The following is a 45,525-nucleotide window of genomic DNA, read 5'->3' as shown; positions in this document are numbered from 1 at the left end:
ACGGGCGCCGGCGGGGTCGGTGGGCCCCCCCGGGGCCGCCGGCCGGCGGCCGCGGGCCGGCGCCGGGGGGCCCGGGGGGGGGCGCCCCCCCCCCCGGGGCCCCCCGGCCGTTCGGCATCGGCGTCGTGTCGCTCCCCGGCGGCGGGCGGAGCAGGGGCGCCCTCGCGGTGTGCAGCGGGAGCGGGGCCGGGGGCAGTACCGGAGAGCCGGCCCCGGGCGGTGCGGAATCTCCCTCCGGGTGCGCAATGGCATCCTGGACCCCGGGGCGGAAAAAGGGAGGACTGCGCAATGGCGATGAGCACGGCACAGACATCGGCCCGGCCCATGCGCGCCGACGCGCGCCGCAATTACGACCGGCTGCTGGGCGAGGCCCGTACCGCCTTCGCGGAACACGGCACCGACGCGTCCCTGGAGGACATCGCGCGGCGCGCGGGCGTGGGGATCGGCACGCTGTACCGGCACTTCCCGAACCGGCACGCGCTGATGAACGCCGTCTTCCAGGAAGCGCTGACCTCCCTGATCAACCGTTCCCGGGAGCTCGCCGGGGCCGAGCAGCCCTGCCGGGGCCTGGTGGAGTGGCTGGGCGCGATCATCACCCATGCGGGCGAGTACCGCGGGCTCGCCCAGGCGCTCATGTCGACGTCGCGGGACGAGACTTCCGCGTTGTCGCAGTGCAATGTGCCGCTGCGCGAGGCGGGGGCGGTGCTGCTGGAGCGGGCTCGGGCGAGCGGGGCCGTGCGGGCGGACGTGTCCATAGACGACCTGATGCAGCTGACGAACGCGATCGCGCTGGCCGCCGAACAGTCGCCGGACGACCCGGAGTTGGCGAGCCGACTGCTGATGCTGACCTTGCAGGGACTGAAGGGGCCGAACGCGGAGGCGAATTGAGCAGGCGGGGGTGGATGGCCGCGGGCGCCGCGGGGCCTTCATGCCGGGACTCGCCCCTGCGCCCGCCCCTGCCGTGGCCGGTGGCACCCACCCCGGTCGTCGATCACCGGAACGGCTTGATTCCGCCGGGTGCGGTGCGGAACGCACCCGCCGCGGGCGAACCGCACCCGCACCGCACGCTACCGGCGCCGCAGATCCGCCACTCTCGCCCGGTCCCCCTGGGCCTGCTCCGCGAGACCCGCCGCGCTGCGCAATTGCTGCGGTCCGGGCCCGCCGGGGCCGCCTGCACGTGTACGGCGCTGACCGGGCAGCGGCATGTCGCGGCGGGCCTGGCGGCTCGGGGGAACGGCTTCGGCCGGTGCGGGCCCGCTGCCCGCGCCGGCCACCGCGATCTGCACGCCCTGATCCGCCAGGGCCTGCAGTTCGGTGGCGGCACGGTCGTCGTGGCCGGGCGGCTCGTCCGTCACCAGGCGGGTGATCAGATCCGTCGGCACCGTCTGGAACATGGTGTCGGAGCCGAGTTTGGTGTGGTCCGCCAGGACCACCACCTCCGCCGCCGCCTGCACCAGGGCCCGGTCCACACTCGCCGAGAGCATGTTGGACGTGGAGAGGCCGCGCTCCGCCGTGAGCCCGCTCCCGGAGAGGAACGCGCGCGAGACCCGCAGCCCCTGGAGGGACTGCTCGGCACCACTGCCCACCAGGGCGTAGTTGGAGCCGCGCAGCGTTCCGCCGGTCATCACCACTTCCACCCGGTTGGCATGGGCCAACGCCTGGGCGACCAGAAGGGAGTTGGTGACGACGGTCAGACCGGGGATCCGCGCGAGCCGGCGGGCCAGCTCCTGCGTGGTCGTACCGGCACCGACGACGATGGCCTCGCCCTCTTCGACGAGACCGGCGGCGAGGTCGGCGATGGCCGTCTTCTCCGCGGTCGCGAGATGGGATTTCTGCGGAAAGCCGGACTCCCGCGTAAAACCGCCCGGCAGAACCGCACCGCCGTGCCGGCGGTCGAGGAGTCCTTCTGCCTCCAGTGCCCGCACGTCCCGCCGTACGGTCACTTCGGAGGTCTGGACGACGCGGGCGAGCTCACGGAGCGATACCGCCCCGTTGGCGCGCACCATTTCGAGGATCAACTGACGACGTTCTGCAGCGAACACGAAACTGACAGTAACGTGACCGCCCGAGTGTTTTCAGCAGTTTGCGCCGAATAAGAGAAGTTGTGCGTACAAGGGGTCGCCGAGTGGTAAGGGCGACCCCCTGGTTGTTCCGCACCGATCACCCGGCGGTCACCCGGCCGCCCGGCTTGCCGGGAGTCGCCGTGGAATGCCGGGTGTTGCCGGGCTCCGAGGCCTCTTACGCCTCGCCCGCGAGCTTGCGGGTGTGCAACTGGCGGGCCACTTCCGCGATCGATCCCGACAGGGAGGGATACACGGTGAAGGCGTTTGCGATCTGTTCGACCGTCAAATTGTTGTCGACCGCGATCGAGATCGGGTGAATCAGCTCGCTCGCCCGCGGGGCGACGACGCAGCCGCCGACCACGATCCCGGTGCCCGGCCGGCAGAAGATCTTGACGAAGCCGTCACGGATGCCCTGCATCTTGGCGCGCGGGTTGCGCAGCAGCGGCAGCTTGACCACCCGGGCGTCTATCCGGCCCGCGTCGACATCGGCCTGGGTGTAGCCGACGGTGGCGATCTCGGGGTCGGTGAAGACGTTCGAGGAGACCGTCTTCAGATTCAGCGGCGCCACCGCGTCGCCCAGGAAGTGGTACATCGCGATCCGGCCCTGCATGGCGGCGACCGAGGCGAGGGCGAAGATCCCGGTGACGTCACCGGCCGCGTAGACGCCGGGGGCGCTGGTGCGGGAGACCTTGTCGGTCCAGATGTGGCCGGACTCCTTGAGCCGGACCCCGGCCTCCTCCAGGCCCATGCCCGCGCTGTTCGGGATCGCGCCGACCGCCATCAGGCAGTGCGAACCGGAGATGACCCGGCCGTCGGCGAGAGTGACCTCGACCCGGTCGCCGACCCGCTTGGCCGCCTGGGCACGGGAGCGGGCCATGACGTTCATGCCGCGGCGACGGAAGACATCCTCCAGCACGGCGGCCGCGTCCGGGTCCTCGCCCGGCAGCACCCGGTCGCGGGACGAGACGAGGGTGACGCGCGAGCCGAGCGCCTGGTAGGCGCCCGCGAACTCGGCGCCCGTCACACCGGAGCCGACCACGATGAGCTCCTCGGGGAGCTCGTCGAGGTCGTAGACCTGGGTCCAGTTGAGAATGCGCTCGCCGTCGGGAAGCGCATCCGGAATCTCCCGGGGGTGGCCACCGGTCGCGATCAGCACGGCGTCGGCGGTGAGGGTCTCCTCCGTGCCGTCGGCGGCGGTCACGACGACCTGGCGGGAGCCGTCGGCGGCCTGGAGTCCTGCGAGGCGGCCCCGGCCCCGCATCACGCGCGCCCCCGCACGGGTGACGGAGGCGGTGATGTCGTGGGACTGGGCGAGCGCCAGGCGCTTCACCCGCCGGTTGACCTTGCCGAGGTCGACGCCGACGACGCGGGCCGCCCGCTCGATGTGCGGGGTGTCGTCCGCGACGATGATGCCCAACTCCTCGTACGAAGAGTCGAACGTGGTCATCACCTCGGCCGTCGCGATCAGGGTCTTCGAGGGCACGCAGTCGGTGAGCACGGACGCGCCGCCGAGGCCGTCGCAGTCGACGACGGTCACCTCCGCGCCGAGCTGGGCGCCCACCAACGCCGCCTCGTACCCGCCGGGTCCGCCGCCGATGATCACGATCCGGGTCACGAAAAGTCCGCCTCGCATGTGTCATCCCGCGGCCGTCCGCTGCCGCGGCCGGGGGTCCGGGGGGTCGCCCCGGGGAATGCAGTACGTACTTCATTGTCCCGCACGCGCCAAGGTGCTTCGCCCCGGGGCCCTCCATACGTGCGCCGGGGCGGGCGCGACGGGCGCCCGGAACGGGAAACGGAACCCCGTACGAGGTCTTCCTCACGGGAATCGACGTTCTCCCCACCACCTCCCGTACCCTCGAACCCATGTCGCTCTACGCCGCGTACGCCGGCAACCTCGACGCGCGGCTGATGACGCGCCGCGCACCGCATTCCCCGCTGCGCGGCACCGGCTGGCTCAACGGCTGGCGGCTGACCTTCGGCGGGGAGCAGATGGGCTGGGAAGGCGCGCTCGCCACGGTCGTGGAGGCCCCCCGTTCCCAGGTCTTCGTGGCGCTGTACGACATCGCGCCGATGGACGAGGACTCCATGGACCGGTGGGAGGGTGTCGGTCTGGACATCTACCGCCGGATGCGGGTGCGTGTGCACACCCTGGACGGCGAGGAGCCGGCCTGGATGTACGTGCTGAACGGGTACGAGGGCGGGCTGCCGTCCGCGCGCTATCTGGGCGAGATCGCGGATGCCGCGGAGTCCGCGGGTGCACCGCACGACTATGTGATGGAACTGCGCAAGCGGCCCTGCTGACGCCGCCGACCCGGCGGACCAGCACTTTTGTGTGAAAGTACGAGGAAGCTCATGCAGACTCTGCACATGGGCATCTACGCGCGTAGGGAATCACCGGTTACCCTCATCCGCGTGAACGCATCAGTTATTCCGGACAACATCCAGGGCGACCCGTACGCCGCCGCCGCCGACGCCGCCGCCCGCCTGCGCGAGCTGACCGGCGCCGAGACCCACGACGTCGCGCTCGTGATGGGTTCCGGCTGGGCACCCGCGGGCGATGCGCTCGGCACGCCGGAGGCCGAGTTCCCGGTGACCGACCTGCCCGGCTTCCCGGCGCCCGCCGTGCAGGGGCACGGCGGCACGATCCGCTCGTACCGGATCGGCGAGAAGCGTGCCCTGGTCTTCCTCGGCCGGACGCACTTCTACGAGGGCCGCGGCGTCGCCGCCGTCGCCCACGGGGTGCGTACCGCCGTCGCCGCGGGCTGCAAGACCGTCGTCCTGACGAACGGCTGCGGCGGTCTGCGCGAGGGCATGCGCCCCGGCCAGCCGGTCCTGATCAGCGACCACATCAACCTGACCGCGGCGTCCCCCATCATCGGTGCCAACTTCGTCGACCTGACCGATCTGTACTCGCCGCGGCTGCGCGCGCTGTGCAAGGAGGTCGACGAGACCCTCGAAGAGGGCGTGTACGTGCAGTTCCCCGGCCCGCACTACGAGACCCCGGCCGAGATCAACATGGTCCGCGTCATGGGCGGCGACCTGGTCGGCATGTCCACCGTGCTGGAGGCGATCGCCGCACGGGAGGCGGGGGCCGAGGTGCTGGGCATCTCCCTGGTCACCAACCTCGCGGCGGGACTGAGCGGCGAGCCGCTCAACCATGAAGAGGTGCTGCAGGCCGGACGTGACTCGGCCACGCGGATGGGGGCGTTGCTGGCTCGGGTGCTCGAACGGATCTGAGCGGATCCGGCGGTACCGGGGCGGGGTGCGATGCGGATGCGGCACACCCCGCCCCCTGCCCGCCCCCCTTCCCGTGACCCGCGGCGCCGCCCCGGACACCCGCTCCTCGAACGCCGGAAGGGCTCGGCCGTGACGAGCCCCACCCATCCCGCAGAAAGGCGGACACCGTGCAGCAGGACCTCATCGCGCAGGCCAGGACATGGCTCGCGGAGGACCCCGACCCCGAGACCCGCGACGAGCTCGCCAAGCTCGTCGCCGCCGAGGACCTCGACGAGCTCGCCGCACGGTTCGCGGGCACGCTGCAGTTCGGCACGGCCGGACTCCGCGGTGAGCTGGGCGCCGGACCGATGCGGATGAACCGCGCGGTCGTCATCCGTGCCGCGGCCGGGCTCGCCGCCTACCTGAAGGCCGGCGGGCAGGCCGGAGGTCTCGTCGTCATCGGATACGACGCCCGCTACAAGTCGGCCGACTTCGCCCGCGACACCGCGGCCGTGATGACCGGTGCGGGCCTGCGCGCCGCGGTGCTCCCCCGTCCGCTGCCCACGCCCGTGCTGGCGTACGCCGTACGGCACCTGGGCGCCGTCGCGGGCGTCGAGGTGACCGCCAGTCACAATCCGCCCCGCGACAACGGCTACAAGGTCTATCTCGGCGACGGCTCCCAGATCGTCCCCCCGGCGGACGGCGAGATCGCCGCCGCCATCGCCGCCGTCGGCCCGCTCGACGGCGTGCCCCGTCCCGACGACGGCTGGGAAGTCCTCGGCGAAGAGGTCCTGGACGCCTACCTGGCCCGTACGGACACCGTGCTCGCCGCCGGGTCGCCGCGTACCGCCCGCGTCGTGTACACGGCGATGCACGGAGTCGGCACGTCCGTGCTGACGGCCGCCTTCGACCGTGCCGGATTCCCCGCCCCGGTGCTCGTCGCCGAGCAGGCCGAGCCCGACCCGGCGTTCCCCACCGTCGCCTTCCCCAACCCGGAGGAGCCCGGCGCGATGGACCTCGCCTTCGCCACCGCGCGCCGTACGGACCCCGACATCGTCATCGCCAACGACCCGGACGCCGACCGCTGCGCCGTCGCCGTCCCGGACCCGGACGCCGACGGTGGCTGGCGGATGCTCCGCGGCGACGAGGTCGGCGCGCTGCTCGCCGCCCATCTGGTGGACCGCGGCGTGACCGGTGTCCTCGCCGAGTCGATCGTGTCCTCCTCGCTGCTCGGCCGGATCGCCGGGAAGGCGGGGCTCGGGTACGAGGAGACGCTCACCGGCTTCAAGTGGATCGCCCGCGTGGACGGTCTGCGGTACGGGTACGAGGAGGCGCTCGGCTACTGCGTCGACCCGGACGGCGTGCGCGACAAGGACGGCATCACGGCCGCGCTGCTCGTCGCCGAACTCGCCTCCGTGCTCAAGGAGCGGGGGCGTACGCTCCTCGATCTCCTCGACGACCTCGCGGTCGCCCACGGGCTGCACGCCACCGACCAGTTGTCGGTCCGGGTGGAGGATCTGTCGGTCATCGCGGACGCCATGCGGCGGCTGCGCGAACAGCCTCCGGCCGCGCTCGCGGGACTCGCCGTCACCTCGGCCGAGGATCTGTCCCGGGGCACCGAGCAGCTGCCGCCCACCGACGGTCTGCGCTACCGGCTCCAGGGCGCCCGGGTGATCGTCCGCCCGAGTGGCACCGAGCCGAAGCTCAAGTGCTACCTGGAGGTCGTGGTGCCGGTCGGTTCGGCGGCGGAGCTGCCCGCGGCCCGGGCGAAGGGTGCTCAGCTGCTCGCCGGGATCAAGCGGGACCTGGCGGCGGCAGCCGGGATCTGACACCGCGCCACCTCGTCGTCCGGGCCCGGGACCTGCCCGAGGTTCCGGGCCCAGTCGATCTGTGGGCCCGGAACTGGGTCCTGTGGCCCTCTCCGGATCGTTTCCACCGCTCCTACGCTGCCCCCGGCAGACGGGGGTCGGTCGAGCGGGTCGCGCAGGGGGGCTCACAGGCATGCGGACGAAGAGCGGGCATCGAAGAAGGACGGACCGGGGGCAGACCGGCGTCGAATACCTCGGTCTCATCACCCTGGTGACGCTGCTGGTCGGCGCCATCGCGACCACGACCGTCTCGACCGGGCTGAACGACGGCCTCGAAACAGCGCTGTGCCGGCTGGTGCAGGTCGCCGGGGGCGGTGGTTCCTGCGACTCTGACAACGTTGCCACAGCCGGGCAGGAGACGCCCGGCCCGCAGGAGCCGGAGTCGCCGGAGCCCGAACCCGGGGAACCGATCACTGCTCCGGCCCCGTCGGCGTCCCCCGCTCCGGACGACCCGGACGAGAAGGATCCGTTCCAGCCCGCCCGGTGCCTGCTGGCCGTGGACGACACGAAGGACACGGTGGTCGTCCAGATCCTGTTCATCAAGATCAGCCATTCCGAGCAGGTCAAACTCTCGCAGTGGTCCGACGGCTCGGTCACCCTGGAGCGGATGAGCACCACCGGTGGCGGCGTCTCGGGCTCGATCGGTGCGAGCATCCCCGGCCTGAAGAAGTGGGGCGGCGGCGCGTCGCTCAGCGGCAGCTACATACGCGGCAGCGGCAGCGGCGGGCAGTGGATGTTCAACGCGCACAGGACGGACGACCCGAACGCCGACCTCGCGGCCAACCTCGACGAGGCGAAGCAGTTCTCCGAGTACCTCAAGAAGGCGGAGAAATGCCGTAACAAGACCGGCCCCCGCGCCTCCGAACTGGGCATGATCTGCAGCTACTGGGCCGACAAGGACAAGCCCGACGTGGATCCGGAGCGCGCTCCGGACATCGACATCACCAAGACCACCACCGAGGCCTCGGGCGGTGTCGGCTTCGGCGGCAAGTACGCCAAGAACGACAAGGAGGTCGCGGCCCTGCGGAAGACCATCGCCGACGAGGTGACGAAGAACAACCCGGGCGTCAGGGGCGAGGCCCTCGACACGCTCATCAAGAACGCCCAGTCCAACAGCATCATCAAGGACGTGCCGGAGACCAGGAGCGTGGGCAACGTCTCCGCCGAGGGCGTGTCGGGCGCGCTCAGCGACGACGTGGTCGTCATGCGCCACAAGACCGGCCCGGACACCGGGAAGATCACCTTCGTCTACACCTTCTCGCTCAACGGCTCGATCGGTCCCGGCGGCCAGGCGAGCGGATCGCGGATGCAGCAGGTCGCCGTCACCTACGACGCCCAGGCGTACGACCGCGAGCAGAAGGCGGGAGAGGCGCACCATCCGCAGAAGATGAAGATCACCACGAGTCAGGAGAGCGGCGGCAACGAGGGGGTGTCGGTCGGCACGGGCGTCAACGCGGGCCCGGTGACCATCGACATCGGCGGAGGCGGCGGCGAGACGGAGTCGGATCTGCACACCGAGGTCGCCGAACTGGACCTCTCCGACGAGAAGGACAGCACCACGGCCGAGGACTGGCTGCGCGGACGCGGCAGCAACCCGGCCGACGAGGCGATGCCGTCGCCCTCCTCCCTGGCCGAGCCGCTGACGAAGGACGCGTCCGCGATACGGCGGCTGCTGCACGACAAGGGTCAGCTGCAGCGGCTGGACTACAAGGTCGACACGGACTGGTGGAACGCGTCGCTGGGCATCGGATTCGGTCTCTCCGCGGGCCGGTTCAATATCGGCTTCAAGCTCTTCGGGATCGACATCACCCACGAGCACCGGCAGCAGACCCTGACCGGCAACCCGACCTACGCGAGCGCGCCGGGGCCGGACGGCACGCGGCCGTGGAAGGACTTCACCAACTGCTCCCGCACCAGGCCCATCACCGCCTGAGCGGCCCCGGGGCCCGGCCGTGGTCGCCCGCGGCCGGGGCCGGGCGGTCACGGCCGGGGCCTCACCGGCCGATCGTTCCGGCCGTCACCGGCGGTGGCCCCGGCCGCCCGGTGTGGTGGCCGAGGGCCGCGTGCGGATCCCTGCTGCCGACGGGGGCATGGTCGGTGTGGACGGTCGCGGCGGTCAGCCGTGGAACCGCGTGGATCAGGGCATGCTCGGCGTCGACGGCCAGCGCATGCGCCTGGACGACTGTCAGGCGCGGACCGACCACGATGTCGGCCTCGGCGCGCAGGACATGGCCGATCCACCGCATCCGCAGCTGCCCGATGTCCAGGACCCCCTCCACACCGCGCAGCGCGCGCTCCGCGGCTTCGACGAAGGCGGGGTCGATCGAGTCCATCAGACGCCGGTAGATCTCGCGGGCGGCGTCCTTGAGCACGAGCAGGATGGCGAGAGTGATCAGCAGACCGACGACCGGGTCCGCCGCCCGCCATCCGAGTGCGGCGCCGCCCGCCCCCAGGAGGACGGCGAGCGAGGTGAAGCCGTCGGTACGGGCGTGCAGACCGTCGGCGACCAGCGCGGCGGAGCCGATCCTCCGGCCGGTCCGGATGCGGTGGCGGGCGACCCACTCATTGCCGGCGAACCCGGTCAGGGCAGCCGCGGAGACCGCCCACAGGTGGGTCATGGCACGGGGGTCGAGCAGCCGGTCGACGGCCACCCGGGCGGTCAGGACCGCGGACGCCGCGACGGTCGCCACGATGAGAACGCCGGCCAGGTCCTCGGCGCGGCCGTAGCCGTAGGTGTAGCGGCGGTTCGCCGCCCGCCGCCCGAGCACGAAGGCGATGCCCAGCGGGACGGCGGTCAGCGCGTCGCCCGCGTTGTGGATGGTGTCGCCGAGCAGCGCCACCGAGCCGGACAGGACGACGATCACGGCCTGGACCACGGTGGTCGCCCCCAGGACCGCCAGGGAGATCCACAGCGTGCGCATCCCCTCGCGGGAGGTCTCCATCACCGCGTCGACCTTGTCACCGGCTTCATGGCCGTGCGGCGTGAGCACATGGGCGAGCCGGTGCCGCAGCCCCGTCGGCGGCGCGCCTCCCGCCCCGTGCCGGTGCTCGGCGCCGGTGCGACCGGGCTCGTGAGGGTGGTGGTCGTCCGTACGAGTGTGCCGATTGCCCTCCATGACCTCACCGTGGCACAGGGAACCGATTGCGGCTACAGCCGTCATACGCCCCGTGACCAGGTGCGATGCCCTCGCATGTGCGGCTGGGGAGCGTATGGCCCGCCCCGCACCGGGGCGCACGGGGCGCTGCCCCAGGAGGCGCCCCGTGCGCCCCCGCCTCACGTCGCGTTCAGAGCGACCGTCGGGTGGAGACGGGAGGCGCGGATCGCCGGATAGAGGCCGGCGATCACTCCGATCAGGAGGGTGGCGGCCAGACCGCCCGCCAGGGACCAGGGCGGGACCACTGCCGTCCAGCCCTGGACCCGCGCGAAGCCGAACGTCGCCGCCGCGCCCAGCAGCGCGCCCGTCGCCCCGCCCAGGGCCGACAGCAGCAGCGACTCGGTCAGGAACTGGAGCCGGATCGCACCCCGGGTCGCGCCCAGCGAGCGGCGCAGGCCGATCTCCTGGCGGCGTTCCAGGACGGAGATGACCATGGTGTTGGCGACACCCACGCCGCCGACCAGCAGGGCCACCGCGCCCAGGCCGAGCATCAGGGTCGTCAGGCCCTCGTCGGTGGCGGCCTTGGCGGCCAGCGCGTCCGAGGGCCGGGAGACCTTGATGCCCATCTCGTTGCCGGGACTGATGCTGCGGGCCAGGATCGCCCGTACGTCCGGCACCGAGGCGTCCGTGGAACGCTCGAAGACGGTGGTGGGGTGGCCGTCGAAGCCGAAGTAGCGCTCGGCGGCGGGGAATCCGACCATGGCCACCCGGTCCAGGTTGGGTACCAGTTCGAGCGGTCGGAGGATGCCGACGACGACCACGCGGGTGTCGTTCATCATGATCGTCTCTCCGGTGCGGGTGATGCCGAGACGCTGCGCCGCCACCGCGCCGAGCACCGCCGTCGGGAGGCGTTCGCCGGCCGGGGTCAGCCAGACACCCTTGTCGACCTCGCCGCCGAGCGCGGCGAGCAGGTCGGTGCGGACCGCCTGGGCGGTGACGCCCGCGGTGCGCTCCTCGGGGACCACGTCGCTGCGGCGGATGCGGGCGTCGATGTCGGCGCTTGCCGTGGCGTGCTGCACCGGGCCGATGCGCTCGACCATCGCGACCGCGTTCCTGGGGAGCTTGATCTCCTGCCCCATGGCGTCCTTGCCCGCCTCGGCGGTGAGGAGGTTGGTACCGAGGCGGTCGAGACGGGCCATCAGATCCGCGCGGCTCGACTCGGACAGCCCGACGACCGCCACCATGGTCGCGATGCCGATGGCGATGCCGAGCGCCGAGAGCACCACGCGCGCACGCCGCGCGCGCAGGCCGACCGCGCCGACGCGCAGGACGTCGCGGGGGGAGAGGCGGGCGGGCCTGAGGTCGTTCTTCATGAACCGGCCTCTTCCGTAAGCGAGTCGAGGGGCTCTCCGGAGCGCGTGTCCGAAACGATCTCGCCGTCCCTGAAGCGGACCCGGCGCGGCAGCGAGTCCGCGATCTCGTTGTCGTGGGTGATCACGCAGACGGTGGTGCCGGACGCGTTCAGCTGGTGCAGCAGCTCCATGACGATCTCGCCGGAGGCGGTGTCCAGCGCCCCGGTCGGCTCGTCGGCCAGCAGCAGCCGGGGCTCCCCCACCAGGGCACGGGCGATGGCCACGCGCTGCTTCTCGCCGCCGGACAGCTCGTTCGGCGTGTGCGAGCGGCGGTGGTCCAGCCGCACCTCGGCGAGCGCCTCCCGCGCGCGGGCACGCCGTTCCTTCAGCGGGACGCCCGCGTACAGCAGCCCGTCGGCGACGTTGTCCACCGCGTCGCGCCCCGCCGCCAGGTGGAAGTGCTGGAAGACGAAGCCGATGTGGCGGGCGCGCAGGGCGGAGAGCCGGGAGTCGGAGAGCTCGGACACGTCGTAGCCGGCGATCCGGACGGTGCCCGTGGTGGGCTTGTCGAGCGTGCCCATGATGTTGAGCATCGTGGACTTGCCGGAGCCGGACGGGCCGACGACGGCGAGGAGTTCGCCCTCCTCGACGGTGAGGCTCACACCACGCAGGGCGTGGACGCCGCCGGGGTACGCCTTGCCGGCGTCCCGCAGTTCGATGACCGGGGCCGGGGTCATGACTTCGCCACTCCGACCTTCAGGCCCTCACGCACATCCGGTCCGGAGACCTCGATCTGCCCGTCGGCGGTCATGCCCGTCTCCACCCGTACCATCCTCGACGTGGCGCCCTCGACGACCTGGAGGCCGTAGCCGCCCTGCTCGCCGCGCAGCGCGACGACCGCCTCGACGGGGACCGCGAGGACCCCCTTGTGCGCCTCGCTGACGAACTTCACGCTCGACGGCGCCTTGGGGTCCTCGCCGGACGCGGCGCCCGCCCCGCCCTCCAGGACGACCTCGACGGTGATGCCGTCCTCGGCGACGGCGCCGCCCCCGGCCTCGGAGGCCTCGGGGCGCACCGTCCCGGCGACGTGGCCGGCCACGGTCTTCCCGCTCGGCAGGGTGACCTCGACCTTGGTGCCCCGTGAGGTGAGGGCGCCGTCGGTCTGGTCGAGCTGGGCCCGTACGACGGGCTTGGTGGAGGCGACCGTCAGGACCGTCCCGTCCGGGCCGACCTGGTCGGCGAGCGCCGCGTCGGCGGAGACCACCTTGACCGGGCCGGGCTGGAAGACGACGTCGCCCCTGCCGACCCTGCCGGTGGGGTCGCGGTTCAGGGACTTCTGCCACTGCTTGACGGCTGCCGCGGTGTCCTCGTCGTACCGGACGTCGACGTAGAGCCCCGATCCGTACCCCAGGTCACGCAGATTGCGCTCCAGCTGGAGCACGTCGCTGCCCCGGTCGCCGACCTTCATCTCGCGGAACATCGGGACCGGCCCGTAGAGGAGGGTGACGGGCTTGTCGTTCAGCTCGTACAGTGCCTGCCCCCTGGTCAGCGTCTTCCCTTCGGGGGCGGCGACCGTGACGGTGCCCTCGACGGCGGACTTGACGGCGCGGCGCTGCGCGAAGTCGAGCCGGCCGTCGACCGTCCTGGACTGCACGAGGTCGGTGCGTTCGACGGTCGCGGTGGCGGGGGGCAGGTCGCCGCCCCTCCCGGAGGCGCCCGCGTCGCCGCCGTCGCCGAGGGACAGGACGCCCCCGGCGACGGCGGCGGCGGTCACCGCGCCGAGGGCGACGAGTACGGAGCGGCGTTTCACTGCATGCCTTCCACGCTGTCGATCAGCTTCGACTGGCAGGCCTCGCGGGCCTTCTTGTACGACGGCGATCCGGGGTCGAGGACCGGGGACGCCGGGTTCGGGTCGCCGCCCGGCTGGGCGCGGCCGCCGCTCATGGTCGGGTTGGTGAACCGGGAGACGCCGTTGTCCCGCATGCACTTGGCGTGCGCGAGCAGCGACTCGTACCCCTTCTGTTCGTCGCGCTCGGGCTCGACGGCGAAGGCGGCCTGCATCTCGGGCGCGCAGACCTGGTTCTTCCCGCCCTTGTACGCCTCGTTCTGGCCCGGCCGGGAGGCGATCTTCTCGACCTTCACCCAGTCGAGATAGCCGCTGAGCTTGGGGTCGGGGAAGTCCTTGTAGCCGCCCTTGAGGCGCATGCACTGGACGTACTTCATCTGGGCGTCGTAGAAGGCGCTCTTGCCCGCGGGCGGGGCGCTCGGCCTGTCCGCGTCCTTCGTGGTGCCGGCCGTCGGCGGCTGCGGTACGTCGGCGATCGCTTCGTCCTTCCTCGTGCCGCCCGCACCGTCGTCCCCGCCGCCGCAGGCGACGGAGAGGGCGAGTACGGGCAGGGCCACGAGAACGGCCGTGCGCAGTCGGGCGGTGGTGCCGCGGTTCGTGCGGAGAAAGGTCATGTGCCGCACGCTCGCCGCCGCAGATGATGGCCCGTCCATGGCCGCATGATGAGAACGTAACAATGCCCCCGGCCTGCACATCCTCCTCCGTGCGCAGGAGACGGGAAGGGTCCTGGCGTGCCCATAATCGGCCCCATGCCGCATGTGTTGCTCATCGAGGACGACGCGTCCGTACGGGACGGGATGGAGCTCGTGCTGCGCCGGCACGGGTACGGCGTGGACACCGCCGCCACCGGCGAGCAGGCCCTCGCCCTGCTGGCCGGGGAGCCCGGCGCCCGAATCGAACTGGCCGTGCTGGACCTGATGCTGCCCGGCATGGACGGCTTCGAGGTGTGCCGTCGTATCCGCGCCCGTTCGGCGATCCTGCCGATCATCATGCTGACCGCGCGCGGCGACGACCAGGACATCGTGACGGGCCTGGAGGCGGGCGCCGACGACTACGTGGTCAAGCCGGTCACCGCCCCCGTCCTGGAGGCCCGCATCCGGGCCGCGCTGCGGCGCGCGGAACCGTCGGGGCAGGCGCAGGGGGCCGGCGCCGACCTCGCGGGGCTGGTGATCGACCGCGCCGGACTGACCGTCACCAAGCATGGCACCCCCGTTCCGCTGCCGCCCACCGAGCTGCGGCTGCTGCTGGAGCTCTCGGCCTCCCCCTGCCGGGTCTTCAGCCGCGAACAGCTCCTGGAGTCCGTCTGGGACCACACTTTCCTGGGCGACTCCCGGCTGGTGGACGCGGCCGTCGGCCGGCTGCGGGCCAAGCTGGAGGACGTACCGGCCAAGCCCCGCTACGTCCAGACGGTGCGGGGCTTCGGCTACCGCTTCGGGCCGCTGTGAGCCGTACGGACAGCGGCAGGCGTGGCGCCGCTGCGAAGGGGCGCACCCGGCGGCTGGTCGGCGGGCTGCGCACCCGGCTCGTCGTCACCTTCGTCGTCGTCGCCCTCATCAGCGCGGTGACCGCGACCGCCCTCGCCTACCGGGACGCCCGCACCGCCGTCCTCCAGCGCACCCAGAACGCGGCCGTGGACGATGTCCGGGAGCGGGTCACCTCCATCGCCGCCGACTTCGACGTACCGCCCGACCAGCGGACGCTGTCCCGGTTCGCGACGAAGGTCTCGGAAGGCATCGGCGCCCGCATCGTGGTCGTCCGCTACCAGGACCTCGTCGCAGTCTCCGACTCGCTGGCCGACACGGAGGGACGGATCACCGCCGAGCTGCGGGCCGCCGTGCGCGCCGGGGGCGGGGCCCGGTTCCAGCGGGTGGTGTGGCGGGGCGAGCCCTATCTGGTCGTCGGCATGCCGGTGCGGTACGCCGACGGGGACCGCCGTACCTCCGGCCTGGAGGTCTTCGCGATCACCGATCTGCGGGCCGAACGCGACGACACCGCCGCCCTGTTGGACTCCGTGCGGGCGGGCGTCGCACCGGTGGTGCTGCTCTCCGCCGTCCTGGCGCTGCTGGCCGCGGGAACGGTCCTTCGTCCGGTACGGAAGCTGGGCCGGGCCACCCGCGGGCTCGCGGCCGGAGACCTCGGCACCCGGGTCGCCGTCACCGGGCACGACGAACTGGCCGACCTGGCAAGGACGTTCAACGAGTCGGCGGACGCGCTCCAGGCCTCCGACGCGGAACTGCGCGAGCAGGAGGCGAAGGCACGCCGCTTCGTGGCGGACGTGTCGCACGAACTGCGCACGCCCCTCGCGGCGATGACGATGATGGCCACCGTCCTGGAGGAGGACGCCGACCAGCTTCCGCCGGACGCCGCGCGGGCGGCGCGTACCGTCGGCGCGGAGACGGCACGGCTGGCCCGGCTGGTCGAGGACCTGATGGAGATCTCACGCTTCGACGCCAAAGCGGTACGGCTGAACGCGACCGGGACGGACATCGCCGACACCGTGCGGGCCTCGCTGGCGCTGCGCGGCTGGACGGACCGGGTACGGACGCATCTCCAGGCGGACGTACGGGCCGTGGTCGACCGGCGGCGCATCGACGTGATCGTCGCGAATCTGGTGGGCAACGCGCTGCGGCACGGAGCCCCGCCGATCACGGTGACCCTCGGGACGGCCGTCGCGGCGGACGGTGAATGGGTGACGCTGGAGGTCGCCGACCACGGCACCGGACTGCCGCCGGGGGCCCGGGAGCGGGTCTTCGACCGGTTCTACAAGGCGGACGAGGCCCGCACGCGCGGCGCGGCCGAGGACGGCGGACGGGGCAGCGGCCTCGGCACGGCGATCGCACTGGAGAACGCGCGGCTGCACGGCGGCACGATCGACGTGGCCGACGGACCACAGGGCGGCGCGGTGTTCACGCTGCGGCTGCCCCTGCGACGTGCGGAGGAGGACGCGGAGTGAAGGTCCGGCAGGCAGTCGTGGTGGCCGCACTGGGAATCGCCCTCATGGGCTGCGGCGTCCAGCCGACCGGGGTGGTGGGCGCGGGAGAGTCCGCGTCCGGGCCGACGCGCGGATTCCGGCTGTACTTCGTGTCCGTCGGCGGACTGCGCGGGGTGCCCGTGCAGGACATGCGGATCAAGAACCTCGCCTCGGTGGTGAAGCTGCTCCTCCAGGGGCCGCCGCCCACCGCCCGGGGCGACGGGCTCACCTCGTACGTCGGGCTCCCCGGCTTCTCGGCGACCGGAACGGGCACCCGGGTCACGTTGCACCTCGACGGTCCCTATCCGGAGACGGGGCGCGACCAGGGGACGGGCCAGCTGGTGTGCACGCTGGCACGCGCCCAGTCCGTACTCGAACGGAAGGTCAGGACCGACGACGTGGAGGTCACCCTGCAGCCGTCCGAAGGCGCCGCGCTGGGCCCCTACCGGTGTGCGGACTTCCTCAACAGGTGAGGCGGGCAGGCGGGTTGACGGCGGTCGCGGTCGGGCGTCCGCGCCGCCGTCCGTGATCCGCACCGTCCCGTACCGCGCCATCGGCATGAAGCCGATGCCTCGGCCACCCGAACGGATCAAGTGCCGAGCGCATCGGCGAAGACACGGCACGGCGCACGGCCCGCGGGGCCGTGCCGACGCCCGTACCCGCTGGCAGCCGGATCAGGAGAGGAGTCCGGCGGCCCCCGCCCGGACCGTGTCAACGAACGACACGCCGCTTCCGGGGTGAGCGGGTGCCGGGAGGTCGCCCGGACAGGCGAACGGTGCATCAATTCACCTGCGCACAAAGGGTGCCGATGGGCCGTCGGATTGCACCTGAATGGCATACGGGTGGCCGTCGTCCCGGCCGGCGCCCCGGAATCAGCTTTTCGATACGCCCGATATGACAGGTATGAGGGGCGAAAGTACGTTCAGTCACGGGTCGACTGCGCAGCCGACCTCTCTGAGACAGGAGAAGTGACATGGCTAAACGTTCCACCGTGATCGTCGGCACGGTCGCAGCCGCCGCGGCCCTGATCGCCACCGGCAGCACCCTCACCTCGGCGGCCACCTCCGAGCCGGTCCAGGTGGCCCCGGCGGCCCCGGCACCCCCGATCGTCCAGCAGGCAGCCGCCCCCGCTCCCGCCCCCGCCCCCGCCCCCGCCGCCGGCGACAGCGGAAACGGCAATGGAGGCAGGGGCAACGAGGGCAGAGGCAACGGCGAGGGCCGGGGCGGCGACGAAGGAGGCTACGGCGGGGGCGGCCGGGGCGGCGACGAAGGAGGCTACGGCGGGGGCGGCGGAGGCGGGGGCCGGGGCGGCGACGAAGGAGGCTACGGCGGGGGTGGCGGCCGGGGCGGCGGCGGCGGGGGCTACGGCGAGGGCCGAGGCGGCGGCGGGGGCTACGGCGAGGGCCGCGAAAGGCGCGAGGGCAGGATCCACTTCAACGAGCGGACGTACTCCGCGACCCCCGGCGGCTGCATCACCGCCGCCAGCGGCCTCGGCTCCACGAGCTTCAACATCTTCAACGAGAGCCGCCGGACCGTCGAGGTCTTCAGCGGGGCGACCTGCGACAACGGCGCCCCTGTCGCCACCGTCGGACCGTACGGCGCCACCAATGGCGTGTTCCCGCAGCGCGTCGAAGGAGGCATCTTCGTCCCCAATGGAGTGGGGGGCAGCTTCCGGGTGGTCGAGGACGACTACTACGACTGGTGACCGGGCACGCCGCCCGCATGAGGTGACACGGACCCCGGCCCGCCGGAATCGGGCCGGGGTCCGTGCACGACCGGCCCCCGGAGCGGCTTCGACGACCAGGCCGCGATCGAACCCCTCATTAGGTAGACTGGTCTACCTAATACAGCAGAGGGGCAGGAATGACCGATCCGAAGGCCGGCACCGAGCAGCCGGTGAGGCGGCGACGCGGGGCCGCGCGAGGGCGGATCCTCGACGCCGCGGCGCGCCGGTTCTACGCCGACGGCGTCGCGGCGACAGGGATCGACACGATCACGGCCGAGGCCGGTGTGGCGAAGATGAGCCTCTACAACAACTTCGCCTCCAAGGCCGACCTGGTCTCCGCCTATCTCCAGGCCCGGCACGAGGAGTGGCTCGGCCTCTACGAGCGGCGCCTGGCCGGGACGCAGGACCCGAAGGAGGGCGTGCTCGCGGTCTTCGACGCCTACGCGGACCATGCCGAGCTCGCGTACGAGCACGGCTTCCGAGGATGCGGGCTGCTCAACGCCGCTGCAGAGCTGCCCAACGGACACGAGGGCCGGACGGTGGTGCGCCGGCACAAGGAGCAGGTCGAGGACCTGCTCGTCACCCATCTCCGGCAGCTGCTGCCCGGCCGGGACGAGCGGGTCCGCGCCATGGCGGAACACCTGGCGTTCCTCCTCGAAGGGGCCATCGTGCGCGCGGGCCTCGAAGGGGACGGCGTGCGCATGCGACGGGCACGCGACATGGCGGCCCGTCTGGTGGACGACCTGTGATCCGGCAGGCCGGGCGCGCCTCAGGACCCGGTGCGGGCGCGTTCGCCGTCCTGCTGGCCTCGGTGCTGTGGGGCACCACGGGCACCGCGGCCACCTTCGCGCCGCAGGTGGGGCCCCTGGCGATCGGCGCCGCGGCGATGGGACTGGGCGGCCTGCTGCAGGCACTCGTGGCCGGGCGCCGCATCGCGCGGGCCCGCGCGGGGCTCGGGTCGCAGTGGCGGACCGTGCTCGTCGGGGCATCCGGCGTGGCGCTGTACCCGCCGGCGTTCTACACCTCCATGCATCTGGCCGGTGTCGCGGCGGGGACGGTCGTCTCGATCGGCTCCGCCCCGCTGGCGTCGGCCTTGATCGAACGGATCGTCGACCGGCGGCGGCTGTCCCGGCGATGGATGGCCGGGGCCGCCCTGGGACTGGCCGGCACTGTGCTGCTGTGCGCGGCCGAGGCCGCGCGGGGCGGCTCCGCGACCGGCACGGGGTCCGCCGGGCGGACCGTCGTCGGCGTGGGGCTCGGGCTGGTCGCGGGCCTGACCTACGCCGTGTACGCGTGGGCGGCGCACCGTCTCATCACCCGCGGCATCGCCTCCCGCGCGGCCATGGGAGCGGTGTTCGGCCTGGGCGGGCTGATGCTCGTGCCCGTGCTGCCGGCCACCGGCGCGCCACTGGTCGCCTCCTGGACGAACGCGGGCGTCGGCCTCTACATGGCACTGGTGCCGATGTTCGCCGGGTACGTCCTGTTCGGGTTCGGCCTGGCCCGCATCCCCGTGAGCACCGCGACGACCCTGTCCCTGCTGGAGCCCGCCGTGGCGGCGGTGTTCGCGGTGCTGATCGTGGGCGAGCACCTGCCCGTCCTCGGCTGGACCGGGATCGCGCTCGTCATCGCCTGCCTCGGCGTACTGACCGTCCCCTCCCGGCCCCTTCGGACCCCGCGCCGCGTCACGGCGGGGCCGCCGACGACGGTTCCCGGGCGCCCGCGCCCCCTTCGGCGTCTTCGGACCGTGCCGCCGCCGACGGCCCGGCCGGCCGACGAGGGGTAGGGGTCGGACCGCAAGGAGGGTGGACGCCGGACCGGGATCGTCCCGGCCGCCCCTTCGACCGGCACCGGCAGCCGGCTCGCGGTCGACGGGTTGCCGGATCCGGGCTGGTGCGCGTGCTCCGTGCGGCAGCGATCAGAGTCCTGGGCGCCGCCCCGTGCGCACGCGCTCCGGCACCGCCTCAGCCGGTCGCGAACAGCACCACCAGCAGCACCGCGCCCACCACAGCCGGTGCGATCAGCTCGTAGGCCCAGCGCACCGAGACCGAGGACGGCGAGGCCTCCTGCGATTCCGCGGACTTCGCCGCGCCGGCGGCCGCACCCGTCTTCGCGCGCTCCACCAGCTCCCGCAGGTCCGCCATGATCCGGTCGGCCGTCGCCATGCGGGCCTTGCTGTCGCGGACGTCGGCGTGCACCGAGGTCCGGCCGTACGGGTCGTCCACGGACTGCCGGGACTGCCGCCGGGCCGCCCTCTTCCGCTGCCGCAGCGACACCGGCACCGCCCACATCTGGTACTTGGTGCCGCCCTCGGTGAACAGCTCGCTCGAATACCCGGCCCGCAGATCCGCGACCTCGGTCCACGGCACGGTGATCGTCCGGAACGGGTTGCGGATCCTGATCCGCCGGTCATTGGCGAACACGACGGGCCGCAACGTGAACGCCACGACCAGCGGCACCGCGGTCAGCATCCCGGCCAGCGCCAGCCACGGCACCCGTCCGTGGCCCCGCAGCGCGGCATCCCCGCCGATCCAGCAGATGAGCACAAGCAGCAGGACACCACCGACGACCCCGGCGGGCGACCGGAAGGTCCGGTCGGCGTAGGTCGGCTCGGCGGGTGGTGTGGGGCTCGTCATGGGCCCGATTCTGCCTGACGCGTGCGAGGGGTGCCGGGGCGCCCGCCCCCGTACCGCACTACGCTCGGACGACCTGGCCCCCTGTACAGGTCGCTACGCGCGTAGATATGCTCCTCTGGTGACCATGCCCACCACAGCTCCCGCATTCTCCGACGCGACCGCGTCCGACAGTGCGCTGCGCCGCTTCCTGCACGGGCTGCCCGGCGTCGACGCCGTCGGCCTCGAAGCGCGCGCCGCGTCCCTCGGAACCCGTTCGATCAAGACGACGGCCAAGGCGTACGCCATCGACCTGGCCATTTCGATGATCGACCTGACGACGCTGGAAGGCGCGGACACCCCGGGCAAGGTCCGGGCCCTCGCCGCCAAGGCCGTCCATCCCGACCCGCTCCGCTACGCTCCGCCCCGGCTCTCCTCCGACCCCGTGGATGCCGAGCCCGACCGCGCCACCCCGCGCACCGCGGCGGTCTGCGTCTACCCCGACATGGTGGCGACCGCGGTCGCCGCGCTGGCCGGTTCCGGCGTGAAGGTGGCGTCCGTGGCGACGGCCTTCCCGGCCGGCCGCGCCGCGCTCGACGTCAAGCTCGCGGACGTCCGCGACGCCGTGGCCGCCGGGGCCGACGAGATCGACATGGTGATCGACCGGGGCGCCTTCCTCTCCGGCCGGTACCTCAAGGTGTACGAGGAGATCCTCGCCGTGAAGGCGCAGTGCGCGCGGCCCGACGGCGCCGACGCCCGACTGAAGGTGATCTTCGAGACCGGCGAGCTGTCCACGTACGACAACATCCGCCGCGCCTCCTGGCTCGGCATGCTGGCGGGCGCGGACTTCATCAAGACGTCGACCGGCAAGGTCTCCACCAACGCCACGCCCGCGAACACCCTGCTGATGCTGGAGGCCGTGCGCGACTTCCGGGCGCAGACCGGCGTACAGATCGGCGTGAAGCCGGCCGGCGGCATCCGCACCTCCAAGGACGCGATCAAGTTCCTGGTGCTGGTGAACGAGACGGCGGGCGAGGACTGGCTGGACAACCACTGGTTCCGCTTCGGCGCCTCCAGCCTGCTGAACGATCTGCTGATGCAGCGCCAGAAGCTCAGCACCGGCCGCTACTCCGGCCCCGATTACGTGACGGTGGACTGATCCCCATGGCATCTGCATTCGAGTACGCACCCGCTCCGGAGTCGCGCTCGGTCGTCGACATCGCGCCCTCGTACGGCCTGTTCATCGACGGTGAGTTCACCGACGCGGCCGACGGCAAGGTCTTCAAGACCCTCTCGCCGAGCAGCGAGGAGGTGCTCTCCGAGGTCGCGCGGGCCGGCGCAGCGGACGTCGACCGGGCCGTGAAGGCCGCCCGCAAGGCGTTCGAGAAGTGGTCGGCGCTGCCCGGTTCCGAGCGCGCCAAGTACCTGTTCCGGATCGCCCGGATCATCCAGGAGCGCAGCCGCGAGCTCGCCGTTCTCGAAACCCTCGACAACGGCAAGCCGATCAAGGAGACCCGCGACGCGGACCTCCCCCTGGTCGCGGCGCACTTCTTCTACTACGCGGGCTGGGCCGACAAGCTGGACCACGCCGGGTTCGGCGCGAACCCCCGCCCCCTCGGCGTCGCGGGCCAGGTCATCCCCTGGAACTTCCCGCTCCTGATGCTTGCCTGGAAGATCGCGCCGGCGCTCGCCACCGGCAACACGGTGGTCCTCAAGCCCGCCGAGACGACCCCGCTCTCCGCGCTGTTCTTCGCGGACATCTGCCGCCAGGCCGGCCTGCCCAAGGGTGTCGTGAACATCCTCACCGGGTACGGGGACGCGGGCGCGGCGCTCGTCGAGCACGAGGACGTCGACAAGGTCGCCTTCACCGGGTCGACGGCGGTCGGCAAGGCCATCGCGCGCCAGGTCGCCGGCACGGACAAGAAGGTCACCCTCGAACTGGGCGGCAAGGGCGCCAACATCGTCTTCGACGACGCCCCGATCGACCAGGCCGTCGAGGGCATCGTCACCGGCATCTTCTTCAACCAGGGCCAGGTCTGCTGCGCGGGCTCGCGGCTGCTCGTGCAGGAGTCGATCCAGGACGAGCTGCTGGACGCGCTGAAGCGCCGGCTGTCGACGCTCCGGCTCGGCGACCCGCTGGACAAGAACACCGACATCGGCGCGATCAACTCCGCGGAGCAGCTCGTCCGGATCACCGCGCTCGTCGGGACGGGCGAGGCGGAGGGCGCCGAACGCTGGTCCGCCCCCTGCGAACTCCCCTCCTCCGGCTACTGGTTCGCCCCGACGCTGTTCACGAACGTCACCCAGGCGCACACCATCGCCCGTGACGAGATCTTCGGCCCGGTGCTGTCCGTGCTGTCGTTCCGCACGCCCGACGAGGCCGTCGCCAAGGCCAACAACAGCCAGTACGGCCTCTCGGCCGGCATCTGGACGGAGAAGGGCTCCCGCATCCTCGCGGTGGCGAGCAAGCTCCGGGCGGGTGTCGTCTGGGCCAACACGTTCAACAAGTTCGACCCGACCTCGCCCTTCGGCGGCTACAAGGAGTCGGGCTTCGGCCGCGAAGGCGGCCGTCACGGCCTGGAGGCGTACCTCGATGTCCGATAACCGTCTGAGCGTCTTCAAGACCTACAAGCTGTACGTCGGGGGCAAGTTCCCCCGCTCCGAGAGCGGCCGGGTGTACGAGGTGACGGACTCCAAGGGCAAGTGGCTGGCGAACGCCCCCCGGTCCTCCCGCAAGGACGCGCGGGACGCGGTCGTGGCCGCCCGCAAGGCGTTCGGCGGCTGGTCGGGCGCGACGGCGTACAACCGCGGCCAGATCCTCTACCGCGTCGCGGAGATGCTGGAGGGCCGCAAGGAGCAGTTCGTACGCGAAGTGGCGGACGCGGAGGGCCTGTCGAAGTCCAAGGCGGCGGCCGCCGTGGACGCGGCCATCGACCGCTGGGTCTGGTACGCGGGGTGGACCGACAAGATCGGCCAGGTCGTGGGCGGGGCCAACCCGGTCGCGGGCCCGTTCTTCAACCTGTCCACGCCCGAGCCGACCGGTGTGGTCGCGGTGCTGGCGCCGCAGAAGTCGTCGTTCCTGGGGCTGGTCTCGGTGATCGCCCCGGTGATCGCGACCGGCAACACGGCGGTCGTCGTCGCCTCGGCGGACTCCCCCCTCCCGGCCCTGTCCCTGGGCGAGGTGCTGGCCACCTCCGACCTGCCGGGCGGCGTGGTGAACATCCTGTCCGGAGGGACGGCGGAGATCGCGACACCGCTGGCGTCCCACCAGGACGTGAACGCCATCGACCTCACGGGCGCGGACGCGGCGCTGGCGAAGGAGCTGGAGAGCGCGGCTGCGGACAACCTGAAGCGGGTGCTCCGCGCGCGGGCCGCGGACGAGGACGGCGCCACCGACTGGTCGGCCGATCCCGGCACCCACCGCCTGACGGCCTTCCTGGAGACGAAGACGGTCTGGCACCCCACGGGTGCGCTGGGCGTCTCGGGCTCCTCGTACTGAGCCGTACGAACGCGGCCCGCTCCCCCGGAATCCCCGGGGGAGCGGGCCGCGCCCATGTGCGCGCGCTTCTCAGCCGTGCAGCGCTCCTGCCACCTGCCCGACCACCGGGAGGTCCTTCAGCGCGCCGCCGCTGGTCACCGGGTCGGTGACGGCGGCCGTGGAGAGCGGCTTGAAGTCGGCGATCTGCGTCCCCACCGCGTTGTCCAGCGGGTCCGTGCCCGTCCCGGCCAGCGGGTCGAGCCGGAGATGCGTGACCGGTGCGATGCCGCTCCTGAGCGACTGCCCGACCGCTCCGGTCACCGCGCCGCCGGCCGCCTTCGAGACCTCGTCGAGGCTGCTGCCGGTGTCTGCGGCCTGAGCGAGGGGCAGCGGCGCCGCCTGGGCCGCCGCACCCCCTGCGCCGAGTGCGGCGCCCACCGCGGTGACGGTCAGACCGGCCCGCAGCAGGGTGCGGCGCCGGGACTTGGAATGTGCGTGACGTGCCATGGAATTCCCACCTGATCGAGACGATCGAGTAACCATTCAGGTACGCAGAGTAGTTGAGGTGTGATGCTCGATACCAACCCGACCTCCGGGGGATCCCCTGCGCGGGTCAATGCCTCAGACTCGTGTCCTGTGAATTCCCAACCTCCCCCGACCCGCGTCGTGCTGCTCGCGGGCCCTTCCGGCTCCGGCAAGTCCTCCCTGGCCGCCCGCACCGACCTTCCGGTGCTGCGGCTGGACGACTTCTACAAGGAGGGCGACGACCCCACCCTGCCGCTCGTTCCGGGCAGCTCGGACATCGACTGGGACTCCGCACAGTCCTGGGACGCCGATGCGGCGGTGGCCGCGATCACGGAGCTGTGCCGCACGGGGCGCACCGATGTCCCGGTGTACGACATCGCCACGAGCTCCCGTGTCGACCGGGAGGCCTTCCACATCCAGCGCACCCCGCTGTTCGTGGCCGAGGGCATCTTCGCGGCGGACATCGTCGAACGGTGCCAGGAGCTGGGCGTCCTCGCGGACGCGCTGTGCCTGCGCGGTCGTCCGACGACGACATTCCGCCGACGGCTGCTGCGGGATCTGCGCGAGGGGCGCAAGTCGGTGCCGTTCCTGCTGCGGCGGGGGTGGCGGCTGATGCGGGCGGAGCGGCGGATCGTGGCGCGGCAGACGGCGCTGGGCGCGTATCCGTGCGGCAAGGAGGAGGCGCTGGGGCGGCTGGCCGCCGCCGCTGCGGGCCGGTGCCGACGGGCGTCCGCGGCACGGGGGACGGCGTAGCGGGAGCGCAGGGGACGTCCGGCCTCGGGCGCGTTCCCCTGCCCCGGCCCTTCCCGTGGCCGGGGCTCCGCCCGGGATCCCACGCCCCGTCACCCCGGCGGGCCGGGGCATGACGACGGGGTCGGACGGGCCCCCAGCCCGTCCGACCCCGCAGCACTTCCCCCGTGCACCGCCGCCTCCCCCGAAGCAGCGGCCCCCCTCGTCCCCCGTACCCCTCAGGCCACCAGCTCGCCGAAGGACTCCTCCTCGTCACGGCCGAAGCTGAGGACCTCGTCCTCGCGCAGCCGGCGGAGCGACCGCCAGATGCTGGACTTCACCGTGCCGACACTGATGTCGAGGATGGCCGCGATCTCCGGGTCGGTGCGGCCCTCGTAGTAACGCAGGACCAGCATCGTGCGCTGGAGTTCCGGCAGTCGCGCCAGCGCCTGCCAGAGCACGGCGCGCAGTTCCGTGCCGCGCATCGCGTCCGTGTCGCCCGCCGTCTCCGGCAGCTCCTCGGTCGGGTACTCGTTGAGCTTGCGCCTGCGCCAGGCGCTGATGTGCAGATTGGTCATGGTGCGGCGCAGATAACCGCCGACCGCCGCCTTGTCACTGATCCGGTCCCACGCCCGGTAGGTCGAGAAGAGGGCGCTCTGCAGCAGGTCCTCGGCCTCGAACCGGTCTCCGGTCAGGTGATAGGCGGTTGCGTACAGGGAGGCGCGGCGCTCCCGGACGTAGGCCGTGAACGCCGTTTCGGCGTCCTCGACCTGCGCCGGGGCCTTCCGCTCCCCGGTGACCTCCCCGTACGCGGCTCCCCCGTTGCTTCCCCCGCCGTTTCCCCCGTTGCCCCCCACGGACGCGTCGATCACCGTCATGTACGACGTGTGCTGACGCCCGGCGCCCCGAACGCATCCCCGCCCGCCGCCGAGCTCTCGGCTCCGCTCGAGCAGGGAGGCGCCCCCCACGGCACCGGATTTCTCGGTGCTCCGGCCGACATCGTGGAGACGCGTGACAACTGCGCTTGCGGTGGTGCTGTGAGTTGCGTTCATCCTGCGCCCCCCATCGGTGGAGTCCGTCCGTTCCTTGTGCCAATGAGCTTGCCGGGGCAGTTTCATCGGGCTGTCCTCCGACTGTCACAGCCCTGTCACAGGGCCTGCCGTCGGCGCGTCGCCGACGTGCCGGATGTATGAGTCGGCGCCAACTGTCGAACTGGGGCTCCACCATGGGTCAGAATGACCAGCGTGCCTTTCCTGTTGCTGATCGAGGACGACGACGCCATCCGCACGGCCCTCGAACTCTCGCTGTCACGCCAGGGCCACCGTGTGGCCACCGCGGCGACGGGAGAGGACGGCCTCAAACTGCTGCGTGAACAGCGGCCGGATCTGATCGTGCTGGATGTGATGCTGCCCGGCATCGACGGATTCGAGGTGTGCCGGCGCATCCGGCGCACCGACCAGCTGCCGATCATTCTGCTGACCGCGCGCAGCGACGACATCGACGTCGTGGTGGGACTCGAGTCCGGTGCCGACGACTACGTGGTGAAGCCCGTGCAGGGCCGGGTGCTCGATGCCCGCATCCGGGCGGTGCTCCGCCGCGGTGAGCGCGAGTCCACCGACTCCGCGTCCTTCGGGAGCGTGGTGATCGACCGTTCCGCGATGACCGTGACCAAGAACGGCGAGGATCTGCAGCTCACGCCGACCGAGCTGCGACTTCTGCTGGAGCTGAGCCGTCGGCCGGGCCAGGCCCTGTCACGGCAGCAGCTGCTGCGGCTGGTCTGGGAGCACGACTACCTCGGTGACTCCCGGCTCGTGGACGCCTGTGTGCAGCGGCTGCGCGCCAAGGTGGAGGACGTGCCGTCCTCGCCGACCCTGATCCGTACCGTTCGGGGTGTGGGCTACCGACTGGATTCGCCTCAGTGAGTGATGCCGTCAAACGGAGCCTGCTCACCGGGCTTCGCTGGACCAGTCTGCGGCTGCGTCTCGTCGTCGTGTTCGCCCTGGTGGCACTGACCGCCGCCGTGTCCGCCTCGGGGATCGCGTACTGGCTGAACCGCGAGGCCGTGCTGACCCGTACCCAGGACTCCGCCCTCGGGGACTTCCGTCAGGAGATGCAGAACCGGGCGGCCTCGCTGCCGCCGCGGCCCACCAAGGACGATCTGCAGAACGCCGCCGTGCAGATGGCGAGCAGCTCGCCCGGCTACAGCGTGCTGCTGGTCGACGAGCGCGACCGCGGCAAGCCGATCGTCGGCAACTCCGACCTGGACACCTTCACGCTCGACAACGTGCCGCTGTCGCTGCAGAAGGCCGTCAACAAGAAGCAGCCGATCGAGGCGGGCAACAAGTACGCGTACCACCTCTTCTGGCAGCGGACCAGCATCCGCGGCACGCCGTATCTGGTGGGCGGAACGAAGATCATCGGCGGCGGCCCGACCGGCTACATGCTGAAGTCCCTCGACCAGGAGCGTCAGGATCTGAACTCGCTCGCCTGGTCCCTGGGGATCGCCACCGGGCTCGCCCTCGTCGGCTCGGCACTGCTCGCGCAGGCCGCCGCGACGACCGTGCTGCGGCCCGTTCAGCGGCTCGGCGACGCCGCCCGCAAGCTCGGCGAGGGCAAGCTCGACACCCGGCTCGTGGTCTCCGGCACCGATGAACTCGCCGATCTGTCCCGTACGTTCAACAGGACCGCGAGTTCGCTGGAGAAGAGGGTCGCGGACATGAGTGCGCGGGACGAGGCGAGTCGGCGGTTCGTCGCCGACATGTCGCACGAACTGCGCACCCCGCTCACGGCGCTGACCGCCGTCACCGAGGTGCTGGAGGACGAGGCGGACAGCCTCGATCCGATGATCGCGCCGGCGGTGCACCTGGTGGTGAGCGAGACCCGGCGCCTCAACGACCTGGTGGAGAACCTGATGGAGGTCACCCGCTTCGACGCGGGCACGGCCCGGCTCGTCCTCGACACGGTCGATGTCGCCGACCAGGTCACCGCCTGCATCGACGCCCGTGCCTGGCTGGACGCGGTGGATCTGGACGCCGAGCGCGGCATGCTGGTCCGCCTCGACCCCCGGCGGCTCGATGTGATCCTGGCGAATCTGATCGGCAACGCCCTCAAGCACGGCGGTTCGCCGGTGCGGGTCGCGGTGCGCACCGAGGGCGACGAACTCGTCATCGAGGTGCGCGACCACGGCCCCGGCATCCCCGAGGACGTCCTGCCGCACGTCTTCGACCGGTTCTACAAGGCCAGCGCCTCCCGGCCGCGCTCCGAGGGCAGCGGCCTCGGTCTGTCGATCGCCATGGAGAACGCGCACATCCACGGCGGCGACATCACGGCCGCGAACTCACCGGACGGCGACGGCGCGGTGTTCGTCCTGCGGCTGCCGCGCGACGCCGAGCAGCTCACCCGTTCCGACGGGGACCGCGAGCAGGGGAGCCAGGACGAGGAGGGCGAGGCGACATGACGGGCGGCAACCGCAGGGCGGTCCGGTCGGCCGTGGCGCTGGCCGGTGCGGTGACCGCCGCCGTGCTGGCCGCGGGCTGCGGGATCAGGACCACCTCCGTGCCGGTGGACGCCGGGGCGGCGCCGTCCCAGGTGCCGTGCTCGATGTCCGCGGAGGACGTCACCACCCAGGCCCTCCGGGGCATCCCCGTACAGGTCTACCTGGTCTGCTCCTCGCAGCTCGTCACGGTGGACCGCACGGTGCAGGTCGGGGACACGAAGTCGGACCGGATCCGGATAGCGCAGGCGCTCCTGGAGGAACTGGAGCAGAAGCCGTCCGCCGACGAGCGGCGGGCCGGGTTCACCACGGCCGTCCCGGCCGGGCTGCGGATCGCCCCGGCCCGCAGCGGCGACCGGCAGGGCACGCTGCGGCTCAGCGAGCAGCCGGAGGACCTGCCGGCCGAGGCGCTGGCCCAGATCGTGTGCACGTACGCGGAGAGCAAGTCGCTCGCACCGCAGGGCACGGTGGTGCTGGGCGGACCCGGCACATACGCGCCGCGCGGATATCTGTGCACCGCGGAGACGAAGGCGCGGCCGAAGGCCGTGCCGACGCCGGGGGCGCGAGCGGAGTCCTGAGCGCGGCATTGCCGGGGCGCCGGAGACGTCCGGCGGCCGGTTCGCCGTTCTCGCGCGCCGGGTGGGCCGGGCCCGGCCCGCGCCGGTCGAGGCCCCGAACGGGCCGGTGGAAGGGTTCGTCGGGCTCGGCGGAACCGATCCTGCCGCCCGGCGCGTCTTGGGGGGCGTGCGTCAAGGTTCGGGCAGTCGAGCTGCCATCCGTTTCCGCGCGGCCGGGGTCTCTCTCCTCCTCGCGCATCTGCTGCTTGTCGGCTGGCTGACGCTGCGCCCCCTCGACGTGCCGTGGACGACGGCCTCGAACTTCCACCCGCTCGCCGGCATCAGAGCGGACCTGTCGCTCGGCCCGGCCGAGGCCGCCCGCCGGATCGGCGCGGGGCTGCTGCTGCTGGCCCCGCTCGGCGTACTGCTGCCGATGGCCGGCGGGCGGCTGTTCGTCTCCCCATGGGCCTCGATGGCCCGTACCGTCGCGGCCGGGGCACTGATCTCGCTCGCCATCGAACTGCTGCAGACCGGAGTGCCGGGGCAGGTCGTCGACGTCGACTCCCTGTTGCTGAACACGATCGGTGTGGCGCTCGCCCATCTGCTGGTCGTACCCGTGTGCCGGGCGCGGCTGCGCCGCAGGAAGCAGCGGCGTATCAGGGTGATGCCCCGCCCCAGGGACGAGCCGGCTCAGGGGCCCACCCCGACGATTCCCAGGGTCGGCATCGCACCGTAGAGCGATGCTTTGCCCCTGTTCGTCGGGCGACCATGGATGCATCGGGAGCACGACGGAACTGCTCCCTCAGCAACGGTTCACGAAGGAGCCCACCATGGCCGCACTTGCCCGCCCCCTCGACGGACGCATGATCGGCGGAGTGTGCGCGGCGCTGGCACGGCGCTTCGGCACCTCCGCGGGAACCATGCGCATCATCTTCCTGCTCTCCTGCCTGCTGCCGGGGCCGCAGTTCCTGCTCTACCTGGCGCTCTGGGTGCTCCTCCCGGCCGAGAAGACCTCGTCCACCGCCTGGTGACGCGTCGCACCACATGCCTGTGGGGCGGACACCCGGTTCGGGTGTCCGCCCCACAGGCATGTGGTGCGAGGATCAGCCGCCGAGCGGGAGACCGTTGGTCGACAGACCGCTGGTCTTCAGGCCGCCCGCGGGCAGACCGCCGAGCAGGCCCTTGACCGGGGTGGTGGCGTCGCCGACGAGCTTCTGCTGGCCGGTGCCGAGGAGCTTGGTGGCCGTGTCCTGGACCGGCAGGGTCCGGGTGGCGTTCTCCAGCGCCGTGCCGGCGACCGGCAGGGCGGTGGCCGCGGCGTCGGTCGGCAACACGGCGGCGGAGGCGGTGCCCGCGGCGGCAGCGGCGAAAGCGGCACCGAGCGCGGCGACGCCGAGAGTCCTGACGGCAGACTGCTTCATGTGAAATTCATCCTTGGGGAGGGGGAAGTGAGCGGCTCTGAAACGTAGTCAGCCCACTATCCGTCCCGCAAACACGCCCCACCCGGGCAACGGCCGGGAATTCGCCCTCCCGGCCGTTCTCCCCGAACGTGTGAATCAGTCCTCGGAAGTCGAAGAGACGCTGGTCGTGGCGGTCTGCTCGAAGAGCCACTCGGACTTCAGCTCCGCATATCCGGGCTTGATCACATCATTGATCATCGCGAGACGTTCATCGAAAGGGATGAACGCGGATTTCATCGCGTTGACGGTGAACCACTGCATGTCGTCGAGCGTGTATCCGAAAGTCTCGGTCAGCTTCTCGAATTCACGGCTCATGCTGGTACCGCTCATCAGCCGGTTGTCCGTGTTCACGGTGACCCGGAAGTACAGCTTCCGCAGCAGCCCGATGGGGTGCTCGGCATACGAGGCCGCGGCGCCGGTCTGGAGGTTGGAGGTGGGGCACAGCTCCAACGGGATGCGCTTGTCCCGTACGTAGGAGGCGAGACGGCCGAGCTTCACGCCGCCGTCCTCGGTGACCTCGATGTCGTCGATGATGCGGACGCCGTGGCCGAGCCGGTCGGCGCCGCACCACTGGAGGGCCTGCCAGATCGACGGCAGGCCGAAGGCCTCGCCCGCGTGGATGGTGAAGTGATTGTTCTCGCGCTTGAGGTACTCGAACGCGTCGAGGTGCCGGGTGGGCGGGAAGCCCGCCTCCGCGCCCGCGATGTCGAAGCCGACGACGCCCTGGTCGCGGTAGCGGTTGGCGAGTTCGGCGATCTCCAGGGAGCGGGCGGCGTGCCGCATCGCGGTGAGGAGGGCGCCCATACGGATGCGGTGCCCGTCCCGGCGGGCCCGTCGCTCGCCCTCGCGGAAGCCCTCGTTGACCGCCTCGACGACCTCTTCGAGGGTCAGCCCGGCTTCCAGGTGCTGCTCGGGGGCGTACCGCACCTCGGCGTAGACGACACCGTCCGCGGCCAGGTCCTCGGCACACTCGGCGGCCACCCGGAACAGTGCCTCACGGGTCTGCATGACGGCGCAGGTGTGGGCGAAGGTCTCCAGGTAGCGCTCCAGCGACCCGGAATCGGCCGCCTCGCGGAACCAGATGCCGAGCTTGTCGGGCTCGGTCTCGGGAAGTCCGTCGTATCCGCTCGCGAGGGCGAGGTCGACGATCGTTCCCGGGCGCAGGCCGCCGTCGAGGTGGTCGTGGAGAAGGACCTTGGGGGCACGTCGGATCTGATCCTGGCCGGGCACATGGAGGGTCGGGCTCATCATTTGGGCACTCTAGCGCCTACGCGCGTAGATTGTCGCTTGCCGATACGTAACAGTGACCGCGAATACGGGTGGAGTACACCTGTCCTTCTGACACTGTTCTGTCATGGCACAGCGCGCACTCCCCCTGCCTGCTGCGAGGCTGGGACGGGCCGTCAGGACGGCCGGAGCACCAACTGCGGTCAGCGGCGTGGTTCTGCTGCTCCCGGACGGCGAGACCGACTCGCACCGCCGCCCCTCCCCCCTTTCGTACGCCCTCCAGCTGCCGCTGGCCCGGACCCTGGCCCGCGCGGGCCAGGAGGACGGGCTCGCCGCGCATGTCGTGCGCTACAGCTGCCGGGGCTGGAACGCGACCGACGCGCAGCTCGCGGCGGACGCCCGTTGGGCGGTGGACGAGGTCGTACGGCGCTACGGCGACGTCCCCGTCTGCCTCGTCGGCCACGGCATGGGCGGCCGGGCCGCGCTCCGGGCGGGCGGCCACGCGGCGGTCGGCTCCGTCCTGGCCATGGCTCCCTGGCTGCCCGAGGACGCGCGGGACGAGCCGGAGCCGGTGAAGCATCTGCTGGGCCGGCACGTCCTGCTCGTCCACGGCACGAACGATGCCCGCACCGATCCCGAACTCTCCTTCCGGCTGGCCGAACGGGCCAAGAAGACCAACCGTGACACCTGCCGTTTCGAGGTCCACTCGGACGGCCACGGTCTGCGCCAGCACCGGGCCGAAGTGGCGGCCCTGGTCACGGACTTCGTCCGCGGCTCGCTCTTCGGCCGGGCATACGCCCGCCCGGTGGCCGACGCCCTGGCGGCGCCGCCGCCGCTGGGGCTGCGGATGCCGCTGGCCGCGGGGTTCGGAAGGTCGTTGCGGGACTGAAGAGGCCGGGGGCGGGTATCGGCCCGTGGAGCGGGTGCGCGCAGACCACGCGGACGACCGGACGGCGACCGCCTGTCGAACAGCCCGCCGACTGAGCCCGGGCGGTGCGGCGCTGTCCGGGCCCGCTCACGCGTGACCTGCGCCGATGTCTGGCCTCTGTGGGCACCTGTGCGGACGGGGCGCGCGGGCCGGTGACCCGGGAGGCGCGTGTCCGGAAAGCCGTACCACCTGCGAGGGATCGACGAGAGAACCCTCCTGCGCACCCATGCCCTCAGGCCGTGCCCACGAGTACGGGGCCGGAGTCGACGGCGTTCACACCGATGCCCCTGGCGTCGCGACGCATGCGAGGGTGGGGCGGGCTGCTGATGCCGGCAGCCACCAGGCCGTGTTCCGCAGGTCGTCGGCGTGAGCGATCCTTCGGCACCCGCCCGGCGCGAGTGGAACCGGCGCGTTCCGCTGCCTCGCCGTCCCCCGAAGAGCATGTGACCCGCGGTTTCAGAAACGGTGAAAGGACAGTTGTTGGACGAGATGGTGTTCCGCAGCGAAGACGTGTCCGCGGCGGACCGGTTCACCTACTGGACCGAGCTCCTGGGTCGTACCCATGCGCCCATGGAACTGCGCAGCGACCACACCGACGACTTCCGGGCCTCCCAGCGCGTGCTGGACCTCGGTGCCGTCACCGTGTGGTCTGCCACGTTCCAGCCGCTGGTGTTCCGGCGCACGCCGAAGCTGATCCGTCAGTCCGACCCCGAGGCGTACCACCTGTCACTCGTCGTACGCGGGACCGGGGCAGGCGTGTGGCGGCACCGCGAGACCGAGTACAAGCCGTACGACCTGTTCATCAACTCGTCGTCGCTGCCGAACGACGTCTACAGCACCGGGGACGCGGTCCAGACCGTGGCGCTGGAGGTTCCCAAGGCCCTGCTGCCACTGCCTCGCGACATGGCCGGCCGAATCGTCGGAGCGCCGGTGTCGGCCCGGGAAGGCATGGGTGCCCTGCTGGCACAGTTCCTCACCCGGTTGATCGCGGACTCGGCCACGTATCAGCCCTCCGACCGGCCGCGGCTGGCCTCCATCGCGACCCCACTGGTCGCCGCGCTCTTCGCCCATCTGCTCGAAGCCGGCGACTGCCTGCCCCCGGAGACCCACCAGCGGGCCCTCACCTTCCGCATCCAGGCGTTCATCCGAGAGCACCTGCACGACCCGCACCTCACCCCGAGCGCCATTGCCGCCGCACACCACATCTCCACCAGTTACCTGCACCGCCTCTTCCGGGACGAGGACGTCACAGTCGCCGCGTGGGTACGCCGCCTGCGTCTGGAGGCGGCCCGCCGTGACCTCACCGATCCCGCACTCCGCACCACGCCTGTCCACGCCATCGCCGCCCGCTGGGGATTCACCCGCGCAGCCGACTTCAGCCGCGCTCACCGCGCGGCCTACGGCACCACGCCCACGGACCACCGGCACCAAGCCCTCCACTGCCGCAAGTGAACCCATTGCGAACACAGTTGTGCACTCGGCGCTAACGACCTGACCGCCTCAAGTCGGCATCCTGGAGGACGTTCGTGACCAACGGCGGGCCCGGGTGTCCCGCTGGGCTGTCGAGCCCGGCGGGGTCACGGGGAATCACGTTGCTCGTCATGCGTGAACGAGACGGAGGAGACGGGGTCTGGTGGAGCAGGAACAGCAGGGCCGGAAGTGCGTCCACACCCCTGCCGCAGCGGGGAACGGCCACGATGCGTCCCGGCCCGAACCCGGACTGTCCACCCCGCCCAGCCCGCACTGATCCCCCTGGTCGTACCGCGATCCGACGAGCCATCACAACGCGTCCGTTCAGGACAAATCGATCACACTTTGCGTCGATTTCACCGATAAATTGAGGTCCGGCCACATGATTGCTAAGCAACGGGACCGTCGCAGAGGACGGATCACAGCGGCGCTGGTCGCTCTGTCCTCGTTGGCGGCGCTGATATCGGGCACCCAGCAGGCGGTCGCCGAGGTCAAGCACATCGAGATCGCGGACAAGGGCAAGATATTCAAGAGCGAGCCGGCATCCGGCTTCGTTCTCCATCCGCGGGAGATACCAGGTGTCGACGAGGGCCAGACGGCACGCTCGGTGATCGAGGGGGCCGAGGCGAAGGGCGTCGTGACGCGGGTCTCCCCGCTGAGCGTCGCCCAGTCGAAGCAGCACATCGGCCGCCCGCTGTGCCACACGACCGGCATCAACGGCACGTTCAAGTACAACGGCTTCTGCTGGGACGAGACGGACGACAAGACCAGCGCCTGGTCCAACGGCTGGCATCCGCAGGGCTTCACCGCCTCCCACGACGCGGACGCGAGCGGCACGGTCGACGGCCACCACCTGTACATGGCGACCTGGTACTACGGCGTCAAGGGCTCCGACCGCAACAAGAAGGCCCGCATCTCCATCCTCGAATCGACCGGCACGGAGCGGACCTACGGGCACGTCCTGCTCGTCCGGCCCGGCGGCAGCCGGACGGACCCCCAGTTCACCTCGGTCGACGACGTCCACGCCGACGGCATGGTCTGGTACGGGAACAGGCTGTTCGTGGCCAACGGCGGCGAACTGCAGATCTACGACCTCAACCACCTGTGGAAGGTCAACTCCATCTCCGAGAAGTCGGGCATCGTGGGCGGCACGTCCTCGGCCGAGTACCACCAGTGGGCCCTGCCCATGGTCGCCCGCTACTCGAACCGCACCAAGGCCCAGCAGGACACGGCCAAGCCGGAGAAACAGTCCAATATGTTTTGTGACGGAGCCATAGCGTGCCTGAGCGCCTTGAGCCTGGACCGCAGCACGTCACCGCCGCGCCTGGTCTCCGGACGCTACGGGGATGCCGAGCGCGAGGCCGAAGTGGACGTGATCCGCTGGCCGATCGAATACCTCGGTGAGGGTGGCACGTCCCCCGTCAGCGCGACGGCCGCCTACAAGGCTCCTGTCCACGGCTTGCAGGGCGTGGCCACCGACGGCACGTACTACTACATATCAGCCATGTGCGACACGGACTACATGAAAGTCGCCGAGCCCTCGGACCCAGCTGCCTACTACTGCATCTGGCAGGCCGTGCCGGACGGCCCCGTATCGATCCTCACCCGCACGCCGCCACTCACCCAGAACCTGTCCTACTCGTTCTCCTCGGGCCGCCTGTGGGGCATGAACGAGACGAACGGCATGCGCGTCGTCTTCTCCCTGCTGCCGCGGAAGGCCGACAACAGCCAGTACCTGTACAACGACTACAGCAAGCTGTGCTCGGGCGTCGGCAGCACGGTCGAGAACAGCAAGCCGGTCATCCAGTGGCGCTGCAACGGCTCGGAGGACGAGCTCTGGGTGTTCGAGGAGACCAAGGACAACAACGGCAACCCCGCCTACTTCATCCAGAACAGGTACTCCGGCAAGTGCCTGGGCACCGGCAGCAGCCTCGCCAACGGCAAGGGCATGATCCAGTACACCTGCAATTCCAAGGTGGACGAGAAGTGGTGGTACGACCAGGACACCCACGAGCTGCGGAACGTCTACTCGGGCAAGTGCCTGGGCCTGGGGTCCGCCGCCACCAAGGGCAGCCAGCTCATCCAGTGGACGTGTAACGGCGCACAGGACGAGCGCTGGATCATCTCCAGGACCGCCCCCAAGGTGTGACCTGAACACGCTCCTCCGACGGCCCGCCGGAAATCCCGGCGGGCCGGTCGCGTGATGGCGGGTCTGTCGGTTCGCACGCGCGATGTCGCCGACGGAGGGTGGCAGCCATGACCGCCTCGAAGGCCGGCGCCTCCCCCGTTCGGCCCGCGGTGACCAGGAGTGCGAGGGACCGGGCCCGTCTTCCGCAGGCGAGGGCCTTCGTGCTCAGCCCGCCATGGGAGCGTTCGAGCACGTCCCTTCAGTCCGGCAGCAAATGCCCCCGCCGAGACAGCAGAAAACGCTTGAAGGCGGCCACCGGCGGGGTGTCCGGGTGGCCGTCCAGCCAGGCGACGCCGATCTCGCGGGCCGCGCGGGGAGCCGTCACCGTCAGCTCCACCACCCCGGGGCGGGCCACCGCGGGCGGCGGCAGCAGGGCCACGCCGAGACCCGCCGCGACCAGGCCGCGCAGGGTCTCCGCCTCCTCGCCCTCGAAGGCGACGCGTGGCGTGAACCCCGCCTCCGCGCAGAGGTCGTCGGTGATCCGCCGCAGGCCGTAACCCGGCTCCAGGGTGACGAACTTCTCGTCGGCGGCCTCCGCCAGGCGGATGCGACGACGCGAGGCGAGCCGGTGATCCTCGGGGACGACGAGGCGCAGCCGCTGTTCGTCGAGGCGGCGGGCGACCAGATCCGGGGCGTCCGGGACGGGTGAGGTGAGGCAGAGGTCGAGGCCACCGGCCCGGAGGCGTTCGATCATCGCCTCGCCGTAGTTCTGCACCAGCTGGAAGCGGACCCGGGGGTGGTCGGCGCGGAAGGCGCGGAGCAGGGCGGGCACGGTCTCGGAGCCCATGGTGTGCAGAAAGCCGAAGGCGACCTTGCCGGTGGCCGGGTCGGCGTCGGCCCGTACCGAGTCGGCGGCCTTCTCGACCTCGGCGAGGGCCCGCTCGGCGGAGCCCAGGAAGGTGCGGCCCGCGGGGGTCAGCGAGACGGTACGGCCCTTGCGGGCGAACAGGGCGACTCCCAGGTCCTGTTCGAGCCTGACCATCGACCGTGAGAGCGTCGACTGCGGGACGCCGAGCTCGTGCGCGGCACGGGTGACGTGCTCGTGCCGGGCCACCGCCTCGAAGTGGGCCAGCCTCGGCGCGAGGACCGCGCGAATGTCTTCTTCGTAACTGCTCGGTGACAGCCGAGGCCGTGAGCTGCGTTCATGCACCATGGGATTGATTATCGCGAATTCGTGCATTGGACGCATGAAACCGTTGAGCCTACTTTCGAACCATGCCTCCTGCCAGTACCGGGGCGTCCACCCTCACCGTGGCCGCCTCGCCCCAGCCGTCCCCCGTCGCCGCTGCCGCCACCACCGGCCCCGCCGGACCGGACCGTCTCGAACCCGGCCGCCCCGGTTACCGCCGGATGAGCTTCGCGCTCTTCGCCGCCGGTGTCGCGACCTTCGCACTCCTCTACTCCACCCAGGCCCTGCTGCCCGCCGTCTCCGCGTCCTTCGGCGCCACGGCCGGACAGGCCAGCTGGACGGTCTCCGCCGCGACGGGGGCCCTGGCGCTGTGCGTGCTGCCGATGAGCGCGCTCTCCGAGCGCTTCGGGCGACGGCAGATGATGACCGCCTCGCTGACGGTCGCCGTGCTGGTCGGGCTGCTCGTACCCTTCGCGCCCTCGCTGGGCTGGCTGGTCGCGCTGCGCGCCGTCCAGGGCGCGGCGCTGGCGGGGCTGCCCGCCTCCGCGATGGCCTACCTGGCCGAGGAGGTGCGGCCGAAGGCGCTGGTCGCCGCGATCGGCCTGTTCGTGGCGGGGAACAGCATCGGCGGGATGAGCGGCCGGATCCTGACCGGCTGGATCGCCCAGCTGTGGGGCTGGCGGGCGGCGCTCGGCGCGGTCGGGCTGCTGGCCGTGGCCTGCGCGGTGGTCTTCCACTTCATGATCCCCGCGGCCCGGCACTTCACCCCGGGCTCGCTGAACCCGAAGGCTCTGGCGAAGACGGTGGGCGGGCACCTCGCCGATCCCCTGCTGCGCCGGCTGTACGCGATCGGCGCGCTGTTCATGACGGTGTTCGGCGCGGTCTACACGGTGATCGGCTACCGCCTGGTGGAGGCGCCGTTCAACCTCCCGCAGGGAATCGTCGGCTCGATCTTCCTGGTCTATCTCGTCGGTACGGTCTCCTCCGCGGCGGCGGGCAAGCTGGTCGCCCGGCTCGGCCGCCGGGGCGCGCTGTACCTCGCCGTCTCCACCACGGCCGCCGGTCTGCTGCTCTCGCTCGCCGACCGGATGGCCGCCGTACTCCTCGGACTGGTCCTGATCACGGCGGGTTTCTTCGCCGGACACGCGGTCGCCTCCTCGTCCGTGAGCCGTACGGCGACGAAGGGCCGGGCACAGGCGTCGGCGCTCTACCAGTCCGCGTACTACCTGGGCTCCAGCGCGGGCGGCACGCTCGGCGCGGTCGCCTTCCACGCCGGGGGCTGGGCCGGGACCGTGTCGTTGGGGCTCCTCGCCGTCCTCGGCGTCGTCTCGATCACGCTGTACGGCTCGCGGGCCGCGCGCGCCGAGCGCCGCCGGCTCGTACCGGTGGCCTCCGTACAGAACTGAGACATACGACGCACAACCATCCACTCCCCGACGCGCGTCTAGCAGGCGAAGTCACCTCACGTCGCGCGAAGGGGAGTTGGCGTACATGAGAGTCGCAGGAATCATTCGGGGGGCCCGGATGCGGCGCGCGGTCGCGCTGTCCGTCGCCGGTCTGACGGCGGCGCCCGCCCTTGTCCTGGGCACCGGCGGATCCGCGCAGGCGGCGTCCTGCACGACGTCCACCGGGCCGTACCAGAAGCAGGTCGAGAAGTATCTGCACCGGCCCGTCGACGGCAGGCAGTCGGCCGCCGACTGCAAGGCGATCCAGTCGTTCCAGCGCACCTACGGGGTCACTCCCACGATCGGCTACGCGGGGCCGGTCACCTGGCGCACGATGAAGACGCTCACGGCCCAGAAGGAAGCCGGCAAGACCCCGAACAAGGCCAAGAAGTGCCCCACGAACAAGGGGCGGATAGCGTGCGTGGACCTGACCCGGCAGCTGAGCTGGATCCAGGACGGCAGCAAGCTGAAGTTCGGTCCCGTGCCGGTGCGCACCGGGCGCAACGGGTACGAGACGCGCACCGGAGCGAAGAAGATCTACTACCGGCACATCAACCACGTCTCGTCGATCTACCACGTGTCGATGCCGTACTCCCAGTTCTTCGACGGCGGGCAGGCGTTCCACTCGGTGGGCCTGAAGATGTGGAACCCGCCGGGGTCGCACGGCTGCGTCAACATGCGGGACGCCGACGCGAAGTCCTACTGGAATCTGCTGAAGAACGGCGACGACGTGTACGTGTACGGACGCAAGCCCGGAACGTGACCTGATCGCGGGCCACTTCGGTGCCTCCCACCCCGTTGTCAGTGGCCTGCGGTAGCTTCCGAAGTGCTGAACCGAGTGGCGTCACAGCACAACAGGGGTGGAACGATGGGCGATCTGACGACGGCGACGGACATCGACAGCCGTCTGGAGGGACACCGGGTCGAGCTGACCGGCTACTGCTACCGGATGCTCGGCTCGGCCTTCGAGGCGGAGGACGCGGTACAGGACACGCTGGTGCGTGCCTGGCGCAACTTCGACAAGTTCGAGGGTCGTTCCTCGCTGCGGTCCTGGTTGTACCGCATCGCCACCAACGTCTGTCTGGACATGCTGAACGCGGGCAAGAAGCGGGCCCGTCCGGTCGATCTGACGGGCCCGACGCCGCTCGCCCGGGCGGCGCTCAACCCGCTGCCGGAGAACACCTGGCTGGAGCCGATGCCGGACGGGCGGATCCTGCCCACGACGGCCGACCCGGCGGAGGCCGCCGTGGCCCGGGAGTCGGTGCGGCTCGCGTTCGTGGCCGCGTTGCAGCATCTGCCCCCCAAGCAGCGGGTGGTGCTGATCCTGCGCGAGGTGCTCGCCTGGAAGGCGAGCGAGGTCGCCGAACTGCTCGACACCTCGGTCGCCTCGGTCAACAGCGCCCTCCAGCGGGCGCGAGCGACCCTCTCGGAACGTGAGGGCCTGGTCCCCGACAGCGCGGATCCGCTCGACGAGGGGCAGCGCAAGCTCCTCGAGCGCTACGTCGCGGCCTTCGAGGGGTACGACATGGCGGCGCTGACCGCGCTGCTCCACGAGGACGCCGTGATGACCATGCCCCCGTTCGACCTCTGGCTCCAGGGGCACGACGACATCACCGGCTTCATGGTCTCCCACGGGGCCGGCTGCGCGGGCTCGCGGCTGGTGGCGACGGAGGCGAACGGCGCCCCGGCGTTCGCGCACTACAAGCCGAATCCGGACGGACCGGGGTTCGTGCCGTGGGCGCTGCAGGTCATCGACATCTCGGACGGCGTCATCACCGGCATGCACTGCTTCCTGGACACACCACGCTGGTTCCCGCTGTTCGGTCTGCCCGATCGCCTCGACGCCGACGCGACGTGATGAGGGACGGCCGGGGCGCGTCGGGCCGGTGAGGTGAGCGCCTGCCGGGCCCGACGCGCAGGGGCGGGGCCCGGTGGGCGCGGGCTGTCCGGGCGGCTGTCCGCGTTCTCGCTCAGGCTCCGTCGGCCTCGGGCGCGCACCGCACGTCCACCACATCGGCCAGCCCCACCAGGTCGAGCAGGTCCCGCAGTTCGGGCGGTGCGTTGCGCAGCCGGAGCCGTCTGCCGCCCGCCCGGCGCGCGACGAGCCCCAGTCGCGCGATCGCCTCGACCAGGGTCAGATCCGGCTGCACGACCCCGCCCACATCGCAGTCCACCTCGGCGTCCGGGCCGCGGACGGCGCCCTCGGGACCGTCCAGCAGCGACTCCAGTTCGGCGCAGAGTCCCGGCACGGAGTCCCGTGCGACGCGGCCGGTGACGACGAGAACGATCGGGCTCATGGCTTCCACGTCAGAAAGACCGGTCCGGCGGCCGAAACTCATCGCTGCACCGCTCCGCACTTTCCCGCCGCCACGCACCGGCCCGGTCCCCGAATCCGCACATCAGCTGGTCTCCCGCGCCCGGCACGCACCCCCTCGGGCCCTCGCCCCACCGTCCGGTTCGCCCGCGCACCGGTGATCTTCCGTCAACTGCGTCCGGCTGTACGGTTTCTGTGAACCTGTTCGATCAATTCTCCCTCTAGGTAGGTGAACCGGCCGACACCGGCTTCTCAGCGGTGCCGACTGACCAGTGGCCCCTCATCGGGCCGCCTGATTCTCCAGGGGGAGAGTTGCGCAAACACGTGAGAAACGCGTGTGTCCCGACCATCGCCACGGCGGCCGCCGTGGCGCTCGCAGCCGGGATGACCACCCCGGCCGTGGCACAGCCCGACACCGCCCGGCCGGCAGGTGCCACATCCCCGTCCCAGCACCGGCTGACGCTCATCACAGGCGACCGCGTCACGGTCGACGCCAAGGGCCGGGTCCTGAACTTCACGCCCGCCGAGGGGCGCGAGCACATACCCGTGCAACGGCAGACGCACGACGGGCACACCCTGCTCGTCCCCGCCGACGCGCACCGGCTGATCAGCTCCGGAAAGCTGGACCGCCGGCTGTTCGACGTCACCGAGCTGAGCCGCGCGGAGAACCTCCGGGCGCAGAAGGCGGGCCTGAAGCTGATCGTCGCCTACCGGGGCGACCGGGCCGCGGCGGCGAAGGCGGAGGTACGTGACGCGGGCGGCACCCGGGTCGGCCGGACCCTGAAGTCGCTGAACGCCGAGTCGGTGACCACGCCGGTGGACGACGCCCAGGACATCTGGCAGGCGGTCACCAGCAAGCCGTCGCGCGGTTTCCAGCGCAGCACGGCCGCGGGGATCGACCGGGTCTGGCTGGACGGTGTACGCAGGGCGAGCCTCGACAGGAGTGTGCCGCAGATCGGCGCACCGACCGCCTGGAAGGCCGGTTACACCGGGAAGGGCGTCAAGATCGCCGTCCTGGACACCGGGGTGGACGCCACCCACCCGGACCTCAAGGGCCAGGTCCTGGAGGCGAAGAACTTCTCCGCCTCGTCCGACACCAAGGACCGGTACGGCCACGGCACGCACGTGGCGTCGATCGCCACCGGCACAGGCGCCAAGTCCGGCGGGAAGTTCAAGGGCGTGGCCCCGGGCGCCAAGCTGCTCGCGGGCAAGGTGCTCGACGACAGCGGCTTCGGCGACGACTCCGGCATCCTGGCGGGCATGGAGTGGGCGGTCGCGCAGGGCGCCGACATCATCAACCTGAGCCTCGGCGGCGACGACACCCCCGAGATCGACCCGCTCGAAGCGGCCGTCAACAAGCTGTCGACCGAGAAGGGCGTGCTGTTCGCCATCGCGGCGGGCAACGAGGGCGACGAGCCCGGTACGGTCGGCTCCCCGGGCAGCGCGGACGCCGCGCTGACCGTCGGCGCCGTCGACGACAACGACCAGCTGGCCGACTTCTCCAGCCGCGGCCCGCGCGTCGGCGACGGTGCGGTCAAGCCCGATGTCACCGCCCCCGGCGTGGACATCACGGCGGCCGCCGCCCCCGGTTCCGTCATCGATCAGGAGGTCGGTCAGAACCCGCCGGGCTATCTGACGATCTCCGGTACGTCGATGGCGACCCCGCACGTCGCGGGCGCCGCGGCGCTCCTCAAGCAGCAGCACCCGGACTGGAAGTACACCGAGCTCAAGGGGGCCCTCACGGCCTCGACGAAGCCGGGCGCGTACACCCCGTTCCAGCAGGGCTCCGGCCGGATCGCCGTCGACAGGGCGATCGCCCAGACCGTGGTCGCCGACCCGGTGTCGCTGAGCTTCGGTGTGCAGCAGTGGCCGCACACCGACGACACCCCGGTCACCAAGCAGATCACGTACCGCAACCTGGGTACAACCGACGTCACGCTCGACCTCGCGGTCACGGCCACCGGCCCGAAGGGCAAGCCCGCCCCGGCCGGCTTCTTCACCCTCGGCGCCGCCAAGGTGACCGTCCCTGCCGGCGGCACCGCCGACGTACCGCTGACGGTGAACACCAGGCTCGGCGGCACGGCCGACGGCTCCTACTCCGCGTACGTCGTCGGGACCGGTGGCGACCAGACCGTGCGCACCGCGGCCGCGGTCGAGCGCGAGATCGAGTCGTACGACCTCACCCTCAAGGTCGTCGGACGCGACGGCAAGCCCGCCACGTTCTACGAGAACGACCTGGCCGGCCTCTCCGGTCCGGGGCTCGGCACCTGGCTCCACCCGACGGGCGAGAACGGCACGGCGAAGCTGCGCGTGCCCAAGGGCGGCTACGTGCTCAACACAGCCGTCTACACCGACCCGGAGGACAGCACCAAGGGCACCGACTGGCTGACCCGGCCGAGGCTGGACATCAGCAAGAACACCAGCGTGACCCTCGACGCGCGCACGACCAAGCCGGTGGAGATCACCCTGCCCGCCACCGGCACGAAGGACCTCCTGGCCGCGCCCGAGATCCAGTTCAACACCAAGGACACCGGCTACGGCTACGGCTGGTACCTCGACTCGTACAAGGGCCTGCGCACCGCGCACCTGGGCCCGAAGGTGACGGACGGCTCGCTCTCCCAGCAGTGGATCGGCACCTGGACCAAGGGGGCCACGACCCGGTACGACATCGCGGTCGGCGGGTCGGTGACCCAGGCCGCGACCGGGTACAAGCGGAAGTTCACCGCCGGTCAGATGGCCAAGGTGAACCTCGGTCTCGGCGCGTCCGTCAAGGGCAAGACCGGTACGTTCGGGGCGTGGGGCCTGCTTCCCGGTTCGTCCGGCTCCTGGGGTGCCTATTCCACTCACAAGCTGCCCGGCACCGTCACCGCGTACGTGTCCACCGCCGACAAGGTGCAGTGGGACTTCGACGTCATGCAGGAAGGCGGGGCGGACGCGGACGGCTTCCCGGTCATCGAGTCGTTCTACTCGCTCGGTGACCCGCAGACCCTCAAGGCGGGCGCCACGTACGCGAAGAAGGCCAACACCGCGGTGTTCGGCCCCGCGCTCGGCACCGACCTGGGGATCTTCCGCGAGGGCAACGACCTGGTCACGGATCTGCCGCTCTCGGCCGACGGAAGCGGCAACTACGGTGCCCAGGTGTACAGCTCGGTCAAGACGGTGCTGTACCGCAACGGCAAGAAGCTCGTCCAGAACACGAACCCGCTGGACGGTGAGGCCATCGCCGTGCCGTCCGGCGCGGCCGACTACCGGCTGACGACCTCCGTGCGGCTCTCCCCCAAGACGTCGGCCGTCTCCGGCCGGATCGACGCCAGTTGGACCTTCCGGTCGAAGAAGACCGGCACCCGGACCGCGCTGCCGGTCTCCACGGTCCGCTTCACGCCCCATGTGACGCTGGACGGCAAGGTCACCGCGGGCAGGACCGCGTCCGTGCCGGTGAAGGTGCAGGGCGCGGCGGCCGGCAAGAACCTCAAGTCGCTGACGGTGTACGTCAGTTACGACGCCGGCAAGACCTGGAAGAAGGCCACGGTCAAGGCGGGCAAGATCTCCGTGAAGAACCCGGCCAAGGGGAAGTCCATCTCCTACAAGGCCAATGTCACGGACAAGAAGGGCAACAAGTCCTCCGTGTCGATCTACCACGCGTACTTCGGCAAGTGAACGGCCTGTCGGTGAGCCGGTAGGCGCACCGACAGCATGAGAGCGGCCCGGGGGGGGGGGGGGGGGCCCCCCCCCCCGCCCCCCCCCCCCCCCCCGGGCCCCCCGGGGGGGGGGGGCCGGGGCCACCCCCCGGGGGCCGGGGGGGGGGGGCCCCGCCGCCGCCGCGGGGGGGGGGCGGC

41 protein-coding genes are annotated in these 45,525 nt (G+C 71.6%); 27 read left to right on the top strand and 14 right to left on the bottom strand.

Going from position 1 to position 45,525, the window contains the following annotated elements:
* Window positions 1-288: 288 nt before the first annotated feature.
* Entirely contained in the window at window positions 289-888 is a 600-nt protein-coding gene (locus ACIRP2_RS10245) for a TetR/AcrR family transcriptional regulator (protein WP_404248395.1), read from the top strand.
* A gap of 179 nt (window positions 889-1,067) precedes the next feature.
* On the opposite strand, the gene ACIRP2_RS10240 is transcribed toward ACIRP2_RS10245, so the two are convergent.
* Both ACIRP2_RS10240 and ACIRP2_RS10235 read right to left on the bottom strand, forming a co-directional pair.
* Window positions 1,068-2,042: a DeoR/GlpR family DNA-binding transcription regulator gene (locus tag ACIRP2_RS10240; RefSeq protein WP_404248393.1), complete on the bottom strand. Its 975-nt coding sequence runs from the start codon at window positions 2,040-2,042 to the stop codon at window positions 1,068-1,070.
* Window positions 2,043-2,238: 196 nt separating this feature from the next.
* Window positions 2,239-3,678, bottom strand: a complete 1,440-nt coding sequence (locus ACIRP2_RS10235) for an NAD(P)H-quinone dehydrogenase (protein ID WP_404249442.1) — start codon at window positions 3,676-3,678, stop codon at window positions 2,239-2,241.
* A gap of 248 nt (window positions 3,679-3,926) precedes the next feature.
* Here ACIRP2_RS10235 and ACIRP2_RS10230 point away from each other — a divergent pair, with 248 nt between their 5' ends.
* The 4 genes from ACIRP2_RS10230 to ACIRP2_RS10215 all read left to right on the top strand — a co-directional run bounded on the left by ACIRP2_RS10230 (window position 3,927) and on the right by ACIRP2_RS10215 (window position 9,080).
* Window positions 3,927-4,364, top strand: a complete 438-nt coding sequence (locus ACIRP2_RS10230) for a gamma-glutamylcyclotransferase (RefSeq protein WP_351082125.1) — start codon at window positions 3,927-3,929, stop codon at window positions 4,362-4,364.
* A gap of 111 nt (window positions 4,365-4,475) precedes the next feature.
* The gene (locus ACIRP2_RS10225) at window positions 4,476-5,300 is read left to right on the top strand and encodes a purine-nucleoside phosphorylase (protein WP_266358490.1); all 825 of its coding nucleotides are present in this window, start codon (window positions 4,476-4,478) and stop codon (window positions 5,298-5,300) included.
* 167 nt (window positions 5,301-5,467) lie between these two features.
* Entirely contained in the window at window positions 5,468-7,108 is a 1,641-nt protein-coding gene (locus tag ACIRP2_RS10220) for a phospho-sugar mutase (RefSeq protein ID WP_404248390.1), read from the top strand.
* Window positions 7,109-7,280: 172 nt separating this feature from the next.
* Window positions 7,281-9,080, top strand: a complete 1,800-nt coding sequence (locus tag ACIRP2_RS10215; protein WP_404248388.1) for a hypothetical protein — start codon at window positions 7,281-7,283, stop codon at window positions 9,078-9,080.
* A gap of 61 nt (window positions 9,081-9,141) precedes the next feature.
* Here the strand turns inward: ACIRP2_RS10215 and ACIRP2_RS10210 are convergent, their stop codons facing one another.
* The 5 genes from ACIRP2_RS10210 to ACIRP2_RS10190 all read right to left on the bottom strand — a co-directional run bounded on the left by ACIRP2_RS10210 (window position 9,142) and on the right by ACIRP2_RS10190 (window position 14,054).
* On the bottom strand, window positions 9,142-10,263 hold the full coding sequence (locus tag ACIRP2_RS10210) for a cation diffusion facilitator family transporter (protein ID WP_404248386.1): 1,122 nt from the start codon (window positions 10,261-10,263) through the stop codon (window positions 9,142-9,144).
* A 158-nt stretch (window positions 10,264-10,421) separates the two neighbouring features.
* Window positions 10,422-11,615, bottom strand: coding sequence for an ABC transporter permease (locus ACIRP2_RS10205; protein WP_404248384.1), 1,194 nt, complete (start codon window positions 11,613-11,615; stop codon window positions 10,422-10,424).
* Complete coding sequence (locus ACIRP2_RS10200; RefSeq protein ID WP_404248382.1) at window positions 11,612-12,331, bottom strand: ABC transporter ATP-binding protein; 720 nt, start codon at window positions 12,329-12,331, stop codon at window positions 11,612-11,614. The genes ACIRP2_RS10205 and ACIRP2_RS10200 overlap by 4 nt, the downstream gene beginning before the upstream one ends.
* Entirely contained in the window at window positions 12,328-13,404 is a 1,077-nt protein-coding gene (locus ACIRP2_RS10195; RefSeq protein ID WP_404248380.1) for a peptidoglycan-binding protein, read from the bottom strand. The genes ACIRP2_RS10200 and ACIRP2_RS10195 overlap by 4 nt, the downstream gene beginning before the upstream one ends.
* Entirely contained in the window at window positions 13,401-14,054 is a 654-nt protein-coding gene (locus ACIRP2_RS10190) for a hypothetical protein (RefSeq protein ID WP_404248378.1), read from the bottom strand. The genes ACIRP2_RS10195 and ACIRP2_RS10190 overlap by 4 nt, the downstream gene beginning before the upstream one ends.
* A gap of 135 nt (window positions 14,055-14,189) precedes the next feature.
* On the opposite strand from ACIRP2_RS10190, the gene ACIRP2_RS10185 reads away from it, so the two are divergent.
* The 6 genes from ACIRP2_RS10185 (at window position 14,190) to ACIRP2_RS10160 (ending at window position 19,920) form a co-directional block, all read left to right on the top strand.
* A complete protein-coding gene (locus tag ACIRP2_RS10185; RefSeq protein ID WP_404248376.1) occupies window positions 14,190-14,885 on the top strand; it encodes a response regulator in 696 nt (231 codons plus the stop codon).
* On the top strand, window positions 14,882-16,393 hold the full coding sequence (locus ACIRP2_RS10180; RefSeq protein ID WP_404248374.1) for an ATP-binding protein: 1,512 nt from the start codon (window positions 14,882-14,884) through the stop codon (window positions 16,391-16,393). Before ACIRP2_RS10185 ends, ACIRP2_RS10180 begins: the two co-directional genes overlap by 4 nt.
* Window positions 16,390-16,884 carry a hypothetical protein gene (locus ACIRP2_RS10175; protein ID WP_404248373.1) on the top strand — a complete coding sequence of 165 codons (495 nt, stop codon included), beginning with the start codon at window positions 16,390-16,392 and terminating at the stop codon, window positions 16,882-16,884. Before ACIRP2_RS10180 ends, ACIRP2_RS10175 begins: the two co-directional genes overlap by 4 nt.
* A gap of 500 nt (window positions 16,885-17,384) precedes the next feature.
* Window positions 17,385-18,116, top strand: a complete 732-nt coding sequence (locus tag ACIRP2_RS10170; protein ID WP_404248372.1) for a hypothetical protein — start codon at window positions 17,385-17,387, stop codon at window positions 18,114-18,116.
* 158 nt (window positions 18,117-18,274) lie between these two features.
* Complete coding sequence (locus ACIRP2_RS10165; RefSeq protein WP_404248370.1) at window positions 18,275-18,886, top strand: TetR/AcrR family transcriptional regulator; 612 nt, start codon at window positions 18,275-18,277, stop codon at window positions 18,884-18,886.
* Window positions 18,883-19,920: a DMT family transporter gene (locus ACIRP2_RS10160; RefSeq protein ID WP_404248368.1), complete on the top strand. Its 1,038-nt coding sequence runs from the start codon at window positions 18,883-18,885 to the stop codon at window positions 19,918-19,920. Before ACIRP2_RS10165 ends, ACIRP2_RS10160 begins: the two co-directional genes overlap by 4 nt.
* Window positions 19,921-20,098: 178 nt before the next feature.
* Here ACIRP2_RS10160 and ACIRP2_RS10155 read toward each other — a convergent pair whose 3' ends face one another.
* The gene (locus ACIRP2_RS10155; RefSeq protein WP_404248366.1) at window positions 20,099-20,770 is read right to left on the bottom strand and encodes a PH domain-containing protein; all 672 of its coding nucleotides are present in this window, start codon (window positions 20,768-20,770) and stop codon (window positions 20,099-20,101) included.
* A gap of 124 nt (window positions 20,771-20,894) precedes the next feature.
* Here ACIRP2_RS10155 and deoC point away from each other — a divergent pair, with 124 nt between their 5' ends.
* The 3 genes from deoC to ACIRP2_RS10140 are packed head-to-tail and all read left to right on the top strand — an operon-like array spanning window position 20,895 to window position 24,245.
* Window positions 20,895-21,905 carry a deoxyribose-phosphate aldolase gene (gene deoC, locus ACIRP2_RS10150; protein WP_404249440.1) on the top strand — a complete coding sequence of 337 codons (1,011 nt, stop codon included), beginning with the start codon at window positions 20,895-20,897 and terminating at the stop codon, window positions 21,903-21,905.
* A gap of 5 nt (window positions 21,906-21,910) precedes the next feature.
* Entirely contained in the window at window positions 21,911-23,350 is a 1,440-nt protein-coding gene (locus tag ACIRP2_RS10145) for an aldehyde dehydrogenase family protein (protein ID WP_404248364.1), read from the top strand.
* Window positions 23,340-24,245 carry an aldehyde dehydrogenase family protein gene (locus ACIRP2_RS10140; protein WP_404248362.1) on the top strand — a complete coding sequence of 302 codons (906 nt, stop codon included), beginning with the start codon at window positions 23,340-23,342 and terminating at the stop codon, window positions 24,243-24,245. The genes ACIRP2_RS10145 and ACIRP2_RS10140 overlap by 11 nt, the downstream gene beginning before the upstream one ends.
* A 69-nt stretch (window positions 24,246-24,314) precedes the next feature.
* Here ACIRP2_RS10140 and ACIRP2_RS10135 read toward each other — a convergent pair whose 3' ends face one another.
* Window positions 24,315-24,731, bottom strand: coding sequence for a hypothetical protein (locus ACIRP2_RS10135; protein ID WP_404248360.1), 417 nt, complete (start codon window positions 24,729-24,731; stop codon window positions 24,315-24,317).
* Window positions 24,732-24,794: 63 nt separating this feature from the next.
* Between ACIRP2_RS10135 and ACIRP2_RS10130 the strand changes: the two genes are divergently transcribed.
* Window positions 24,795-25,502 (top strand): uridine kinase, encoded by a 708-nt coding sequence (locus ACIRP2_RS10130; protein ID WP_404248358.1) that lies wholly within the window; start codon window positions 24,795-24,797, stop codon window positions 25,500-25,502.
* Between the two features lie 215 nt (window positions 25,503-25,717).
* Here the strand turns inward: ACIRP2_RS10130 and ACIRP2_RS10125 are convergent, their stop codons facing one another.
* Window positions 25,718-26,530, bottom strand: a complete 813-nt coding sequence (locus ACIRP2_RS10125; protein WP_391739026.1) for a SigE family RNA polymerase sigma factor — start codon at window positions 26,528-26,530, stop codon at window positions 25,718-25,720.
* Window positions 26,531-26,722: 192 nt separating this feature from the next.
* On the opposite strand from ACIRP2_RS10125, the gene afsQ1 reads away from it, so the two are divergent.
* From afsQ1 to ACIRP2_RS10100, 5 genes are all read left to right on the top strand, one after another.
* On the top strand, window positions 26,723-27,400 hold the full coding sequence (gene afsQ1, locus ACIRP2_RS10120) for a two-component system response regulator AfsQ1 (RefSeq protein ID WP_206433404.1): 678 nt from the start codon (window positions 26,723-26,725) through the stop codon (window positions 27,398-27,400).
* The gene (locus ACIRP2_RS10115) at window positions 27,397-28,935 is read left to right on the top strand and encodes an ATP-binding protein (RefSeq protein ID WP_404248356.1); all 1,539 of its coding nucleotides are present in this window, start codon (window positions 27,397-27,399) and stop codon (window positions 28,933-28,935) included. The genes afsQ1 and ACIRP2_RS10115 overlap by 4 nt, the downstream gene beginning before the upstream one ends.
* Window positions 28,932-29,549: a GerMN domain-containing protein gene (locus ACIRP2_RS10110; protein WP_404248354.1), complete on the top strand. Its 618-nt coding sequence runs from the start codon at window positions 28,932-28,934 to the stop codon at window positions 29,547-29,549. Before ACIRP2_RS10115 ends, ACIRP2_RS10110 begins: the two co-directional genes overlap by 4 nt.
* Window positions 29,550-29,715: 166 nt before the next feature.
* The gene (locus tag ACIRP2_RS10105) at window positions 29,716-30,264 is read left to right on the top strand and encodes a VanZ family protein (RefSeq protein WP_404248352.1); all 549 of its coding nucleotides are present in this window, start codon (window positions 29,716-29,718) and stop codon (window positions 30,262-30,264) included.
* Between the two features lie 94 nt (window positions 30,265-30,358).
* Entirely contained in the window at window positions 30,359-30,559 is a 201-nt protein-coding gene (locus ACIRP2_RS10100) for a PspC domain-containing protein (protein WP_404248350.1), read from the top strand.
* A 72-nt stretch (window positions 30,560-30,631) separates the two neighbouring features.
* On the opposite strand, the gene ACIRP2_RS10095 is transcribed toward ACIRP2_RS10100, so the two are convergent.
* Together ACIRP2_RS10095 and ACIRP2_RS10090 are read right to left on the bottom strand one after the other, a co-directional pair.
* Entirely contained in the window at window positions 30,632-30,949 is a 318-nt protein-coding gene (locus ACIRP2_RS10095) for a hypothetical protein (protein WP_404248348.1), read from the bottom strand.
* Window positions 30,950-31,084: 135 nt separating this feature from the next.
* A complete protein-coding gene (locus ACIRP2_RS10090; protein ID WP_404248346.1) occupies window positions 31,085-32,239 on the bottom strand; it encodes an adenosine deaminase in 1,155 nt (384 codons plus the stop codon).
* A gap of 103 nt (window positions 32,240-32,342) precedes the next feature.
* On the opposite strand from ACIRP2_RS10090, the gene ACIRP2_RS10085 reads away from it, so the two are divergent.
* The 3 genes from ACIRP2_RS10085 to ACIRP2_RS10075 all read left to right on the top strand — a co-directional run bounded on the left by ACIRP2_RS10085 (window position 32,343) and on the right by ACIRP2_RS10075 (window position 36,762).
* Complete coding sequence (locus ACIRP2_RS10085; protein ID WP_404248344.1) at window positions 32,343-33,104, top strand: alpha/beta hydrolase family protein; 762 nt, start codon at window positions 32,343-32,345, stop codon at window positions 33,102-33,104.
* 516 nt (window positions 33,105-33,620) lie between these two features.
* Entirely contained in the window at window positions 33,621-34,595 is a 975-nt protein-coding gene (locus ACIRP2_RS10080) for a helix-turn-helix domain-containing protein (RefSeq protein WP_404248342.1), read from the top strand.
* A gap of 400 nt (window positions 34,596-34,995) precedes the next feature.
* A complete protein-coding gene (locus tag ACIRP2_RS10075; protein WP_404248340.1) occupies window positions 34,996-36,762 on the top strand; it encodes an RICIN domain-containing protein in 1,767 nt (588 codons plus the stop codon).
* 238 nt (window positions 36,763-37,000) lie between these two features.
* Here the strand turns inward: ACIRP2_RS10075 and ACIRP2_RS10070 are convergent, their stop codons facing one another.
* Window positions 37,001-37,954, bottom strand: a complete 954-nt coding sequence (locus ACIRP2_RS10070) for a LysR family transcriptional regulator (protein WP_351086452.1) — start codon at window positions 37,952-37,954, stop codon at window positions 37,001-37,003.
* A 62-nt stretch (window positions 37,955-38,016) separates the two neighbouring features.
* On the opposite strand from ACIRP2_RS10070, the gene ACIRP2_RS10065 reads away from it, so the two are divergent.
* From ACIRP2_RS10065 to ACIRP2_RS10055, 3 genes are all read left to right on the top strand, one after another.
* Window positions 38,017-39,336 (top strand): MFS transporter, encoded by a 1,320-nt coding sequence (locus tag ACIRP2_RS10065; RefSeq protein WP_404248338.1) that lies wholly within the window; start codon window positions 38,017-38,019, stop codon window positions 39,334-39,336.
* A gap of 85 nt (window positions 39,337-39,421) precedes the next feature.
* Window positions 39,422-40,138 carry a L,D-transpeptidase family protein gene (locus ACIRP2_RS10060; RefSeq protein WP_404248336.1) on the top strand — a complete coding sequence of 239 codons (717 nt, stop codon included), beginning with the start codon at window positions 39,422-39,424 and terminating at the stop codon, window positions 40,136-40,138.
* Window positions 40,139-40,243: 105 nt separating this feature from the next.
* Window positions 40,244-41,233 (top strand): sigma-70 family RNA polymerase sigma factor, encoded by a 990-nt coding sequence (locus tag ACIRP2_RS10055; RefSeq protein ID WP_404248334.1) that lies wholly within the window; start codon window positions 40,244-40,246, stop codon window positions 41,231-41,233.
* A 112-nt stretch (window positions 41,234-41,345) separates the two neighbouring features.
* Here ACIRP2_RS10055 and ACIRP2_RS10050 read toward each other — a convergent pair whose 3' ends face one another.
* A complete protein-coding gene (locus ACIRP2_RS10050) occupies window positions 41,346-41,714 on the bottom strand; it encodes an STAS domain-containing protein (protein ID WP_404248332.1) in 369 nt (122 codons plus the stop codon).
* A 359-nt stretch (window positions 41,715-42,073) separates the two neighbouring features.
* Between ACIRP2_RS10050 and ACIRP2_RS10045 the strand changes: the two genes are divergently transcribed.
* Window positions 42,074-45,346: a S8 family peptidase gene (locus ACIRP2_RS10045; RefSeq protein WP_404249438.1), complete on the top strand. Its 3,273-nt coding sequence runs from the start codon at window positions 42,074-42,076 to the stop codon at window positions 45,344-45,346.
* Window positions 45,347-45,525: the final 179 nt, after the last annotated feature.

Origin of the sequence: Streptomyces sp. NPDC101194 (genome assembly GCF_044767885.1) — a bacterium.
Taxonomy (GTDB): Bacteria; Actinomycetota; Actinomycetes; order Streptomycetales; family Streptomycetaceae; genus Streptomyces.
Note: the sequence above shows the minus strand (reverse complement) of the source record. Positions and strands in the feature narration are given on the sequence as shown.

Coding starts and splice junctions, on each gene's coding strand:
- ACIRP2_RS10055 (WP_404248334.1), top strand. CDS start 40,244: ATGGGCGATCTGACGACGGCGACGGACATCGACAGCCGTCTGGAGGGA.
- ACIRP2_RS10090 (WP_404248346.1), bottom strand. CDS start 32,239: ATGATGAGCCCGACCCTCCATGTGCCCGGCCAGGATCAGATCCGACGT.
- ACIRP2_RS10215 (WP_404248388.1), top strand. CDS start 7,281: ATGCGGACGAAGAGCGGGCATCGAAGAAGGACGGACCGGGGGCAGACC.
- ACIRP2_RS10125 (WP_391739026.1), bottom strand. CDS start 26,530: ATGAACGCAACTCACAGCACCACCGCAAGCGCAGTTGTCACGCGTCTC.
- ACIRP2_RS10230 (WP_351082125.1), top strand. CDS start 3,927: ATGTCGCTCTACGCCGCGTACGCCGGCAACCTCGACGCGCGGCTGATG.
- ACIRP2_RS10140 (WP_404248362.1), top strand. CDS start 23,340: ATGTCCGATAACCGTCTGAGCGTCTTCAAGACCTACAAGCTGTACGTC.
- ACIRP2_RS10085 (WP_404248344.1), top strand. CDS start 32,343: ATGGCACAGCGCGCACTCCCCCTGCCTGCTGCGAGGCTGGGACGGGCC.
- ACIRP2_RS10210 (WP_404248386.1), bottom strand. CDS start 10,263: ATGGAGGGCAATCGGCACACTCGTACGGACGACCACCACCCTCACGAG.
- ACIRP2_RS10205 (WP_404248384.1), bottom strand. CDS start 11,615: ATGAAGAACGACCTCAGGCCCGCCCGCCTCTCCCCCCGCGACGTCCTG.
- ACIRP2_RS10070 (WP_351086452.1), bottom strand. CDS start 37,954: ATGGTGCATGAACGCAGCTCACGGCCTCGGCTGTCACCGAGCAGTTAC.
- ACIRP2_RS10050 (WP_404248332.1), bottom strand. CDS start 41,714: ATGAGTTTCGGCCGCCGGACCGGTCTTTCTGACGTGGAAGCCATGAGC.
- ACIRP2_RS10130 (WP_404248358.1), top strand. CDS start 24,795: ATGCTCGATACCAACCCGACCTCCGGGGGATCCCCTGCGCGGGTCAAT.
- ACIRP2_RS10245 (WP_404248395.1), top strand. CDS start 289: ATGGCGATGAGCACGGCACAGACATCGGCCCGGCCCATGCGCGCCGAC.
- ACIRP2_RS10095 (WP_404248348.1), bottom strand. CDS start 30,949: ATGAAGCAGTCTGCCGTCAGGACTCTCGGCGTCGCCGCGCTCGGTGCC.
- ACIRP2_RS10100 (WP_404248350.1), top strand. CDS start 30,359: ATGGCCGCACTTGCCCGCCCCCTCGACGGACGCATGATCGGCGGAGTG.
- deoC (WP_404249440.1), top strand. CDS start 20,895: ATGCCCACCACAGCTCCCGCATTCTCCGACGCGACCGCGTCCGACAGT.
- ACIRP2_RS10075 (WP_404248340.1), top strand. CDS start 34,996: ATGATTGCTAAGCAACGGGACCGTCGCAGAGGACGGATCACAGCGGCG.
- ACIRP2_RS10200 (WP_404248382.1), bottom strand. CDS start 12,331: ATGACCCCGGCCCCGGTCATCGAACTGCGGGACGCCGGCAAGGCGTAC.
- ACIRP2_RS10110 (WP_404248354.1), top strand. CDS start 28,932: ATGACGGGCGGCAACCGCAGGGCGGTCCGGTCGGCCGTGGCGCTGGCC.
- ACIRP2_RS10155 (WP_404248366.1), bottom strand. CDS start 20,770: ATGACGAGCCCCACACCACCCGCCGAGCCGACCTACGCCGACCGGACC.
- ACIRP2_RS10145 (WP_404248364.1), top strand. CDS start 21,911: ATGGCATCTGCATTCGAGTACGCACCCGCTCCGGAGTCGCGCTCGGTC.
- ACIRP2_RS10135 (WP_404248360.1), bottom strand. CDS start 24,731: ATGGCACGTCACGCACATTCCAAGTCCCGGCGCCGCACCCTGCTGCGG.
- ACIRP2_RS10185 (WP_404248376.1), top strand. CDS start 14,190: ATGCCGCATGTGTTGCTCATCGAGGACGACGCGTCCGTACGGGACGGG.
- ACIRP2_RS10045 (WP_404249438.1), top strand. CDS start 42,074: ATGACCACCCCGGCCGTGGCACAGCCCGACACCGCCCGGCCGGCAGGT.
- ACIRP2_RS10170 (WP_404248372.1), top strand. CDS start 17,385: ATGGCTAAACGTTCCACCGTGATCGTCGGCACGGTCGCAGCCGCCGCG.
- ACIRP2_RS10065 (WP_404248338.1), top strand. CDS start 38,017: ATGCCTCCTGCCAGTACCGGGGCGTCCACCCTCACCGTGGCCGCCTCG.
- ACIRP2_RS10060 (WP_404248336.1), top strand. CDS start 39,422: ATGAGAGTCGCAGGAATCATTCGGGGGGCCCGGATGCGGCGCGCGGTC.
- ACIRP2_RS10165 (WP_404248370.1), top strand. CDS start 18,275: ATGACCGATCCGAAGGCCGGCACCGAGCAGCCGGTGAGGCGGCGACGC.
- ACIRP2_RS10190 (WP_404248378.1), bottom strand. CDS start 14,054: ATGACCTTTCTCCGCACGAACCGCGGCACCACCGCCCGACTGCGCACG.